At 47.0% G+C, this 46,189-nt stretch carries 42 protein-coding genes and 1 tRNA gene; 18 read left to right on the forward strand and 25 right to left on the reverse strand.

The genetic code is table 11. The features are described from left to right. The 12 genes from OGX94_RS10890 to OGX94_RS10945 form a co-directional block, all read left to right on the forward strand. On the forward strand, positions 1–382 hold a 382-nt coding region (locus tag OGX94_RS10890), incomplete at its 5' end, for an EAL domain-containing protein (protein ID WP_286569198.1). A 265-nt stretch (positions 383–647) separates the two neighbouring features. After that, on the forward strand, positions 648–1,112 hold the full coding sequence (locus OGX94_RS10895) for a methyltransferase family protein (protein WP_003830841.1): 465 nt from the start codon (positions 648–650) through the stop codon (positions 1,110–1,112). Between the two features lie 165 nt (positions 1,113–1,277). Further along, positions 1,278–1,353, forward strand: a tRNA-Thr gene (locus OGX94_RS10900). A 175-nt stretch (positions 1,354–1,528) separates the two neighbouring features. Beyond that, a complete protein-coding gene (locus OGX94_RS10905; RefSeq protein ID WP_112074897.1) occupies positions 1,529–2,743 on the forward strand; it encodes a tyrosine-type recombinase/integrase in 1,215 nt (404 codons plus the stop codon). Between the two features lie 326 nt (positions 2,744–3,069). After that, positions 3,070–3,270 carry a helix-turn-helix transcriptional regulator gene (locus tag OGX94_RS10910; protein ID WP_000213227.1) on the forward strand — a complete coding sequence of 67 codons (201 nt, stop codon included), beginning with the start codon at positions 3,070–3,072 and terminating at the stop codon, positions 3,268–3,270. Between the two features lie 122 nt (positions 3,271–3,392). Next, positions 3,393–3,668 carry a hypothetical protein gene (locus OGX94_RS10915; protein ID WP_043085806.1) on the forward strand — a complete coding sequence of 92 codons (276 nt, stop codon included), beginning with the start codon at positions 3,393–3,395 and terminating at the stop codon, positions 3,666–3,668. A 1,291-nt stretch (positions 3,669–4,959) separates the two neighbouring features. Continuing rightward, positions 4,960–5,247: a hypothetical protein gene (locus OGX94_RS10920; RefSeq protein WP_112074898.1), complete on the forward strand. Its 288-nt coding sequence runs from the start codon at positions 4,960–4,962 to the stop codon at positions 5,245–5,247. A gap of 11 nt (positions 5,248–5,258) precedes the next feature. After that, positions 5,259–5,534: a hypothetical protein gene (locus OGX94_RS10925; RefSeq protein ID WP_112074899.1), complete on the forward strand. Its 276-nt coding sequence runs from the start codon at positions 5,259–5,261 to the stop codon at positions 5,532–5,534. A 466-nt stretch (positions 5,535–6,000) separates the two neighbouring features. After that, complete coding sequence (locus tag OGX94_RS10930) at positions 6,001–6,258, forward strand: hypothetical protein (RefSeq protein ID WP_112074900.1); 258 nt, start codon at positions 6,001–6,003, stop codon at positions 6,256–6,258. 180 nt (positions 6,259–6,438) lie between these two features. Further along, entirely contained in the window at positions 6,439–6,699 is a 261-nt protein-coding gene (locus OGX94_RS10935) for a hypothetical protein (protein WP_112074901.1), read from the forward strand. A 6-nt stretch (positions 6,700–6,705) separates the two neighbouring features. After that, a complete protein-coding gene (locus OGX94_RS10940; protein WP_095661419.1) occupies positions 6,706–7,080 on the forward strand; it encodes a plasmid mobilization protein in 375 nt (124 codons plus the stop codon). Then, positions 7,077–8,525, forward strand: coding sequence for a relaxase/mobilization nuclease domain-containing protein (locus OGX94_RS10945; protein WP_177336223.1), 1,449 nt, complete (start codon positions 7,077–7,079; stop codon positions 8,523–8,525). The genes OGX94_RS10940 and OGX94_RS10945 overlap by 4 nt, the downstream gene beginning before the upstream one ends. Before the next feature lie 104 nt (positions 8,526–8,629). Here the strand turns inward: OGX94_RS10945 and OGX94_RS10950 are convergent, their stop codons facing one another. The 6 genes from OGX94_RS10950 to OGX94_RS10975 all read right to left on the reverse strand — a co-directional run bounded on the left by OGX94_RS10950 (position 8,630) and on the right by OGX94_RS10975 (position 16,023). After that, complete coding sequence (locus OGX94_RS10950; protein ID WP_177336222.1) at positions 8,630–9,994, reverse strand: OLD family protein; 1,365 nt, start codon at positions 9,992–9,994, stop codon at positions 8,630–8,632. After that, complete coding sequence (locus OGX94_RS10955) at positions 9,991–10,941, reverse strand: reverse transcriptase domain-containing protein (RefSeq protein WP_112074904.1); 951 nt, start codon at positions 10,939–10,941, stop codon at positions 9,991–9,993. Before OGX94_RS10955 ends, OGX94_RS10950 begins: the two co-directional genes overlap by 4 nt. 660 nt (positions 10,942–11,601) lie before the next feature. Further along, positions 11,602–12,783: a MalY/PatB family protein gene (locus tag OGX94_RS10960; protein WP_286569212.1), complete on the reverse strand. Its 1,182-nt coding sequence runs from the start codon at positions 12,781–12,783 to the stop codon at positions 11,602–11,604. A 12-nt stretch (positions 12,784–12,795) separates the two neighbouring features. Continuing rightward, positions 12,796–14,247 (reverse strand): Na+/H+ antiporter NhaC, encoded by a 1,452-nt coding sequence (nhaC, locus tag OGX94_RS10965; protein WP_181509423.1) that lies wholly within the window; start codon positions 14,245–14,247, stop codon positions 12,796–12,798. Positions 14,248–14,400: 153 nt separating this feature from the next. Further along, positions 14,401–15,405 (reverse strand): LacI family DNA-binding transcriptional regulator, encoded by a 1,005-nt coding sequence (locus OGX94_RS10970; protein WP_008783828.1) that lies wholly within the window; start codon positions 15,403–15,405, stop codon positions 14,401–14,403. Between the two features lie 168 nt (positions 15,406–15,573). After that, positions 15,574–16,023, reverse strand: coding sequence for a GNAT family N-acetyltransferase (locus tag OGX94_RS10975; protein WP_149334948.1), 450 nt, complete (start codon positions 16,021–16,023; stop codon positions 15,574–15,576). Between the two features lie 124 nt (positions 16,024–16,147). On the opposite strand from OGX94_RS10975, the gene pdxR reads away from it, so the two are divergent. Next, entirely contained in the window at positions 16,148–17,617 is a 1,470-nt protein-coding gene (gene pdxR / locus OGX94_RS10980) for a MocR-like pyridoxine biosynthesis transcription factor PdxR (protein WP_257661379.1), read from the forward strand. Between the two features lie 192 nt (positions 17,618–17,809). Next, entirely contained in the window at positions 17,810–18,523 is a 714-nt protein-coding gene (locus OGX94_RS10985; RefSeq protein WP_286569218.1) for a GNAT family N-acetyltransferase, read from the forward strand. Positions 18,524–18,575: 52 nt separating this feature from the next. Here the strand turns inward: OGX94_RS10985 and cbdX are convergent, their stop codons facing one another. From cbdX to puuD, 13 genes are all read right to left on the reverse strand, one after another. Continuing rightward, on the reverse strand, positions 18,576–18,665 hold the full coding sequence (gene cbdX, locus OGX94_RS10990) for a cytochrome bd-II oxidase subunit CbdX (protein WP_003830863.1): 90 nt from the start codon (positions 18,663–18,665) through the stop codon (positions 18,576–18,578). Between the two features lie 13 nt (positions 18,666–18,678). Further along, on the reverse strand, positions 18,679–19,815 hold the full coding sequence (gene appB, locus OGX94_RS10995) for a cytochrome d ubiquinol oxidase subunit II (protein WP_257661381.1): 1,137 nt from the start codon (positions 19,813–19,815) through the stop codon (positions 18,679–18,681). A gap of 11 nt (positions 19,816–19,826) precedes the next feature. Beyond that, complete coding sequence (gene appC, locus OGX94_RS11000; protein ID WP_218667618.1) at positions 19,827–21,371, reverse strand: cytochrome bd-II oxidase subunit 1; 1,545 nt, start codon at positions 21,369–21,371, stop codon at positions 19,827–19,829. An 89-nt stretch (positions 21,372–21,460) separates the two neighbouring features. Continuing rightward, positions 21,461–22,318: a hydrogenase expression/formation protein gene (locus tag OGX94_RS11005; RefSeq protein ID WP_032934532.1), complete on the reverse strand. Its 858-nt coding sequence runs from the start codon at positions 22,316–22,318 to the stop codon at positions 21,461–21,463. Beyond that, complete coding sequence (gene hyaE, locus OGX94_RS11010; protein ID WP_257661382.1) at positions 22,318–22,719, reverse strand: hydrogenase-1 operon protein HyaE; 402 nt, start codon at positions 22,717–22,719, stop codon at positions 22,318–22,320. Before hyaE ends, OGX94_RS11005 begins: the two co-directional genes overlap by 1 nt. 5 nt (positions 22,720–22,724) lie before the next feature. Further along, entirely contained in the window at positions 22,725–23,306 is a 582-nt protein-coding gene (hyaD, locus tag OGX94_RS11015) for a hydrogenase 1 maturation protease (protein ID WP_003830869.1), read from the reverse strand. Next, the gene (hyaC, locus tag OGX94_RS11020) at positions 23,303–24,037 is read right to left on the reverse strand and encodes a Ni/Fe-hydrogenase b-type cytochrome subunit (protein WP_032942451.1); all 735 of its coding nucleotides are present in this window, start codon (positions 24,035–24,037) and stop codon (positions 23,303–23,305) included. Before hyaC ends, hyaD begins: the two co-directional genes overlap by 4 nt. Positions 24,038–24,055: 18 nt before the next feature. After that, entirely contained in the window at positions 24,056–25,849 is a 1,794-nt protein-coding gene (gene hyaB, locus OGX94_RS11025) for a Ni/Fe-hydrogenase large subunit (RefSeq protein ID WP_032942453.1), read from the reverse strand. Continuing rightward, entirely contained in the window at positions 25,846–26,973 is a 1,128-nt protein-coding gene (hyaA, locus tag OGX94_RS11030) for a hydrogenase 1 small subunit (protein ID WP_032934533.1), read from the reverse strand. Before hyaA ends, hyaB begins: the two co-directional genes overlap by 4 nt. A 208-nt stretch (positions 26,974–27,181) precedes the next feature. Further along, positions 27,182–28,462, reverse strand: coding sequence for an NAD(P)/FAD-dependent oxidoreductase (locus tag OGX94_RS11035; RefSeq protein WP_063941957.1), 1,281 nt, complete (start codon positions 28,460–28,462; stop codon positions 27,182–27,184). Between the two features lie 2 nt (positions 28,463–28,464). Then, entirely contained in the window at positions 28,465–29,952 is a 1,488-nt protein-coding gene (gene puuC, locus OGX94_RS11040) for an aldehyde dehydrogenase PuuC (protein ID WP_257661383.1), read from the reverse strand. A 138-nt stretch (positions 29,953–30,090) separates the two neighbouring features. After that, positions 30,091–30,648: an HTH-type transcriptional regulator PuuR gene (gene puuR / locus OGX94_RS11045; RefSeq protein WP_003830877.1), complete on the reverse strand. Its 558-nt coding sequence runs from the start codon at positions 30,646–30,648 to the stop codon at positions 30,091–30,093. Positions 30,649–30,673: 25 nt separating this feature from the next. After that, positions 30,674–31,438 carry a gamma-glutamyl-gamma-aminobutyrate hydrolase gene (gene puuD / locus OGX94_RS11050; protein ID WP_003830878.1) on the reverse strand — a complete coding sequence of 255 codons (765 nt, stop codon included), beginning with the start codon at positions 31,436–31,438 and terminating at the stop codon, positions 30,674–30,676. A gap of 212 nt (positions 31,439–31,650) precedes the next feature. On the opposite strand from puuD, the gene OGX94_RS11055 reads away from it, so the two are divergent. Both OGX94_RS11055 and OGX94_RS11060 read left to right on the forward strand, forming a co-directional pair. After that, on the forward strand, positions 31,651–33,069 hold the full coding sequence (locus tag OGX94_RS11055; protein ID WP_257661384.1) for a glutamine synthetase family protein: 1,419 nt from the start codon (positions 31,651–31,653) through the stop codon (positions 33,067–33,069). 343 nt (positions 33,070–33,412) lie between these two features. After that, positions 33,413–34,801: an APC family permease gene (locus tag OGX94_RS11060; RefSeq protein ID WP_257661385.1), complete on the forward strand. Its 1,389-nt coding sequence runs from the start codon at positions 33,413–33,415 to the stop codon at positions 34,799–34,801. A gap of 119 nt (positions 34,802–34,920) precedes the next feature. Here OGX94_RS11060 and OGX94_RS11065 read toward each other — a convergent pair whose 3' ends face one another. The 4 genes from OGX94_RS11065 to OGX94_RS11080 are packed head-to-tail and all read right to left on the reverse strand — an operon-like array spanning position 34,921 to position 42,509. Further along, positions 34,921–37,410, reverse strand: a complete 2,490-nt coding sequence (locus tag OGX94_RS11065) for a CFI-box-CTERM domain-containing protein (RefSeq protein ID WP_257661386.1) — start codon at positions 37,408–37,410, stop codon at positions 34,921–34,923. Continuing rightward, positions 37,403–38,620, reverse strand: a complete 1,218-nt coding sequence (locus tag OGX94_RS11070; RefSeq protein ID WP_257661387.1) for a dynamin family protein — start codon at positions 38,618–38,620, stop codon at positions 37,403–37,405. The genes OGX94_RS11065 and OGX94_RS11070 overlap by 8 nt, the downstream gene beginning before the upstream one ends. Position 38,621: 1 nt before the next feature. Next, positions 38,622–40,796 (reverse strand): dynamin family protein, encoded by a 2,175-nt coding sequence (locus OGX94_RS11075; protein ID WP_257661388.1) that lies wholly within the window; start codon positions 40,794–40,796, stop codon positions 38,622–38,624. Between the two features lie 21 nt (positions 40,797–40,817). Further along, positions 40,818–42,509, reverse strand: a complete 1,692-nt coding sequence (locus tag OGX94_RS11080) for a dynamin family protein (protein WP_257661389.1) — start codon at positions 42,507–42,509, stop codon at positions 40,818–40,820. Positions 42,510–43,127: 618 nt separating this feature from the next. On the opposite strand from OGX94_RS11080, the gene OGX94_RS11085 reads away from it, so the two are divergent. Beyond that, on the forward strand, positions 43,128–43,691 hold the full coding sequence (locus OGX94_RS11085; protein ID WP_257661390.1) for a DJ-1/PfpI family protein: 564 nt from the start codon (positions 43,128–43,130) through the stop codon (positions 43,689–43,691). 56 nt (positions 43,692–43,747) lie between these two features. On the opposite strand, the gene OGX94_RS11090 is transcribed toward OGX94_RS11085, so the two are convergent. Both OGX94_RS11090 and OGX94_RS11095 read right to left on the reverse strand, forming a co-directional pair. Further along, positions 43,748–44,494, reverse strand: coding sequence for an SAM-dependent methyltransferase (locus OGX94_RS11090; protein ID WP_063941263.1), 747 nt, complete (start codon positions 44,492–44,494; stop codon positions 43,748–43,750). A gap of 10 nt (positions 44,495–44,504) precedes the next feature. Further along, positions 44,505–44,762 (reverse strand): YjhX family toxin, encoded by a 258-nt coding sequence (locus OGX94_RS11095; protein ID WP_003021255.1) that lies wholly within the window; start codon positions 44,760–44,762, stop codon positions 44,505–44,507. Between the two features lie 1,135 nt (positions 44,763–45,897). Here OGX94_RS11095 and OGX94_RS11100 point away from each other — a divergent pair. Beyond that, the coding region (locus OGX94_RS11100; RefSeq protein WP_009653094.1) for an IS5/IS1182 family transposase at positions 45,898–46,189 on the forward strand (292 nt) is incomplete at its 3' end.

Raw genomic sequence — 46,189 nt, forward strand, 5'->3', positions numbered from 1 at the left:
GGCTCATGATGTCCCTCTGGGATGCGCTCCGGATGAATATGATGATCTCATATCAGGAACTTGTTCGCACCTTCCCTATCTCAATGAGTTAGACCTGGATGTAATCAAAATTGATAAAAGCTTCATTAAGGAAATTAAAGAGGTTGATCAATATATCCCTATGCTCGAGTCAATTACTCACCTTTCAGGACTTCTGGGGTTACGTACGGTGGCAGAGGGTGTTGAAAATGACTATCAGCAACAATGGCTGGGAAAAAATAATGTTGACTATCTGCAGGGGTATCAGTTTCTACCGCCAGTGACATTTAATGATTTTATCCGGTATTACCAGCAGTCAGTAGATTTGTTTGAGTCAGCGTCGGATTCACCTTTATCTACGTAATTCCTTTTTGACACGGTTATTACATATGAAGGGTAAAACCTTTAAACGAGTATGTGCTCTGAGCTGACATAGCCTGCAGCATGATTTTTTCCTGAACACCAGGGGCAGACGCCTCTGGTATGGGCGTCTTTGCATCGCTGCCTGTCTGTCTGATTAAGTAAAAAGTCCTATAGTGAGGTGTGCACCGTTTGTTTATGTATCATAAACGGGGTATTTATAGTGATATCAGCGTTAATCAAACAGGTACTGAGGTTTGCCCGTAGCCATGCGTCCTTTCCTGACAAAATTAAGAGTCTGGCTTCCACCACCTCTCATCCTGTTATTATTCCTCATCGCGGATGCGTTGACGGCGATACCGCGTTTCACATTTGGCGCGGTGACTATCGTGATAAGTGCATTGTTGGCTAGCGTCAGTCTGGCGATGATACTGCATACCGCGTGGCAGATGCGGAAGAAACGTACGACGCTAAACCCACTGCATGCAGAGAAATCGACCACGCTTGTTACTGGCGGATGTTACGCCTTGAGCCGCAATCCAATCTATCTTGGAATGAGTGGACTTCAGTTAGCTTTTGCTCTTTACGTCGGTAGCTTGATTGGAATATTGGCTGCACCGCTGTTTATGCTGGTGGTTGCCAGATTACATATTGATTTTGAAGAGGAACAACTACGAAAACATTTCGGGCCGGAATGGATACGCTATGAGCAGCGTGTTCGCCGCTGGTTATAGAATTCCCTTGCCGCGTACCAGGAAGCCTGTGACGACACGATTTGTGCGTAATTGAATGCGGATGATGCAAAAATAGGCGTTTGATTCGCAAGGCCATTGACGCACAGTCCGGTTAGTTTTAACCTTCTACCCCGTGTTCACATTCATGGGCACGTCCTTATCAGGGCCGATATAGCTCAGTTGGTAGAGCAGCGCATTCGTAATGCGAAGGTCGTAGGTTCGACTCCTATTATCGGCACCATCCTACCTATTTTAACGTCTCTCTAAGTCTACTCAAACACCCTTTAAACCCTTATAATACGCGGTTTCACGGCCCTTGTTGTCTCTGCTCGTCTACTCACGTTCACAGAAATCTACGGTGAGTTGGGGGTATCAATGGGGGTATTTGCTGTTCGGTCTAAAGGAGATACCCCCAGATGAAGCTCAATGCCAGACAGGTCGAGACTGCCAAGCCCAAAGAGAAACCCTACAAGATGGCTGATGGTGGTGGCCTCTACTTATTGGTTAAAACTAACGGGTCACGCTACTGGCGTTTAAAGTATCGTATCGATGGAAAGGAAAAGTTATTGGCGCTGGGGGTATATCCCGATGTGTCTTTGGCTGATGCCAGAGCAAAACGTGATGAAGCTCGAAAAGGTATCGCAGGGGGTATCGATCCTTTAGAGCTTAAGAAAGAACATAAAGCTGAACGTGAAGCGAAGGTCAAAAACACCTTTCAGCAAATTGCGCTCGAATGGCACAGCATGAAAGTGAAAAAATGGTCAGTTGGGTATGCCTCTGACATTCTCGAAGCTTTCAATAAAGATATTTTTCCTTTTCTTGGTCAACGGCCTGTTGCGGACATTAAGCCATTAGAGCTTCTTAATGTGCTTAAAAAAATCGAAGCCAGAGGTGCAACAGAGAAAGCAAAGAAAGTGCGCCAACGATGTGGTGAAGTGTTTCGCTATGCCATCGTGACAGGCAGAGCCGAGTATAATCCCGCTCCTGATCTCACCAGTGCCATGCAGGGGCATGAATCTACACATTACCCGTTCCTGACCACCGAAGAGCTTCCTGCCTTCTTTAAAGCCCTTGCTGGCTACTCTGGTAGTGAATTGATGGTGTTGGCAGCGAGATTGTTGATCCTTACTGGCCTAAGAACGGGTGAATTGCGTGGTGCCTTATGGTCGGAAATCGATTCCGAGAAATCGCTATGGGAAATTTCTGCTGAACGCATGAAAATGCGCCGTCCTCATATCATCCCGCTCTCTACCCAAGCGTTAGCCATTATCGAACAGATCAGAGCAATGACGGGGCAATTTCCTTTACTGTTTCCGGGACGCAATGATCCAAGCAAGACCATGAGCGAAGCCAGTATCAATCAGGTATTTAAGCGAATTGGCTATACAGGCCGGGTTACGGGTCACGGCTTCCGTCATACCATGAGCACCGTTCTTCATGAACAGGGCTACAACACCGCATGGATTGAAACCCAACTAGCCCATGTTGATAAGAATGCTATCCGTGGCACCTACAACCATGCGCAATATCTCGATGGCAGACGCGAGATGCTGCAATGGTATGCCGACTACATGGTAAGCCTTGAGAAAGGCGGTAATGTCGTACAGGGAACGTTTAATCGGCGTGGGTAAGGATAACTGCTGATGAAAGAAGGGTTATGTCTTAATGGTCATAGCCCTTTTTCTTGGCTAAAGCAGATAAGAATTAAGTCAGAATTTAAACTGATGTTTATTAAACAATTGATTAATAAGGAAATTATAAAATACCTTAAAACAGGAAAATAAATAGCACTTATTGCTAAATCGCTCTACACCCCGCCCAGTGACAGCTCTCCCGCCATTTCATATGTTTTTGTATGAAAAACACTCAATTCGAGTTCAATTCTGATTTTCCGAGGGTTGAACGTCATAAGCGATCTGCAGATACTACATTCATCAAAACAACAACGGAGAAATATATGACAACAAGAAAACTTATTCGCTTGCCAGAAGTGATGAATAAAACAGGATTTAGCAAAGCATGGATCTATAGACTTATTAGTAAGGGTGATTTTCCTAAGCCGATTAAGATTGGAATAAGAGCCTGTGCCTTTGTTGAAAGTGAGATTGATGAATGGATTGAACAACTGATCTATTCATCACGCAATACAGCAGCATAATAATATATTGGTTGTATGTGAAAGCAATATAAACATATATTTATAAAATACAACAATCCCTTTTAAATAATACATGAAAGTGTAGGGGGGATATTTACTTAACGATTAAATAAGGAACCAAAATGAAAAAAGAAAATAAGTGTAATAGTCAGAACTCAGCAGAACTTACAGCATTGTTAGAATACTCTCGCTTTACCAAGAAAGTGCTTGCGAAGCCTGCTAATGAAGTATTCGATCTATTTACTGACAAGTATTATATGGAAACTGTTTACGATGATATTATTGATAAAACGAAGAAGAGTATTGATCAAAGTCAGCATAGATTCATAGATTTTGAAGAGGTTAGAATAAATATAATGTGTATGCATACAGAGGCCATTATGATTTGTTATATGTGAAAATAAAATAGCTCAAAATGGATTATTTAGCGTTTAGAGATTTTATATGAGTAATATAGATATCTTAAGCAAAAGGTCAGATATACATCTGACCTTTATTAGGTTTGCTATTATTAATCGATAATGATTTTGTGAAATATTTTGTTTATTTCTATTGACTATTAAAATATAAGTCTTATAAAAAGTAAAGATACAAAAAAAGCCAGATCATAAATCTGACTTTTTAAGGACTAAAAAAGTTTTCGCTGACTTTTTTAAGTCTTGTAATCAGTTAGAGGAATAACGCGATTACAAATATAATAAAGTATTAAATAATCTTTTCATATTTGTCAAATCTAAATCTGAGCTTTTTACAAGTCTTTTAAATACCACTTCCAGAATCTTTAATGTCCTCGAAAGCAATCAAATTATAAACCTTTGTATCAGGTCTGCATATGTGGAGCAATTGAGCGCGAGTCGCTAATAAGAGATGTCCGTATGTTTTGTTGGTTGTAGGTATAGAAGGGGAAGCGACGTAATACCAACCCGAAGCGAAGTTCTAAACAGATAAGTGAAGTTGTATATGGAATAGCTATGAGAAAGCCCTACCTTTGTTGACAGCATAAATAGGGGATAACAATACATTAATCTGCATGAACGAATCTGGGGGTGTCGTAGGGTGTCCTACATTGGAAACGATGTAGAGCTTTAAGCCAGATCAACTTGGGTGAAGTCATATTTTTCATCTTGGTTTTCGCCAATCTTGATAGATTTTCAACAAAATAAGTTGAAAATTTCAGGAGGCGAAGCCTTGGGTGAAGTCCCATTTTCGGGGGCGAACACAAGGCAGTATATAGCTCCCAATAAAGCTAATTTTATTTATAGTAAAGGTGCCTTGTTTTATATGGCACCAATAAAATATAAAGCAGAACTAGATCTAAAAAATATATAGGGCGAAGCCTAATAAAGTAAAAAGAAAGCCATATATAAAAGATATAAAAAAAAGTCTCGCGCCAGATATCCCACCCTAGAACTTTTCCCGTTGTTATCCCTTCAAGATCCAAATCCTAAATAGAAATAGATCGGTATAATAGATCAATATATTGATATTGATAGATTTTACCAATCAAAAGGCACTCAATCGATCGTTATTAATTGTTTATAACGATCAATTACAGCTATTTGATAGTGTATAGCTATCAGTTCCCGTTTTTTCGATCGGTACAAACGATATGACTAGACATGAAAATAATTGAATCCTAAGGCGTTTACAGGTCAATCGTAGATCTGTGCTATTGGTGAAGGAAAAGGTATGCGGAAATTTATGTCAGTGGCAGGTCTTGCCGTCCTGCTAGCAGGGTGTGGCGATGATGGCATCTATGGCAACTATGTTAATCAACAGTTCGGCGTCAGGCTTGATATTCAGAAAGATGTGATCAAGTTTCGCGATGGTGTTTTTACCGTTAAAAGCTGGGATGAAAGCAAGAAACCCATCTATATCGCCAAAACGCAAAATAAAAATCTCGGATCTTGGACTTTTAAAATCGAAAAAGTCAAAGATGGAGTTGTTTACCAAGGTGCGGTTTTTAAGAAAGATTAGAGGAGTAGGAAATGGAAAATAATACCATTCAATGCCCATACTGTCTAAAAGAAAGCCCGAAAGGGGTTCACGTATGCACTGGATGTCAAGCAACTATATTATACGGTGCTCCGCCGGGTTGGTGTGTATTTTTAATAGTATTCAGCACCTTAATATTATCAGTTTTGATCGGTATGAGTTCAGGAATAATGGCTGCTAATATTAGTTTGTTTGTCATTGCGATTGTTGGGTTTATTATTAGCAAGTTGGCTTTTTCTGACAGGATTTCTTTCAGAAGGAGAATGTAAAATACGTATTCCAAGGTGATGGCTCGAAGTGTCGAACCATCACCCATATAAATTTTATTTCCTCATCTATATCATCAAGCACTAAATCGGAACCCGCAAGCGGGACCCCACGATTTAGCCCTTGACGATTTCCCCCCAAAGTTGCCATAAAGACAATATATTATTTACCCTATCTTTTATTTGCATTTTATTTATCGTGCAGTGTATTTATTTATGTAGCCGCTATTGACTATTTTTTTAGATCGGTTATTTATTTAAATATAAGTTGAGTTCAGCTTTTATTTTTTAGCTTTCGGAAACTGAGGCAAGGTGTAATCCCGTAGCCGGTATTATACCCAACCTTTCAGGTTGCCCTCTCTCACTTCGTTCGGAGGGTTGTTAAAAGCTCTACCCTTCCGCTGATTTCCCCTATCAAGGGGAAGCGGTAAATAGTTTTACAGTTCACTTCAAAACAAAAGGAATAAATATGAAAATAGTTTTATCAGTATCAAAATGTTTATACATAAACGATTTAGATCGCTTACTTCCCTGTAATCGTTTTTTTGTTCATTTAGATTATAAGAATATTAACAAAACAGAATCATTTGAGATGAATAGACACGACAAAGAAAGCTACAAACTTATCTTTGATAAGATTGTAGATAATGACGTAATGCTTGCTATTGATGAAGACATATACAGCGAAGTTATCGAAAACTTACTTTATTATTCAAATAAGAAATAAGGAGACATATATGATTATAGCAATAGGAATGATGCTTCTTTGTATCATGTTGGGAGGTTTCATGATCCGTAGTTGTATGGGAAAAACAAACTCTTCAAGTGAAGCAAAGCAATCAATATCAGATGTTAGGAAAATGATAGATAAAAAAGCTCTTATAAAATACAAAAGGAGCAATAGAATATGATTGATGATGATATAGAAAAGCAAATGAGTTTAAAAATTAAGTTTGAGTTATTAGCAAGATTTTTTTATTACATAGAACAAGATAAAGATATACCTTTTTGTGAAATAAATAGTGATGAACAAAGATTATGTTATTTTGTGTCCCATAGGTATATACAAGAAAATAAAGCTGATGATCTTCTAAAATCTTTGATTGATGAAAATGATGAAGACTATATAAAAGCTATAAGAGATTATATGTTTACTACAGGTGGATAATAAAATATGGATACAGACAGAAAAAGAGGTCGTATAGAATTAAATCACGAAGAACGCAGAGATATATCTATACAGTTCAGAGTAAACAAAGCAGAGTTTGAATATTTAAAAGAACTTGTTGAAGCATCAGGGCTTGAAAGAGGGCATTATATACGAAAAGAGATTTTAAACGCTGAGCCAGTTATTAAAAGGAAAATGCCTGAAGTAAACCAGAAGACCTATATACAACTTTCAGGTATAGGCAACAACATAAACCAAGCTGTTAAAAAATTAAATGGCAATGAGTATTTTGATAAAAATGAAGTTGATAAGCTTAATTTTAACATAAAGCAAGTTAGCAGAAGGATAATAGAAATAAATAAGGATTTAGATTATATATGAAAGGGAATGTAGCCAAAACAGGTAGATCATTTAAAAATAGAGTTGATTACATATTAAAAGATGATCACAGTTTTATTTGTAGCAATATGTCAGCAGATAAAAATAATGTTAGTGATTTAACTGATGAGTTCAAAGCTGTAAGCAGCTTTAGACAAGATATAAAAAAACCAGTCTTTCATGCGTTTTTATCTCTTCCAAAAAATGAACATTTAACCGATCAGCAATGGGAGGAGATAGCAAAAGACTATTTGAAAGAAATGAATATTGATATAGAAAAACATCAATATATTTGTGTGCGTCATAACGATACAGATAAAGAACATATCCATATAGTGGCTAACCGGATCGGCCTTGATGGTTCTGTATGGCACGGTCAGCACTCAGCATTTAATACAATAGCAGCTTGTGAACGTTTAGAAGTAAAGCACGGCTTAACCATTACGGATGGCTTAAAAGGTCAGAAATCGGACGTATCAGCACCAACCAAAGCTGAAATTGAGATGGCACTTAGAACAGGAGAAAAGCCAGCCCGTTTGGTGCTTCAAGCCTCTTTACAAGCGGCTATGACAGGAAAACCAGATCTTGAGACGTTCGTAGAACGTCTGCAGGCCGTAGGCATTGAACCGAGGTTCAATGTTGCCAGCACTGGCAACGTGGCGGGTTGTTCTTTCAGTGTGGGAGATGTGGCATTCAAGGGATCTCAGTTAGGCAAAAAATTTAGTTGGAACACTATAAAAAGTAAGGTGAAATATGACAAAAATAGAGATGATGAACTCGTTAGAAGATTCGCAGCAAGAAAAACAGATGACGAAATTAGTATTGGACGATCACTTATTGAATCAGATTTCAATGACAGTAGAACCTCTGACGGAATCAATGATGATATTATCGGAGTCGGTCAGTACGGCATTAAACCAGACACAACAGACACTAACCAGAGTGAACAACTCATTAGAAGCAACAACAACAGCTTTAGACTCAGCGAAAAATATAATAGACCAACAAGCACTAAAGTTAGAAGAACAACACAGAAAGCTACACAAGTACTCAACAGAGTTAAAGAACAACACAAAAAAAAATCAATCAAGACTTATAATCAAGGTAGCTTCAATAGTTGGCGTGATAAATCTGATAGCGGTTCTATCAGTAGGATACTTGATCACGCAGAAACAGCCACAACAGCCACGAATAAATTTAGACTCAAAGGCCGTAGCAGGTTCAATAGTAGAGCAACTAAGATCGAAGAAATAAGAGAAAAATTAGGTATAACAAAACCTGTTATTCATCCAAGGAACAAAGAAAAAATAGTTAAAGAAGAAATAAAGAAAAAACCATATTATATAGTTGAGCATGAAAATAGATTTAAATCTAGGTTGAGCGAGTATTTTAAAATCAACATACACAAACAAAAATATTTCGGCAGGAAACTAAATGTGAAAATATGAAAAACAATTGGCTTTATCAATAATTAGTATTAAAGCAAGGATGGCTGTTGAGCCTGACCGAAGGCAGGCTGTGCGTTAAAGTCATATTTACTCAATACAGTCCTCTACATTTTTAAAAAAGATGAAAGCCTGTTTTCAAAATTTAATACAGCTTCTTGATTATCTTTTTCTGCAATGTCGAATATCTTCTCCATATCAAATCCGTTCCTCTTTGTTAGTTTGTCAAAATATTTTTTGTTTCTTTTCTCTGGTTTCCCTTTTAATTTTCCAACATAAGGCAGATTGTATTGAGTATTATTGGATTTTTTAAAAATTTCCTTTTCAATTGAGTCGAAAGGTAAAAAGAGCAATTTAGATGCAATGCTTTTATTTTTTCCTAGGATTTCCTCCCTAACATCTCCATCTAAAATAACTAATACCTTCTCATCTCTCTCACATAGGAAAGACTCTTCTTTATTTCTTTTATAAAAATCAATAACGTTCTCACATCCTCCTATGCTAATAACCTCAATTTTTTCTTTTTTGTTAAGCGTTGACTCTTTAATGATTTTTTGCATTTTCATTTTAATATATTCTTTTAAAACCGAGTCCTCTGTTAGAATATACTTATCACTTCCCTTAAATTCAAACATAACTCCTTTAATATAACTATATCCTCTTTTCTTTAAATCAATATTCCCATTTGAATTTTCTAGGTAATAAATGTCTATGCCAATATCATCAATAGATTTTAACATCGCAAGGGAATGCGTGGTAAATATAAAGAACTTCTCATTTTCTTCACTCGATTTCTTAATAAGCTTCACGAGCCTTATTTGAGCGTATGAGTCTAACGACATATCTATTTCGTCAATTATAATCAATTTTGTATCTGAGTTTATAATCCTAAAAATATTAATTACAAAATACTCTCCAGAGCTGAAATAATCTTCGCGTATATAGTTGCTATTTCCAACCAGTCTGAAATAATATTCCTCTCCATTTATTTCTACTGATTTCAAATCTGAAAAATCTTTATAGGGATATATAAAAGTTAAGAACTGGATTAGTGCTTCAGGAGTCGAATATTCACTGTATGCTATTTTAATCCTTAATTCACCATCTATTTCGTTCAATCTAGAATATGAACCATAGCGTTTCCCATATGGTACGGGAAGTTCAACAACACCTAGGTTTTTTTGATTAACAATATTTTTACAATCTATTTGGTTTATAGCTGGATTGTATTTATACTCATAATGATCACCATCGATATCTATCGACAATTCACTATTTGGGTTGAATATAAATCGGTTTGATGTTTTTACAAAAATCGTAGGCTGGAATAAAATACCCATTGACTTTATTAACGTTGTTTTCCCGATTCCATTGTGGCTAACAATACAAAATATTTTACTTTCACTAAAGTCAAAGCTAGCGTTTAGATTTGATAGGTGTTGTATTTGGTTTATTGACAGTTCAAGTTTCATTTTACGAGACTCTTCCTAAGAAACATTTCAACTATTGTTGAACCATACTTTCTTTTTAATTTATTTATGTAAGCTTCATCAATCGTACTTATGTAATTAATCATGCCGGATAAATATCTTTTTACTTCCATTAGCTCAGGATCTTGAGAGTTAACGTTATTTAATTTTGATATATAGTGAAGTTTGGTTTCAATATTGTTTTTTATGGCTTTGTCAACAGAGATGTGTCCATCAGGCAAAATGCTGACGCCCATTATTTTACGGACACCACCTTTCTTTAAGAGTTTGGTCTTGTCAAAATTTAAAACAAATGTTTCACATTCTGAATTTATTATTTGTTGAATTGAGGAGAATATTTCATTTTTATGTATTTCTTTCTCGGACGAGATTATTAAATCATCAGAATACCGGGTGTATATGTATTCATTAGATGCGCTAAATTCTTTTAATTTTTTATCAGCATCACTGAAAAGAATATTACTTAGTGAAGGGGATGTGGAAAAACCTACTGGTAAGCAATCATTATAGCTTACAAGGTCAACTATTTTTGGTAAATATTCATTAATGTCAGATATAATAAACTCTTTAAAAATGTTTTCTAACTTACTTTGAATAAAGATTCGGGTGAAAGATGGGAAGAAGCTTTTTATATCTGTTTTGAAAATAAATGGATTCAATCTATGTGGATAAACACAATCGAATACATTAACCTTTTTTCTATAAGAAAAGACTACATCATCTATGATCTTAACCCTGTTAAAGATAGCTTCATTGAGAAAGCGATGTAGCAATCGGAGCTTATTAAATCCTTCTTTATATGCTACTATTTCTCGTCCTCTGAAAGTTTTTGTCTCCAAATAGTCCATCTTATTTAAACTAAAAAAATCAACAAAATCCATTGTATTATTGAAATAAATATCAAATATTTCTTTTATCTTTATGCTCATGCCGCACCACTGTTTATATCATTTTCATATAGATATCATATCGTATCTGCTGTGGAAAGACACTCTGGTGCTGAGGTATGTGAGGTATGTGAGGTATGTGAGATATGTTATACATACAAAAACCGCCTCGTTACATTGTGAGTTTAAACTGAAAACCATAAGGATTTCAATAAACTACATAGTAAGCGAAGCGGCATTGTAAGTGCATTAAAGCCTGTAGAGGCCGTTTACTGACCGGAGATTCTCGCTAGTCACGGCATGTAAGTAGTATATGCCTAAAAAATACACATGTAAAGCCCTTGAAGCTTTGTAATCTCCGGTTAGACAAAATCATAATGAAGAAAGAAAATCCATTGGGGGTATCTTTGGGGGTATCACCAAAGATGAATCATGATATTTTTATTATTAATCAAATGAATATGTTACAGGTATTGTTCCTATTATCGCACCATTTCAAACTCTTCCCAGGTCTACCGAAATCAACGCAAACCCCGTTTACTGCGGTTTTCAGCTCGCATATTATTTTCCGGGTAACCTGCACCACGTTCTCCGCATCGCCATTCTTGGTTGGTAGTTCAGAGCCCGTTAATCAGGCCTCGTCGAAATGGCTGATAATATCGAGCGGCCCTGTGCCAGGGCCGATTCGTTTACTGAGCAGATTCAGCAGGATGTAAATGCAATACGCTTTAAGCCCTCTACCGCTTTTTCGAGGTAGGCGCGTGGACATCCCATGTTCAGGCGGATAAAACCATTTCCAGCAGGACCAAAGCCATTTCCCATTGAAGGCGCAATACCGGCAACATCAAGCATTACCCATTTGAGCTGCTCATCATCCAGTCCAAGCGCTTTGCAATCTATCCACAGTAGATACGTTGCCTGGGAAGGAACAACCCGAGCCCATGGGAGATATTCATCAATTTGTTGAATAAACCAGCGTCGATTTTCAGCCAGATAGCCAAGTAACTCGTCTAACCATGGCGCACCATGTTGCCATGCTGCCGTACTCGCTTCGACGGATAGCGCATTGAATACATCCAGTCCATGCGCATCCAGACGGCGTAAAAAGTGTTCACGCAATGCCGGTGCCGGTATCAGAAAATTAGCAATACGCAATGTCGACAAACCAAACGTTTTACTGGCTGAAGTAGCTGAAATTACACGCGAATGCCAGCGTTCTCCCTGATGCAGAACTGAAGTAAATTGTTCTCCAGGAAGCAATAAATCTGCCCATATCTCATCAGACAGCAACGTCACATCATAGGTCTCGCATAGCGTAAGTAGCTGTTCCAGCTCTGGTGCAGTCCAACAACGACCGGTTGGATTATGCGGATTACATAAAATCATCAACGGCGGACGTTCAGTCCGGAATAACATTTCCAGGTGAGCAAAATCCATTTGATAACCGGTAGCCGGGTCCTCATTCAACGGATTTTCCAGCAGCTGTCTGCCGTTCAGAGAGATAATTTTAGCGAATGAACCATAATAAGGCCCCTGAACGACCACGCCTTCACCGGGTTGACTCAGCATTTGTACGAGTAGCGATAATCCCGGAACAACACCTTCAATACTGCAGATCCACTCTTGCTTGATTTCCAGCTGATGCCGGGTTGAGAACCATGAAATTAATGAATCAAAGTAGCTTTGTGGTCGTTCGCTGTAACCAAAAATACCGTGCCCTACGCGGTGAGTTAAAGCCTCCTGAACAGCGGGCGGGCAAGTAAAGTCAAAATCAGACACCCACATGGGCAACAGTTGATGTGTATCCTCGCCGAAATATCGCGCCATAAAGTCCCATTTCAGCGAGGCGGTATCGTGGCGATCGATAATCTTATTAAAATCCATTACATGCTCTCCCTATTCTGTTGCCGTGATATTTTTTTCTGTTTCTGTCACTGAAGGCGCCTTCGCAATACCGATTCCCGTGAAACCGTAAATCAAGGCGAAGAAGATTGCGGCATAGCACTGAATCGCCCATGGCAATAAATCCAGCGTGCTCACTCCTAATGTCGTGGCCATATAAACTCCGGCAGCTGTCCACGGCAACAACGGCTCAATAACGGTGCCAGCGTCTTCAATGGTGCGGGACAGATTTTTGGTATCCAGTCCCATACGACGGTATGCGTCTTTAAACAGTTCAGCTGGAACCAGAAGAGCCAGCTTGCCGTCGCTTGTGGCTCCGGTCACCAGAAGGGTGGTACCAATGGTTGCCGCAATTAACTGACCGACACTGTGAATGACCGTCAGTAAGCGGTTAATGATAATGTTGAGCGCGCCGGTTAACGTTAAGGCACCGGCAAAAGAGAATGCGCAAAATACCAGAAGGATAGTGCTCATCATTGAGAACATTCCGCCGCGGTTCAGCAGGCGCGGAACATCAGCAATAATGCCCTCACTCCCTTGCGGGAACATAGTAATGTTGAATCCATCTATAAAGGCATCCAGTCCCTGCTTGATGCTGAGTCCTTGCATGACAACGCCCAGAATCAGGGCTAATACGCATGCACTCAGCATTAAAGGAATGACCGGCTTTTTACGAATCGCGCCCCACAACACAATAACCGGCGGCAAAATCAGAATGATATTGAAGTGGTATAGCGACTCCAGAGCGTTGACAATATCGGTAACCCGTTGCGGCGTGGCGACCTCGCCGAGCATATTGCTGTGGCCGGCAATAAGATAAACCACGGCGGCAAGCAGAAAGCTGGGAATAGTGGTCCACAATAAGTGCTGGATATGCTCGAAAAGGGTGGTATCTGCAACAATGGCCGCAAAGTTGGTGGAGTCTGACAGCGGCGATATCTTGTCACCGAAGTAAGCGCCAGAAACAACGGCACCTGCCGCTGCTGCCATCGAGACATCCAGTCCGGCGGCAACGCCCATCAATGCTACGCCAACCGTTCCGGCGGAACCCCAGGAGGTTCCGGTACACACCGATACGACGCTGGTCAAAAAGAAGGCGGCGATGAGAATGTATTCGGGGCTGATGAGTTTCAGTCCCCAGTACACCATGTAAGGGATGGTGCCGCTGAACATCCATGTACCAATCAGTCCGCCAACACAGATAAGAATCATGATAACTGGCATTGCTTTGGCGAGTTTATCAACCACCGAATTAATGATGTCTTCCCAGCAATACCCTTGCCACCAGGCCATGCCCGCGGCGACTGCAGCAGAACATAGCAACAAGGGCTCAATACGTAGCCCCATGATGCCGTAGCCAATAATTAGCAGCAGTAGCATGGCTAAAATAGGGATCACTGCCAGTCCAAATGAGAGTGTTTTTTTCTGATTTTGAGAGGCATTCATTCATGAATCTCCAGTCTGTAAGGTCGCTCAAGAGTAGAGAACACCCTTTTGCCTGACTGTGATCGCTCATTGGCCCTCATGTAAGCGATTACATGAAGACGTTAAACTTGAAGTCGATCACAATTCAGGGGCTTGACGATTTACGCATTGATTTCAGAGAGAGGGGGGAAGAACAGAATCGCGGATCACTAAATCCGCAGTGAAACTATTCACGCTGGGACGCTGAGTTGCGCCCTTAAAAAGCTGTATCGCCAGCTGCGAAGCGCAGCGAGCCATGCGCTCAACGGGATAATGCATTGTTGTCAGTGCGGGGTAGAGATAGCGAGCCATCACCACATCATCAAATCCAACGATCGAAAGCTGCTGCGGAAGTGTAATTCCCTGCTGATGGAGGATGCGCATAATCCCGGCGGCCATTACATCATTAAAAGTCACCGCTGCGGTGAAAGGAATGCCGCAATTAAGCAGCTGGTGTGCAGCGCGTTCGCCACCCTCTTCATTGAAGGGCACGCTAATCACCCAGTTTTTATCTGGCGTAATGCCATATTCAGCCAGCGCCTGGCGATAACCTTCCAGCCGCTCACGGCGATCGATAATCGGTAAATCACTTGTCACGCAGGCAATACAACGGTGCCCCTGTTCCAGGAGATGTAGCGTGGCTGTTTTAGCTGCTTGACTATTTTCCAGCCACACGCAGCGGTTGGCCATCCCGGCAATATAGCGGTTCACGACCACCATGGCAGGAAAATGAGCGGCATATCTCAACAGTTCCTTTTCAGAAAGCCTACTGGCATGGACCACAATAGCTTCACAGCCCTGGTTTATCAGGAAATCGAGTCCTGATTTTTCCATTCCTTCATCGTGGCCACCGCTGCATACCATCAGCCGAAATTGCTGCTGGCGTGATACTTCTTCCACGCCTCGGGCAAGCCTGGCAAAAAAGGGATCGGCAAGGTTGCCGGTCAATAACCCGAGCATGTCACCGCTGCGTTTCGCTAATGCAATAGCGGCGGCATTGCGATGATAGTTCAGTTCGCGCATGGCTTTTTCAACACGCTCACGCGTCACGGGTTCAACCCATGCGGTTTGATTAATAACACGTGAAACTGTTGCGGTGGACACTCCCGCTAACTCTGCAACATCCTTTATCGTTGCCATGCTGGCTCTTTACCTTTTTGATTCTTAAGAATTTGCTTATCGCTGGTTTTTTTTCCTTATCTTATTCAGGTTGGGGGGATTTGTCACCGAGACATCCTCTGAGTATATCTACTCAGAGGTTTATTTTTAGTACTGAATAATTAAATACTATCCTGAGTATTATTATCCTTACATTTGATATTCGATCATCCCGCTCTTTTTGGCCACCCAGTCATACAGACGTTGTCCACGGAGATTGGTTTCATGCGTATGCCAGTATAATCTTGACGCGTGGTGTTTTTTGGCTTGTTGTTGGACATACTCGATAAGTTGTTTACCGATGTGTTGACCGCGTACATCTTCGCTAACAAATAAATCTTCGAGATAGCAATAATTTGATTCTGCCCAGGTTGAGCGGTGAAAGAGATAGTGCACCAGTCCCACTATTTTCCCATTATATTTGGCTACAGCACAATAAACAGGTTCGCTCGGGGTAAGGAAACGCTCCCACGTTAATTTTGTTACTTCATCTGAAATTTTAGTGCGATAAAATGTTTGATAGTTTATCCATAAAGGAAGCCAGCTGGCGTAGTCTTTTTGTTCTGCACTTTCAATAGTAACGGTATTCATGTTAATCATATATATCCTGATATTTTATACGAGTAATGTGTTAGTATGATGATACTAAGAACTTTATAAATTCTCGTAAAGAGACACTTTCGATATATTGATAGGATCCACTTTTAGTATAAAGGTTAATACAATGAAGAAAAACAATGCGCCTTTATTTCAAGGATTTGTTTTAGGAAAAGGCGCGGTTAAGGAGCAGGTTTACCACATCCTCCGCGATCACATCCTCGAAGGGCGATTGCCGCCAGGAACAAAAATGCCGTCAACCAGGGCATTGTCCGAGATGATGTCAATTTCACGAAACTCAGCGATCGCCGGTTATGACAGGCTATTAGATGAAGGGTATATCCAGACCCGTAAAGGGTCTGGAACATATGTCTCACATAATATTCCGGATCGGAGTATCAGCAATATCTATCCAAAGATGGCGTCGGGGGACGTCGTCTCGCCTGATGAACAGGTTCATAGCCGAAATAATCCTGTTCGCGATTTATGGTCAAATGAGTATGAAGGGCGCGGCATGAACCGCCTATTTGCGGTTGGTGTCGGGTGTACGGATCTCTTTCCGCATGCGTTATGGGGAAAGCTACTGCAACGTGTCTGGAGACAATCCCGGCATCAACTGGGGGCTCACACTCATCCTTGCGGGTACCTTCCTTTGAGAAAAGCGGTTTGCCGCTACATTAAAACAACGCGTGGAGTGAACTGTAACGAAGATCAAATAATCATCGTAAATGGTATTCAACAGGCATTGAACATTACTGCGCGAGCATTGCTAACGGCAGGAAGTGACGTTTGGCTGGACGACCCGGGTTACAAAGGCGCTCGCGGAGCCTTCATGTCTGTTGGCGCGATGGTGAGGCCGGTACCGGTAGATAGCGAAGGAATGAACGTCCGCTATGGTATTGATCATTTTCCTGACGCTAAGCTGGCCTATGTCGTCCCGTCGGATCAATATCCATTAAGTGGAACGTTGAGTTTATCCCGACGTTTTGAGTTGCTGGAATGGGCGAAGTCGAATCAGGCCTGGATATTTGAAGATGACTATAATAGCGAGTTCCGTTATGCCGACCGTTCTTTACAAGCCCTGCAAGGATTAGATCAGAATCAACGCGTAATCTACGCCGGAACATTTTCTAAAATGATGTACCCGGAATTTCGTTTAGGTTTTTTAGTTGTCCCGCCGGGTTTACAAGAACAGATTATGGTGACGAAATATTTTTCCGATCTTGGCACCAGTTATCTTGAGCAGGCTGTGATGGCGAGTTTTATAGAGGATGGTCACTATGCCAGTCATGTGCGCCGAATTCGTAAGGCATGCTATGAAAGAAGAACTGCGCTGGTGAATGCTATTCAAGAATACCTGGCTGATAAAATGATTGTGCAGCCTTCTGACTCTGGCGTCCATATTGTGTGCTGGCTACAAAACGGATTAACCGGAAATGAAGTTGAGGAGCAAGCCAGATTACTAGGGATGGGAATACTATCACTAAGTCGTTATTACCAAAGCGATGTCTCACGACAGGGGATTTTGATTGGTTTTGCAAATCATCCGGTAGAGGAAATTGTTGATGGGATTCGCCGTTTGGCTCAGGTTATTTAAATTATAATTTATTCCGCTATTAGCATTAATGCAGTAAATACGTTTCTTTCGCTACGTGTAAAAATGCAGAGCCTGCTTTTTGTACGATTAAATAGTGTGGATCCGTTAAAAACACGCATTGTGGTTCTTTTGGGCCGCTCAGTTTGATCATACCCTGCGCTGGTTTAGTTCTGTTTTGTAAGGGGTACAGATATGCCGGGCGTCTTTAATCAATTCCAACAACCCGTAGGTATGACTTTGTCTGACTGGAAAGGCGCACCCTTTCCACAGGCTCAGCAAATTACAGGTCGCTATTGTAAGCTTGAACGCATTAACGCCAAACGCCATGCAAAAGAGTTGTATGAAGCGTACTGCGAAGCAAGCGATTGTCGTGGCTGGACATATCTGGCGGTCGGGCCTTTTGAAACTTTTGATGCCTTCCTGGTTTATTTAAAAAACATGGAAGAACAGACAGATCCGATGCATTTTGCCGTGATCGATTTAACCAGTATGAAACCTGTTGGTACGTTTGCTCTTATGCGGATTGATCCCGCAAATGGTGTGATTGAGGTAGGGCATGTTTCTTACTCCGTACGCATGAAACGCACGCGAATCTCAACGGAAGTCATCTCATTGCTTTTAAAGTACGTTTTTGAGGATCTGGGCTATCGCCGTTTTGAATGGAAATGCGATGCCCTTAACGCCCCTTCTCGTGGGGCGGCAGAGCGTTTTGGCTTCAGTTTTGAAGGCATATTTCGTCAGGCAATCGTTACCCGTGGGCGAAATCGCGATACCGCATGGTACTCAATCATCGACGGAGAGTACCCAACACTCCGTCCTGCCTACGATTTGTGGCTTGATGAGCGTAATTTCGATAACCAGGGACGGCAGATAAAGCGCCTTGGAGAGCTGATGGAAAGGGGATAAAAAAGCTCCCCGAATAAACCGGGGAGCCAGAAAGCGTAGCGTACGCGCAGAATTATTTCTGCCGCGACTCCAGCCAGACCAGCGCCAGCGTGGAGAGTGCGCACATCAACAGAATGCCGACAAACCAAAACAGATACCACATCGTACATTCCTCCCTAGTAAAGTTCGTGATTGTGGCGGCGGATCGTTTCTACGTTGATTCGTCCCAGCATCTTGTAATAACTCCACACGGTGTAAAGCAGAACTATCGGTAGAAAAATCAGCACAATAACCAGCATGATACTGAGCGTCATCTGGCTGGAGGTACTGTCCCACACCGTCAGGCTGGAGAGCGGATACGCGCTTGAAGGCATCACAAACGGAAACAGGGTGATTCCGGCGGTGAAGATCACGCAGGCCTGGGTCAGTGAAGCGCACAAAAATCCCCATACGGCCCGACGTTGCCCGCAGGCATAGATCGCGAGCATCGGGAAAATCATGCCAAGCAGCGGAATAATTAACAGCAGTGGTGACTGATAAAAGTGCGCCATCCACGCGCCCGGTGAGGTAGTTACCATTTTTAATAGCGGGTTGGAGGGACCATTAGGATCCTGGCTAAGCAACACATAGCCGTCGATCCCCGTCCATAGCCAGTAACCGGCTAACAGAAAGCAGAGCACGACCAGCATCGCGCTGCGACGGGTAGCAGAAAGCGCGCGTTGATGAAGAATGCCGTCGGTCTTCAACTGGAGCCACACGCCCCCTTGCAGAATAACCAGCATCAGGCTTAATGCGCCGCACAGCAGGGCAAAGGGTGAGAGTAACTGCCAGAAGGTGCCCAGGTATTGCACATGAAGCTGTGGTGTGAAGATAAAAGGCACGCCCAAGAACAGGTTGCCGAACGCGACGCCGAAGATAACAGGAGGGACCAGGCTGCCAATAACCAACCCGGCGTCCCACATGACGCGCCAGCGTGCATTAGCAATTTTACCGCGATAATCAAAGGCCAACGGGCGAAAGAAAAGGGCGCACAGCACCAGGATCATCGCTATATAAAACCCCGAAAATGCGGCGGCATAGACCCGCGGCCAGGCCGCGAATAATGCACCGCCCGCCAGAATGAGCCACACCTGGTTACCTTCCCAGTGCGCCCCGACGCTATTGATTAACACCCGACGCTCATCATCGTTACGCGCGATCAGCGGCAACAGGCAGCCGACCCCCATATCAAACCCGTCAGTGACCATAAAGGCCACCAGAATGATGCCAATCAGCAGCCACCAAATGAGCCGCAACGTTTCATAATCCAACATGATTGTCTCCTTTATCCCTGTTGTTGCGCTGGTTGCTGGTTTTGCATTGCATCTGGGCCAAGGCGCGCGTATTTCTGCATCAGGTAGACTTCAGCAATTAAAAACAGGGTGTAAAGCGTGAGAATTAGCCCCATCGAGAAGGCCAGCTGACCTGCGCTTAACGCGGAGTGGGCGTACCAGGTCGGCAAAATATCCTGAATCGCCCACGGCTGACGGCCAAACTCCGTCATAAACCAGCCCGCTTCGATGGCAATCCACGGGAGCGGCAGGCTCCACAGCGTCATGCGCAGTACCCAGCGATGCTGGTCGATACGCCAGCGTAAGGTCTGTATCAACGCAATCGCCATCACCAGTAGCAGCAGCGAACCGCATGCAATCATAATGCGAAAGCTCCAGAACACGGGGGCCACTTGCGGAATGGCGCCGCGTTGCGCGGCCTGATATTGCGCTGGTGTAACGTGGTTCATATCAGGCGCGTAGTTCGCCAGCAGGATGCCGTAACCCAGATCTTTCTCCATAGCGTGAAAAGCGTTCAGTACCTGAGGCGTGCGGTTACCTTTGGCAATTTCCTGCATCAGTAACCACGCCTCCCGGCCTCGCTGCAGGCGGGGGAGCGCGTCCGCCATCAGGTTTTTCAGCCCCGGAACCGGCGTATCTAAAGAGTGGGTCGCCAGAATACCCAGCAGGGCCGGTATCTTCACCGCGAAGGCGTTACGTTCTTGCTCCTGCTGCGGCCAGGCGATGACATGAAAGGGCGCGGGGGCCGGTTCGGTTTGCCATTCGCCCTCCATTGCCGCCAGTTTTACCGGCTGGAGCTGGGCGACCTCATAGGCTGAGCTATCACCCAGTTGTAGTGTGCCGAGGATAGCCAGCGTGCCAAAGACGGAACCCACCGCGAAGGAGCGCCGGGCGAACTCGCGATTGCGACCACGCAGCAAATACCAGGCGCTGATGGACATCACAAACATGGCGCCGGTGACATAACCGGACATCACGGTATGCACAAATTTTACCTGGCTGACGGGGTTAAAGACCAGCTCGCTGAAACTGCTCATCTCCATGCGCAGAGTATCAATATTAAAGTGAGCGCCTGTTGGATATTGCATCCAGCCGTTGGCGTTGAGGATCCACAGGGCTGAGATGTTAGAGCCAAACGCGACCAGCCAGGTTACCAGTAAATGCTGATACTTGTTTAAGCGCTGCCAGCCGAAGAAGAACAGCCCCACGAAGGTGGATTCAAGAAAGAAGGCCATCAAGGCTTCCATCGCCAGCGGGGCACCGAAAATATCACCCACATAGTTGGAATAGAGCGACCAGTTAGTACCGAACTGAAACTCCATGGTCAGGCCGGTTGCCACGCCGAGCGCAAAGTTAATACCGAATAGCTTTCCCCAGAAACGCGTCATGTCGCGGTAGACTGTTTTGCCGGTCACCACGAACAGGGTTTCCATGATGGCCAGCAAAAAAATCAGCCCCAGCGTCAGGGGAACAAACAGAAAATGGTACAGCGCGGTCAGCGCAAACTGCCAGCGCGATAGGTCAATGACGTCCCACATGCTAACTCCATCAGGCATTAGAGAGTGAATAGGTAAGGAAGAAAACGCCAGACCCGCAGTAGAAAAGTACGCGGGTCTAAAGAGGGGGATCAGGCAGGCGGGCCGGATCCCAGCCAGCCGCAGACTTCATCCAGGCGCTCGAGCGAGTCGAGCAGATCTTCCGGTGCGGCCAACACCAGTTCCGGCAACGGACAGATCTCATAACTCTCAAGCAGAAGCCCTTTCAGGGTATCCAGACAGCGAACATGCCAGACATGGCGCAGCGCCGTGGCGTCGATTTGGCTCTCGCCGTAGCCGATGGTGCGGATTTGAATGTGCCCTTCGCCGCACAGGCGGGCAAGGAACAGGCGATCCGCGTCGCTAATCGGCAGTTGGGTGAGGTTAATGCTATGGGGTTGCGCTGCCGGATCGCGCACGTGCGCCAGCAGTTCCTGGGCCAGCGTCAGGCCATTCATCAACCCATCTATAGGCGGAGGCAGCAGGCTATCGTCCGGCAGCGTATTGATTGTTGCCGCCTGCCACAGCGCCCGTGGTGCGCTGCCTGCTTCCAGATGTTCCTGCCATTGCCCCTTGTTATTCTGACTACGCACCCGCCAGATACCGCAGAAAATCGACTCCTGAATCTCGCTCGCCCTGCCGTCAGCATGCTGAATGCGCACGGAAACTTCGCCTTCGCCAAGTAGCGTATTCAGAAAGGTGAGATCGTCTGCATTGAGCGCGGATAAATCCCATCCCAGTACGTCCTGTTTAGCGGGAATTCTCTGGGTGAGCTGGTGGCGCACATCGGCTAACAATGCCATCACCGCCGGGCTGTGCGGGCAGTTTTCCAGTGTTGCCATGCTGGGGTCGCTGTTGACCTGGCAGGTGAGGGGCAAGGGGTTCATGCTGAAGCTGTCATCACCCGGCTGCGTTCCTGGCCCCAGCAGATGAAAAAAGGAATCGCTCATCATGCAGACTCCGGCGGTATACGTTCTTCAACGAAGGGACGCATCAGGTTGAGCAGGTCGGCCCACGGGTGGATACCGCTGAGAATGCCGCGCAGCTCACCCTGGGTAAACACCAGGGTAGCCGGAAAACGGAACACGCCAAAGCGATCGCCGATCGCCTCGCTGTGTTCAAGATCCGCCATGGCGATGTGCCAGTCAAACTGGGGAAACTCGCGGAGCAACTCGGCAATCATGACCGGGTTATCGCTGACTTCCGGTGTACGGCGAGGATCGCTACTGAGCAGGACCACGCCATCACGCACGCGGGTTATCCAGTCATCCAGTTCAGATGCGCTCAGAGGATGCCAGCCCCTGGCCAGCATTCGCTGCCATAGCGCAGAAAACGGTTGGTCATTCAACATGTTAATTATCTCTCCAGAGTTACGCGATACTGGCGAATACGCACGCCTTCATAGTTTTCCATCGACAGACATTCATAGTTCAGGCAACGTGTTTCATCGCTTGTTTGTGGCGCAATGCCCCACGCGGCCAGTTGCGTAAGCGCGGCCTGTTCTGCCGCCGGGAGCTGAGCGCGCGCGATGTCGGTCAGGCTGCCGCCATAGTCGTCCAGCTGTACCGGCTGTAGTCCCACCAGAGCGATGTGCGCGGGGAGATGGCCGCGAATATCCGCCAGAGCCAGCACTTCAGAGAAGCTGTTCTGATGCAGACTCATTTTTTTGGCGCTGAGGTAGCTCGGGACTTTGTCTCCGGCGTAAGTTTGCAGGGTGCCTGGTGCGAGCCCGTAGTCGATGGCGTCAAGCAGCAGCAAATGGCTGGCCTGCTCAACGTAGCCCAGCAGATTCAGTCCCTGCGTGCCGCCGTCAACAATCTCTACCGATTCTGGCCAGTGATAATGGGCGTACAGGCGCTCAGCGAGGCGAATACCAAACCCTTCATCTGCCCACAGCAGGTTGCCTAAGCCCATCACGATGACGTTAGGTTCGCTCATGACGCCTCCTTATCGTGCTGGCCTTTGGGAAATTTATGGCTACGAAAGCCGTTAATCATGGTTGAGATGACGGTCTCGTCAGACATGATGTCCTCACGAATCGCCATATACACATGGCCTACGATGAAGGCGGCGATGAACCACATCCCTAACCGATGCCAGCTGTGGATATCGAGAGAGTTTCCGCCGGTCCAGTAGAAAAACTCCGTCACATAGCGGAAAGGGGTAAAAATGGCGTACTGGCTATGTTCGCTGTATAAGGCAAAACCGGTGAGGATCATAAAAACGGAAAGCAGGAAATAACCGCACATCGCCGCCTGCGCGATGGGGTTATGACCGATATCATCTCCCGGTTTTTTTTCCAGAAACAGATACCAACGCACCACAGAATACGCACCCTGCCACCAGCTGCGTCGCCAGACCGGCACGATAAACAGTTCGCGTGAATAGCGGTTACCGACGAAGGCCCAGTAAATGCGCATCAGCAGTATCACCGTGAATACCATGGCGGCGGCGAAATGCACCAGCCGGATGTCGCCCATGTAGAACAGATAAGTGGCCTCACCGCTGACCGACGGCAGCGGTCGGCCAATGAAGTATCCGGTCACCATCAACACCAACATGCAGCCCACCGTCAGCCAGTGCCACAAGCGTACTGGCGCTTCAAACACATAGTGGCTGGTGGCGGTATCACGCGCCTCCCCGACGCGTGGGGATGTTTTTCCAGTCATCGTTCCGTTCCTTAACGCTTAGCGAACCTGGACGGCGATAAGTTCGCTGCCGTCGTCGCCGAGTACGTGGGTTGAACATGCCAGGCAGGGGTCGAAGCTGTGCAAGGTGCGCAGGATCTCCAGCGGTTGATCCGGTATCGCCATTTGGGTGCCCATCAGCGCCGCCTCGTAAGCGCCAATTTGTCCCTTTGGATCGCGCGGGCTGGCATTCCAGGTGGTCGGCACCACGCATTGATACAGGTCGATCTTCTGGTCGCGAATCGATGCCCAGTGGCCTAATGCTCCGCGCGGCGCTTCGGTAAAACCGATCCCGCGACAGTGCTGCGGCCAGCTTTCAGGCTCCCACTTTTCGGTATTTGCGGTAGCCAGATTGCCGTTTTTCAGGTTGGTCATCAGCTTGTCGAAGAAATATTGCAACTTGCTCACGGCCCACTGCGCTTCGTGCGCGCGACACAGAATACGTCCCAGCGTTGATTGCATACCCGACAGAGGCAGCTTGAGGGCGGACATCATGCGGTCCACGGATTCAATCGTGGCGGCATCACCTTTGTGATAGGCAATCAGCGTACGTGCCAGCGGCCCAACTTCCATAGCGTGTCCCCGCCAGCGCGGGGCTTTAATCCACGAATAGCGTTCCTGTTCGTTGAGCTGCTTGATATCGGTATCGCTGCCTTTGACATCGCCCGGGTTATACCAGGGTTCAGTAATCCCTTCGAACGGATGACGACCTAATTGATCGTCCGGATAACGATACCAGGCATGATCGACAAACTCCTGAATTTGCTGCTGATCGTCCAGGTCCACCGGCATGACGTTGTTAAAATCACCGTTAATCACCGCACCGCCAGGCATCAACAGGCTCTTCGCGCTGAAGTCATTGGCGATATCCGGGAACGCGCCGTAGCTTAAGACGCACTTATCAGAAAGCCCGGTGCCAATCTGGCTCCAGGGTTTATTGAACTGGCCGATAGCCAGCGCGTCAGGCACCATGACGTTGTTGATGAAGTCGGCGGTGCGGGTGATGATCGACTGCACCAGGTTCAGGCGTTCCATATCGACTGCGCCTACCGCGCCGCTCTGATCGATATTGATAGCGCACGGCATCCCGCCGACAATCCAGTTCGGATGCGGATTCTTACCGCCAAACACCGTATGGATTTTGATGATCTCGCGCTGAAAATCGAGCGCTTCCAGATAGTGGGCAAAGCCCATCAGGTTGGCCTCTGGCGACAGCTTGTACTGCGGATGTCCCCAGTAACCGTTGCGGAAAATCCCCAACTGACCGCCTTCGACAAATTTCTTCAGGCGATTTTGAACGTCAAAGAAGTAGCCTGGAGAAGACATCGGCCAGGCTGAAAGGCTTTGTGCCAACTGCGATGTGGCGCGCGGGTCTGCTTTCAGGGCATTCAGCACGTCAATCCAGTCCATTCCGGCTAACTGGTAAAAGTGCACCAGATGGTCGTGGCACCACAGCGTCGCCAGCATAATATTGCGAATGATGTTGGCGTTGTCGGGCACCTTGATGCCAATAGCATCTTCAATGGCATAGACCGAAGCGAGCGCATGTACGCCGGTGCACACTCCGCAAATTCGTTCGACAAATGCCCAGGCATCGCGCGGGTCGCGCCCCTGTAGAATGATCTCCAGCCCGCGGAACATGGTGCCGCAGGAAACCGCGTTGGTGATGATGTTCTGCTCATTAATGTTCACTTCACAACGCATATGGCCTTCAATGCGCGTGATGGGGTCGACAACCAGGCGGCGACCGGCATTATTGACCGTATATCCCTGGGTTTGATACGAATTGCTCATGCCTGTTTATCCTTATTGTCTGGAGACTGTTGTCCGGCGTCGGCTAGTTGCTGTTTGTGGCGGTGGTGTTGATTGACGGCGCTGGCGACTGCGTGAACACCGACACCGGCCGCCACGACGCCTAGCGCGGTGAGGCCAACGGTATCGGCGGTTGAATGCGTCCCCATTTGTGGAATATCAACCACGCGGCTGTAGAACGAACCGCGATCCCAGAAGCCGTTTTCCGAACATCCCAGACAACCGTGGCCGGACTGGATGGGGAAGGAAACGCCACCATTCCAGCGGGTGGTGGAACAGGCGTTATAGGTGGTTGGCCCTTTGCAACCCATTTTGTACAGGCAATAGCCTTGGCGGGCGGCGTCATCGTCCCAACTCTCAACGAACTCCCCGGCGTCAAAGTGGGCGCGGCGGTAGCATTTGTCGTGGATACGCTGACCATAGAACATCAGCGGACGACCCAGACGGTCGAGTTCAGGCAACCTTCCAAACGTCACCAGGTAGGTAATGATGGCGCTCATGACATCCGGAATCGGCGGGCAGCCGGGCACTTTCACGATCGGCTTATCGGTGATCACCTTATCGATTGGTGTCGCCTGGGTGGGGTTAGGCCGGGCAGCCTGCACGCAGCCCCAGGAGGCGCAGGTTCCCCAGGCGATAATCGCGCTGGCACCTGCCGCGGCTCTTTTTAGCTTTTCAATAAAAGGACGCCCGCTGCTGATGCAAAACATCCCTTGCTCGCCCAGTGGAGGATTACCTTCGACTGCCAGAATATATCGGCCGTGGTAGCGGCTCAGAATGTCTTCAAATACCTCTTCGGCCTGCGTTCCGGCGGCGGCCATCAGCGTGTCGTCGTAATCGAGGGAAATCAGGGAGAGGATGACGTCTTTGGCAAGTGGGTGAGAGGAGCGGATAAATGATTCGGTGCAGCAGGTGCATTCCAGCCCGTGGATCCAGACTACCGGGATCCGGGGTTTGTTCTCCAGCGCCCATGCAATTCTGGGCGTCATTCCGGCTCCCAACCCCAGCGATGTAGCGGCGAGGCTACAATATTTGAGAAAACTGCGTCTGCTTACGCCTTTGCGACGCATCGCCTGATAAAAGGTCTCCTCGTTATTCGTATTCATAACACGCGTTTCTTCCCCCGTTGAGTTCTGGCGCATGCCGCCAGCGATATCTAAAAAAGCGTATCCGATCGGAAGGGAGAAACAATGCAAAGAGTGTGGTTATGTCCTATTGCGGTATTTTCGTACCTGTTATCTGTTTTTCGCTTTCCAGGAATAAAAAAACGCACAGGGGGGACCGCCCTGTGCGTCGGGTTTATCGCGGAAGAACTTAAACCCCAAGGCGATCGCGTAAGCTGTAATATGCTGCCCCCATGGCGGTAAACGGAATGCGCAGGCTGCGGCCTCCCGGGAACGGGTAGTGCGGCAGTTTGGCGAACGCGTCAAAGCGCTCGGCATCCCCACGCAGCAGTTCGGAAATCAGGCGTCCTGCAAGGTGAGTACAGGTCACGCCGTGGCCGCTGTAGCCCTGCATATAGTAGATATTGGTATCAAGACGGCCGAACTGCGGCATGCGAGACAGCGTTAACAGGAAATTACCGGTCCAGCGGTAATCAATTTTTACCCCCTGTAATTGCGGGAAGGTCTTCAGCAGTTTCGGCATCACCAGACGCTCAATATCATCCGGATCGCGAGCGCCATAGACTACACCGCCGCCGTACAGTAGGCGGTTATCGCCGGTCAGACGGTAGTAATCGAGCAGGTAGTTACAATCTTCCACGCAGTAGTTTTTCGGGATTAGCGAGCGCGCCATCTCCGCCGACAGCGGTTCGGTGGTTAATACCTGCGTGCCGCACGGCATACTGCTTTTTGCCAGCGCAGGCTCCAGTTTGTCTCCGAGGTAGGCGTTGCCCGCGACGATCACAAAGCGGGCCGTCACCTGACCTTTTTCAGTGCTAATCACTGCAGGGCTGGTGTGCTGAATACGGGTGACTGGCGACTGTTCGTAGACGCGTCCGCCGTTCAGACGAATGGCGTTAGCTTCGCCAATCGCCAGGTTCAGCGGGTGAATATGACCACCGCTGTGGTCGAGCAGCGCGCCGACATAACGATCGCTGCTGACTTCGCGACGAATTTCACTGCTGTCTAACAGTTCAAGCTGCGTGTTGCCGTAGCGTTCCCAGTTCGACTTCTGCTCTTCCAGCGTTTCCATCTGTTTGTGGTTCAGCGCTACAAACAGCCCGCCGGGACGATAATCGCATTCGATCTGATAACGCTTGATGCGTTCGCGGATGATATTGCCGCCTTCAAACATCATTCCACCGAGCATTTTAGCGGCGTCCGGGCCATAGGTACGTTCGATAACGTCGATATCGCGACTGTAGGAGTTCACCAACTGACCGCCGTTACGTCCGCTGGCCCCGAAGCCAATACGCGCGGATTCCAGTAGCACCACGTCGTAACCCATTTCCGCTAAATGCAGGGCGGAGGAGAGTCCGGTATAACCACCGCCCACCACGCAAACATCACAGCTAACCGATTCGCTAAGGGTTGGAAACGGTTCGTACTGATTGGCGCTTGCGGCGTAATAACTGCTGGTATGTTCAGTCATGATTAAGACTCCAGGGAGATCCAGATGGTTTTCAGTTCGCTAAATTTTTCCAGCGCATGCAGGGATTTATCGCGTCCGTTACCGCTTTGCTTATAACCGCCGAACGGCACGGTCATATCACCGTCGTTGTAGTTATTCACGAAGACTGAGCCGGCTTTCAGGCGACGGCTCATACGGTGGGCGCGCGATAAATCACGGGTCCAGACTGCGGCGCCGAGGCCGTAGTCACTGTCGTTGGCTAACGCCAGGGCTTCGGCTTCACTGTTAAAACGGGTGACGACCAGTACCGGGCCGAAGATTTCATCACGGCTAACGTGGGCCTGCGGTGCGGTATCGACAAAAATAGTCGGGCCGATAGCGGCCGGATGTACGTGGCTGCGGCCATCCAGCGCCAGCGTGCCTTGCGCTTCACCGTCGCGGATAAAACCGTGCACGGTGTCGGCATGCGCATTGTCGATAAGCGTGCCCATCGTGGTTTCCGGATCCAACGGGTTGCCAGGCTGCCAGTTTTTCGCCTGCTCTTTCAGCAGGGCGATGAACTCGTCGGCAATGCTCTCTTCCAGCAGCAGACGCGTACCGGCGATACAAACCTGGCCCTGGTTATAGAAGATACCTGCCGCTGCATTAGCGGCGGCTTTCGGCAGATCCGGACAGTCGGCAAACACGATATTGGCGCTTTTACCTCCGGCCTCCAGCCAGACGCGTTTCATGTTGCTGTCGCCAGCGTCTTTGAGCAGTTGCTTGCCGGTACGGGTCGAGCCGGTGAAGGTGATCACATCAACATCCGGATGCTGTGACAACGCCTGGCCCGCTTCGTGACCATACCCGCTAACAACGCTGAGAACGCCATCGGGCAAACCTGCTTTTTTAGCCAGCGCAGCCAGGCGAATGGCGGTCAGCGGTGATTTTTCGGAAGGCTTGAGGATCACGCTGTTGCCCGCCGCCAGTGCCGGGCCGAGTTTCCAGCAGGCCAGCAGCAGGGGAAAATTCCACGGTACTATGGCCGCAATCACGCCCACCGGTTCGCGCACAATCAGTGCCAGATCGTTCACCGAGGTGGTGGCAACTTCGCCATAGACTTTATCTATAGCTTCGGCATACCAGCGGATGGCGCGTGCCGCGCCGGGAATATCATCACGCAGGCTATGGCGAATCGGTTTACCGGTATCGAGCGTTTCCAGTAGCGCCAGCTCCTCGTGATGCTGCTCCATTAAATCCGCTAGCTTGTGCAGTACCGCCTTGCGTTCTGCGGGTGATGCTTGCGACCAGTCTCCGCGTTCAAAGACGGTACGGGCTGCGGTGACCGCGCGGTCCACATCCGCTTTTTTACCGCGGGCGACTTTAGCCAGAGGACATTGTCCTGCCGGATCCAGCGTAATAAAGGTTTCGTTATCGGCGGCGGCACAATATTCGCCGTTAATAAATAAACGGGTCTCTGGTGAATAATGGCTGGCTTTCTCACGCCAATATTTAAGATTCTGAAAGTTCATAGCTACTCCTTTTATATCAATAAGATAAAGTTCGTTGCTGATCTTTTTCAGGCAAAATCAGGCTGCACGATGCCCCAGGGATGTACCCTGTTAATGCGCGTTATTTAAGAAGGCCTGAGAAACTCAGGCCGCTACTTATTAGAAAGTGGTGGGAGTGTGGGCACTGATGATGCGGCAGATCCCTGCCGAGGTGTTGCTGAAACTGTGTGGTATGCCAGTGTTAATGGCATAGCTTTGTCCTGCAACAAGAGGATACGTTTGACCGTTGATGGTCAGTATCACTTCACCTTCCAGTATTGTGCCAATCTCTTCACCCTGGTGTTTAATTCTCTCCCCGGTTGTCGTACCTGGCTGATAGGTTTCAAACATCATTGCCAGCGTACGATTCGGATTTCCGTTGTGTACCAGCTTCATGGATACTCCCTGACTCCCGATCTCAATCAAATCATCCTGATTGATAACCACCTGCGGTTCGTCAGGCTTTTCCGGTTCCGCGAAGAACTCGGAGAGCGACAGCCCATATACTTTCAATAGCTTTTGCAGCGTACTGATGGCAGGACTGACTTTATCCTGCTCTATGGTGCTGATGGCGCTATGCGTTAACCCAGACAGTTCGGCGGCACGACGCTGCGAAAGACCCAATTGCTGGCGGATCTCTGACAAACGTTTACCCGGCGCCAGGCCGTCATCGCTCATAATTGCATTTCCTTAACTGTAGTGGTCAGAGTCGCTGTTTTTCAGCGAGGTGGTTCTGACAAGCGGTGATAAAACCTTCAAGTAACAAACGCGACAGGGCGTATTCGCTACTGTTCCATTCCGGGTGCCACTGCACGCCGAGCGCGAAAGGATGGTCATGGACGCTGGCAGCTTCCACTAATCCATCCTGCGAGCGTGCTTCCACGCGCAGCTGCGGGCCAAGGGTTTTTGCGCCCTGACCATGCAAGGAGTTAACCCAAAACGTGCTGCAACCTGGTATTAACTGAGATAGCAATCCTCCCTGTTGAACCTGGACTTCATGAGATGGTGCATATTGCTGCTCCACCGGGAGTTCCGCATCTTCACGATGTTCCAGGAACTGTGGATGATCGCACAGGCGACGATACAGAGTCCCGCCAGTGGCGACAACTAATTCCTGTAAGCCCCGGCAGATGGCGAAAATGGGAATGCGCCTTTCGAGCCCGGCGGTAATTAGCGCCATGCTCAGAAGATCACGCCCGGGATCGGCGTCAGACTCATCGCCATTTTCACCATAGAGGTGCGGCTGCACATTGCTTGGGCTTCCTGGCAGGAAGATACCGTCCAGTTTCGGTAACAGCGCGTTCAACAATTCTGGTTCCGCAAGCGCATGGGGAAGCGCTATCGGTAATCCACCGGCATTTAATACCGCATTCAGGTACTTTTCTTGCAGAGTCTGGGTCTGGTGACCCTTAAGCCTGTTCCTACACATCACTACACCAATAACTGGCTTGTCAAATATATTGCCCATGATCGACCTCACGTTTTGGAATAAATTATTGCCAAACGGTTCCTTGTTGTGCCATTCCGTTCATTATTTTCTCAATCTAGCAGCGGAATAACCTTCTAGCAAACTTAATTTAACATTTGACAAACAATTTGTTTACATCCAGAGTCGAAGGGTGGACATTATATTTAACAGTTAAATCACAGAACAGCTTACCAGGCCAACGGCGGTGAATCATGGAAACCAATATCGTAGAAGTTGAGAATTTTGTTCAGCATTCTGAAGAGAGACGAAGTAGCGCGTTTGCACGCGAAGTTAAGCAGTATCTGGAACGCTATCCTAATACGCAGTATGTGGATGTGTTGTTAACCGACCTTAATGGCTGTTTTCGCGGTAAGCGCCTTCCCGTTGCGGGATTGCATAAGTTAGAGAAAGGCTGCTATTTCCCGGCATCCGTTTTCGCGATGGATATTCTGGGCAATGTGGTCGAAGAGGCGGGATTAGGCCAGGAGCTTGGCGAACCGGATCGGAGCTGTGTACCCGTGGCAGGTACGTTAACCCCTTCGGCTGCCGATCCGGAATTTATTGCGCAGATGATGCTGACGATGCTGGATGAAGATGGCGCTCCCTTTGACGTTGAGCCGCGGAACGTACTAAACCGACTCTGGCAGAAACTTCGCCAGCGCGGTCTGTTCCCCGTCGTAGCGGTAGAGCTGGAGTTCTATTTACTCGATCGTAAGCGCGATCCCGAAGGTTATCTGCAGCCGCCATGCGCGCCGGGAACGGACGATCGTAATACCCAAAGTCAGGTTTATTCGGTTGATAACCTGAACCATTTTGCTGATGTGCTGAACGATATCGATGAACTGGCCCGTTTGCAGCTGATCCCGGCTGACGGCGCGGTGGCTGAAGCCTCCCCTGGGCAGTTTGAAATCAACCTCTACCATACCGACAACGTGCTCGACGCCTGCGACGACGCACTGGCACTGAAACGTCTGGTACGGCTGGTGGCAGAGAAACATAAGATGCATGCCACGTTTATGGCAAAGCCTTATGAGGAGCATGCCGGTAGCGGGATGCATATCCACATCAGCGTCATGAATAACAAAGGTGAGAACGTTCTGGCTGATGCGAATGGCGATGATTCCGCGTTATTAAAGCGTGCGCTTGCCGGGATGATTGATCTGATGCCCGCGTCAATGGCGCTGCTGGCGCCGAATGTGAACTCCTATCGCCGCTTCCAGCCGGGGATGTATGTTCCGACTCAGGCTTCCTGGGGGCATAACAATCGTACGGTGGCGCTGCGTATTCCCTGCGGCGACCGTGATAACCATCGGGTTGAATATCGCGTAGCGGGGGCTGATGCCAACCCGTATCTGGTGATGTCGACCATCCTGGCAGGGATCCTTCACGGTCTGGATAACGAACTGCCATTACAAGAAGAAGTGGAGGGCAACGGTCTGGAGCAGGAAGGGCTGCCGTTCCCGATTCGCCAGAGCGATGCACTGTGGGAGTTCATGCAAAATGACAGTCTGCGTGAACTATTGGGTGAGCGGTTTAGCCATGTGTATCACGCCTGTAAAAACGATGAGCTTATCCAGTTTGAACGTCTGATAACCGACACTGAAATTGAGTGGATGCTGAAAAACGCCTGACCGTTGTACAGGTCATTGAAAAAGAAGTCGCATCATGTGGGCTGAGCGGAGCCAGCCCGTAAAAATTGCAGGAATACCTGCCATTTCCCGGATGTCGCGTAATGGAGCGCGGGCGACAACGGGTCTTCAGATAACCGACAGAGTTTGTGACGAGGAAATGTGATGATGCCAATGTTTAAAAACCCGCCCCGCGTGAGTATTCATGGCTCCCGCAGTAAATACGGACCGCATCTGTGCCGTACCACATTGACGCCTTTTTTATGCCATTCCTCCCCGACACGACCCAGGTTTGCTGTACCCACGTTTCGAACGCAGATCTGGACTCGTAGCGGGGAGGAAAGCTATGTCGACTAATTCTTCTGCTGATCATTCTGCCCAGCCGGGCAAAGCACAGCTGCGTAAATCCCTCAAGCTGTGGCAGGTGGTGGTGATGGGGCTGGCCTATCTCACGCCGATGACGGTGTTTGACACCTTTGGCATTGTTTCGGGTATCAGTAATGGCCATGTTCCAGCCTCCTACCTGCTGGCCCTGGCAGGAGTACTGTTTACCGCCATCAGTTATGGAAAGCTGGTGCGCCAGTTTCCACAGGCTGGCTCGGCCTATACCTATGCACAAAAAGCGATCAACCCACATGTCGGGTTTATGGTTGGCTGGTCGTCACTGCTTGACTACCTTTTCCTGCCGATGATTAACGTACTCTTGGCGAAAATTTACCTTTCCGCGCTGTTCCCGGGGGTTGCGCCATGGATTTGGGTGGTGATGTTCGTCGCGATCCTCACCGCGGCCAATCTGAAAAGCGTTAATCTGGTAGCGAACTTCAATGCGCTGTTTGTACTGGTGCAGGTGGCGATCATCGTGGTGTTCATTTTCCTCGTGGTGCAGGGGCTGCACAAAGGGGAAGGGGTTGGGACCGTCTGGTCGCTGCAACCGTTTATCAGCCAGAATGCGCATTTGATCCCGATTATCACCGGGGCGACCATTGTCTGCTTCTCGTTTCTCGGCTTTGACGCGGTGACGACTCTATCTGAAGAGACGCCGGATGCTGCGCGCACCATCCCGAAAGCTATTTTTCTTACCGCGCTGTACGGTGGGCTGATCTTCATTGCCGCCTCGTTCTTTATGCAACTGTTTTTCCCGGACATTAGCCGATTCAAAGACCCGGATGCGGCGCTGCCGGAGATTGCGCTGTACGTCGGCGGCAAGCTGTTCCAGTCTATTTTCCTGTGTACCACCTTTGTGAATACGCTGGCTTCAGGTCTGGCGTCGCATGCCAGCGTTTCGCGTCTGCTGTACGTGATGGGCCGCGATAACGTCTTCCCGGAGAAGTACTTTGGTTATGTCCATCCCAAATGGCGTACTCCCGCGTTGAACGTCATCATGGTTGGGATTGTGGCGCTGTCGGCCCTGTTTTTTGACCTGGTGACTGCCACGGCGTTGATTAACTTTGGTGCGCTGGTGGCCTTTACGTTCGTTAATCTCTCCGTGTTTAACCACTTCTGGCGTCGTGAAGGACGCAAGCATACCTGGCAGGAGAAGCTGCACTATCTGGTATTGCCAATGGTCGGTGCCGCCACGGTTGCCGTACTGTGGGTGAATCTTGAGGTGACATCGCTGACGCTGGAACTGGTATGGGCCGGGTTAGGGCTGGTGTATCTTGCCTGGCTGACCGGCCGTTTTCGCAAACCGCCGCCGCAGTTTGACGCCGCGAAATCTGAGCGCGCCTGGGAGTGATGGATATGTCGTTTTAAGTAGTACCAACGGGAGCGCATCATCAGAATGCGCCCCCGTTCTGAGCGTTGACAGCTGTTAACGAGGCTCTAAACACAGGGTTTACATAGTCTTAACCTTAACTAAAGGTAGGTTTTCATTAATGTTGTAACGAGTTTTATATAAAGTTCTTTTGCTTCCTGGTGACGCCCAGCCTGCAAGAGGTCATAGCCCGGTTTGATATAGTCATCCCACATTGATTGGTAGATCGCTTGAGGATTGGCTCTTGCGTCAATTTTTTCAAGGAGCCTGGGGGCAATTTGATAATACTCACCAACCAATTTTTCGCCCTCAGACTCCGTAAGCAGTACGTGGTCACGAAAATGGCGGAAGGATTGCAAAACTTCGCAATCGTCCTCATAACCCATTACGCGACAGGTTGCGGTGGTAAGAAAACAGCTGCTGTCACTCGAGGAGCTGGAATAAGAAGTATGTTCCGTACGCTGGTAAGTCGTGTTGTAGGTATTTTCTCTGCGGGCTTTCGCTTTTGCGGTCTCTTCCAGGCGCATTAGCATTTTTGTTGCACTTTTATCACCAGCACTGACGCTTTTTTGATAATAGGCTCTCGCCAAATCGAGATTTACCGGCTTACCGTCGCCATAGTGGTTCATCCTGCCTAATAAAGTCCAGGCTCTGGCCTGATGGCATTTTTCAAGGATTGCATATGCTTCGGTAAATGATTTTTGTAAGTGCAGCAAACTGCCGTAAATATAGCGATCATCGTCATCCAGAAATACCTCATTATTACCTTGAGTACCGCATGTAGTGTGCCAGAGATAATGATAAATACTGAGCGCATTTTTTCTTGCAGGGGTCATTTCCTGTGACGGCACATATTTGTTGTACTCCATCCTGGCGATCATTTTAAGCGCGTCCAGATGCCCTAAGGCTGCAGCAATGCGTAAATGAAGATGAGCGTTATCCTTGCGATTATCTTTTATAAATTGGCATCCGAAGCGATAATTAGCGCCGGGATGTAGGGCATTAGCCAGATAACGCAGGGTAGCTTCAGCTTCGGCGGGGGATTTTTTATCTATGCAACGTAATAAGAGGTCGCCGGCAAGGGGCTCGCCCAGCATATAAGCGCGACGAAGGTTTTTTTCGCCTTCGCTGGCGCGGGTTGTGAGTTTCCAGCAGCCAAGCGTATAAAATTCTTCACCTGTCCGGCATGTAATATTTGCGGCATAGCTCTGACCTGCTTCAGCATCGCTTACCTTCAGCGCGGAGCGAAAATGCAGACAGGTACGATAAATAAATTCGTTTTTGCAGCCACTCAGCACACTCAGCTCTGCCAGATGTGCGCTATTCAATGGCATATTGTTGAGTTCATTAATAAAGAGCTCAAGGATGTTCACATAAGGATAACCAGCGAGACGCATATCGCTGGCAAGACGTGTGGCCTTGCTTATTTGCTTCGCGTAACACAAAGAAATAAAACGCTGCTGTGCATATTTCCACTTTCGATCTCGCAGAGTGGAATGAGCATCTTTTCCGTGCAGGGCTGGGGCTTGTTGTTGTTCTACAAGCGTTTCAACTTCTCTGCACTGGCTTAACAGTTGATCCAGACTCTGGCGATAGCGTTGAGCAGCATCTTCAAGCGCATCACATTGTGTTTTCATTTGTAGCATCATCGTTTCGATAACTTCACTGGCCTGCGGGTCGGTGTCGTTTTGCACCAGATCAGCATTCGCGTTAACGATAATTTGTTTACTGCGTTTTATCTCGCCTTCCAGCCAAAGCAGTGGTTCGTCGAAAATAGCTTCAAGCTCGCGATAAATGCCGCTGTTAACCGTAGGACGTAGAGAGGTTCGTTCAGGCGGTAGCGTTTCCTGAATGGATAATTTTGGAAACATGCTTTTTAGTTCAGCGGATTGCCCATCACCAATCGATACCAGATGAATTTGCGCCGTACTTCCGGTTTGTTCAAGTATATTCAGCGTACGTTTTATTAGATATTGCGATCTGGCCGGTAAGACAATAGTGTCAGCAACGTCCAAAAATCCATTGAAATAGAGCGAGTCCGGCGAAGCCCGGTACGGAATGTCGACCAGAGTAACTGCAGGTCCTGCGCCGGGTACTGCGAGTGCAAATGCGGAAATAAAATGATGTAATTCCCCTTTATGCTGTCGTGTTTTTTCGAAGGCATCAAGGATGGCTGATTCGTTCATTGGGCAACGCTTTTGATAAAGCGTGATACCGCCGTGACAGGCATGCGCGTATGTGCGGCTCATCAATGTCGGAATTGTATCATTCGCCCGGTGGAAACGTCGGGATTGAGTAAAAGCAGGCAGCAATGTGTCGCGTTCATGCCCTCTGAAGCCGATGTAACAGATTACATGATGATTAATTAGCTGGGGAAAGCGCAGCAAGACCTGAAGACGATCAAGGGCTTGTTGTTGCGCTAACTGAAGTACGGCTTTTTCCGGGTAGTTACTGGGTAATAAATGCTGTTCGATAAGTGTATCGCAGGCGGTTTTTAACAGCTTCCATGGGGTGGACCAGGTATCATGTTGCGGATCATCCTGTAGCAAGCTGACCAGCTCATCAAGAAAATGTGGCATCGCTTTATTCATATTTTAATAATTTTTCAATCTGAAGGTTAAAGGCTTTATTCTGACGAGCGAGATCGGCGATCTGCGAGTGGTTCAGGCTGTAGGCTTCGACCAACGATCGGATATATTGTGGCGATTCACTTTTCACAATACCGCGCTTGATTGGTGCGTTGATATGGTTTAGTGCATCGCGTTTATGTCGATTCATCCGCTGCCATTCGGCCTGCAGACTCAGTAATTCTTGCCTCATATCCTGACGTGCCTGTTGGTCATTACTGGCTTGGATAATAAAATCATGCAGCAGGGTTGCGCCTAAATACTCAGTGTTAAGCGTTGATGAAAAGGCCGTCACGCCGCAATACGCAATTCCGGCATTATCCAGTTGGTCTTTAAATGTATTGATGATGCTGTGTAGATCGTCTGTGGTTTTCCCATCTGCTTTGTTTAATACTACCAGGCAAGGATGGCTTAAATGCAGGGAATGAAGAAAGGTAATGTCACTCTGACCTAATGAACCATTATCGGCTGTCGCCAGCCAAATAACATAGTCACAATTGCTCAGGTGCTCCCTGGCAATTTTTTCATCAAACAACCGATCTCCCCGGTTTTCTTCATCATCATTGTTATATCCTGGGGTATCAAGCAGCGCGATATTCGGCCACGGGAAATCTGGCTGCCCAATGACTATTTTTTTGAGAATATCGGAGAAACCCAGCCCGTAGCTATCAAAAAAAACATGGGCAATGCTTTCCAACTCTTTCGCTTCTAGGGGAACTCGCGTTTCATTCGCTGTATAAGCCGTGATGGATGGACATTCCTGACTAACCAAATAGGTTGCTACCGCCGTCGTTGGGCGCTGGCCTGTTGGAAGGTGGCGTCGACCGGTCAGCATGTTGATAAATTGCGATTTGCCTGCGCTAAAACGTCCTCCCACGCCGACCAGACACTTGTTTTTAAGCTGCGGAAGTTGCGCTTGTTCGACGAATTTCACGCTTAAGGTACGAAATGCATTGACCAGGTTACGTTCACGTTCATCAGTCAGCGCATCTCGGCTGATAATTTCTGGCAGATACTCTTGTAGGCTGCGTCGTAAATGCGCGAAATGCTTCTGATTTTGCGTGTTGTTAGCATACAGGCGTAGTAGTAGCGCCAATGCGCTATCTTTCTCCAGTATGCTATCGCCTGCAATGTCTGGAGGTATTTCATCTGTGAATAAATCATCAAAATCCACCTCACACCTCCAGATGTGATAATTCGGCACGTAATTCTCGTAGTCGTGTTATCGTTTCGTCATAGTGAGCAATATTACTTTGCTTATCATTGTATTGGGCTGAGAGCTTATCGAGATTACTTTGGATAGACTTGCTGATATCGCCAACAAACATGTCATTTTGCTGATGAAGAGTTCTGATAAAACTAGCCTGTTGTTCATCAAGCGTATGCCTGATTTTCTTGCTTATGCTGTCTAATGCCTTTTCCAGGGCCACTTTTAGCTCGGCAATATCTTCATTCTTAACGCTGGCACCGAATTTATTCACAATACTGTCGATCTCGGCTTGTGGCTCGTAATGGGGAGGAGTGATACGCAGCTTATCAAGGCTTATTTGTAATGGTCCAAGAATAGTTTCTTTACTAAAGGTGACATCTGCCTCGTGGAAGGCTTCAAGTACATGTTTTTTCAACTGCGACTTTAAGGTATCCAGCGGCGTAAAATGTTCATAGGCGGTAATGATTTCCGCTCCGACGTTGTTAGTATATCGGCGTAACGTATTGATAATATCTGAAATTTCTGCCTGATGTTCAGTTACAGACACAATTCGGGTATGGGTTTTCTTCCAGAAGAACATACCGCTGGTTGTGGAGCGATCTTCATCATGGCTCCTACTGCTGACATTCAGTTCACGATAATTATCAATAAGCCCAATAATACGTAATTTAAGACGTTCAAATTCCCGGTGCATCTGCAACTCGGCTGTACTGAAATGGACATGAATATCAGCGTCAATTTTCTTAACACTCTGATTGAGCGCATTCATCCCTGACTGTAGGGTTTCCAGATCAACTGACGAAAGCGTCTCTTTATCGCTCAGGGCAGAGGTTTCGAGATTTTTAAGACAGTTGCGAAGCTCGCTTTTTTTACCACGGATCAAATCAATCTGATGTGAGTATCTGATCTGATCTTTTTTCTCCCGACACTGCTCCAGTTCCTGGTGAACTCTTTTTAATCCCGCGACGGAGCGAAAATCCTTCGCTTCATGTGGGGCGTTAGTAAAGCTTGCCAAGTTATCTCGGGTGAGTTGCTCTTCCTCGCTTAAAGGTAACTGTTGTTCCATTTTCCATGCGATACCTTCCAGCAAAGCCGAAACCAGGACTGGTTCCTGAGAGTCAAACCGACCTTTCATGGTGCTGACGACGTTTTGTCGTGTCGCCATAAAGGCATCCTTAAAAAAGGTTTTCTGGCCGCGATGATCCTGAATCGCCAAATCCATTTTACTGGCGATAATGGTGTGATGAAGAATGCCATCATTGACTAACTTATGTTTAATAAGATCCATATCCTGCTTGGATAGAAATTCTCCCGCATAAGAGAGGATCATGACGCAATCACATTGGCAGAGGAAATTAATCGTTTCCCGACTACGGGATACCACAGGATCGTTCAAGCCTGGGGTATCGATAATTTCGATATCGCGGAGTACGTCATAATTAAGGTTTAACTCAACATGGCGAACGAGTGGGGTTAAACGCCCACGAGATCCGATGTATTCACTGAGTTTTGCCTGGATATCGCTCAGGTTGTCAAAAGGGATAATCTGCTCTCCCTTTTCCAGTTCGCTGTAAACATCCAGCCCTTCTTTTTCAGCGGTTTTCTTGAGTTCGCGACAAGCGGCTAATTCGGGGGGAAGCTCGTGGATAATACTTTTGCGAACTCTTTCTTCGTTGAAGTGAATGGAGCTGTTTCGCAGATTATTGGCGTGATGAGTACGCGCTTCTGCCAACTTTTTGGCAATCATACTCTCAGCAGTTTCGGCGTCGCTTTCAATATCTTGCCAGTCCTCTGGGGAGTAGAAAACCAGTTTTGCGCATTGTTCCTGGGCATAGCGTAGACGGGTAAGTGAAGCCGTCATTGGTGTCGCTGCTTTCGGTAAAATATTCTGTCCATTGAACAGAAGAGCATTAAGAAATGTGGATTTCCCTGCTTTTACCGAACCCACAATACCGATGCGCAATAGTTTACTGGCTTCGTCTTCAGCAGCGAGACTGCGGTGCATGTTCGCGAGTATTTGGTTTAGCTGAAAAAGCCCCTCTTCACGCAGAAAGCCTTTGTGAAGTGACAACTGGGTGTAGACGTTTTCCAGCGTTTGCATAAACGCGTGAATATTTTCGCGTGGGGTGAGTTGGTTCATGATTCATCTTCCCTGAAGATATTATGAATGTACAGTTGGTGAGTTTTGCAGTTGTTCTATTTCCCGCATGATAATTCGTACGCCATCAATTTGTGCGGACCAGCTATCTTGCCGGGCAAGCCACTCTGCTTCGTGCTGGCGCTTTTCTTCACGGCAACACTCAAGCGCCCTGCGGCTCTCTTCTATCCGGGTACGCCACTCTTCCTCAAGACTGGCGATCAGTTCCAGCTCAATTTCTGGCAATATATCGGCGAGCGCTTCACGTGCCCGGCGCCGGATTTCAGGGAAGACTTTCTCCAATAAGTTTTGCTTAACAAGTTCTCGCTTACGTTCTTCCGGATCGGAAAAAAACTTAATAATATCCGGTAAGAAAATGATCAATAACTCGACAATAGGGTTGATAACGGAAGTGGTTACTGCAAGGGCTGTGGAGATAAGTTTATACCAGCGACTTCCCTTACTGACGGTTGCTAGGGTTTCCAGAACCAGTACTGCCGTCTGCGAACCATTTTGCAGAATACTGCCAATATCAATGTTGTCACCACCGGTCTCATTTTGCATATTCATGATGATGTCTGAGAGATTGACTCGCAGAGCTTGGTTCAGGGAAGTGCGATAGACATCGCTTATAATCGCTGCCGTACGGGTCTGGAAAATATCCTCTCCCTGGACAAGGCAGTCATATAATACGTCAAGATTTCTCACCAATGCGTTATGTACATCTCCGCTGACTTTATCCATCGTTTCCTGACGAAGAGTCCCGGAAAGACGGCGTTTCTGGCGAGCCAGAGAGTCGTTCAACTCCTGATAAGCTCGTTCGTACTGATAAATTTGTGCGTCCAGGGCGCTGGGATCCTGCGTGCTGCTTTTGCGCAGCATAACGATATGATCTTTTAGACGAGATGCTGACGACAGAATCTGTCCAGCGAAATGGGTTATTTTGAGATCCTGAACATTTAACTGGAGTAAAGCGTTCTGCAGACGTTCGGCTGTATCTTGATCGTTACGACTTGCGCGCATGACGATCTGCGGCGGACATCCCATGTCGCTAAGTCTGCCTGCTATTTCTTCTTCTACGTTTTCCAACGATTCTGGCGTTGACTTATCGCACTTGGTCAAGACAAGGATTACAGGAACAGGCTGGAGAGCAATTTCATGGAGAACAGCCGCAAGGCTGGCGTGCAGCGTTCCGCTTTCTGCAGAAACGACCACAACGAATGCGGCGCCACGCTCTGCATAGCGATAAAAGGCATCAACGTGACGTTTTATTCCGGAATCGACTCCCGGCATATCTACCGGAATAAGCCCTCGCAAATCACGAAGACGAGAGGAAGGAAAGGTTAAGCAGGCAAACTGATCCTCCTGAGTTGCGTCATTATTTACCTCCAGTGCATTTTGCGGTGCATAGTGTACTTCTCTGACAGTGCCATCAGCCAAAGTAATAATCAAAGACTGCTGTTCGCCATACCGCAGTTCAGTTGCTAATGCGGTGGTCGGTGCCTGGTCAACGGGTAATATATTCTGCCCCAGCCAGAGATTGAGGAGAGATGATTTTCCCGCGCTAAAGACTCCAATTAGCGGCACAAAGGCGGAAAAATTCTTGAGTTGATGTAATTGTGAGCATAAATCATTGGGAATTTGAGGTGCGGTAGATTCAAATTCTTTACTTATGCCGATAAGGCGCGTTAACGGTCCTGTCAATGCATCAGACATGTTCAACCTTTCCATTTATCAATAAGCTATAAATATATTAAAACGAGAATCACCCACTGTCTTCTAATTATAATTATTTCTTTAATATGTCTGTAGCGGCGGGACTCTGCAGAAAAATGGATACGAAATTTATAGGAAATTCTGCTACCCAGGTAGCAAAAATATATTTTATCTGGAAAAATTTCTGTGTGCCTTGAAAGTCAGAAATTATCAGTGTAAACGCGGACTGGTGGTATGGATGATATTTTAATGATTGATACTGTTTTACAGACAGGGAAGGCGAGTGGCGTACGTCTTTGCCGCCCCCTATGAAGTCTGACGAACGTACATTTTGTCATCGCAGAAATAACTTTCGCATACTTTACCTGACATAAGCGAAATAAAATAATAAATAACCCACTTAATATTATTGAGGTTAATTTTAAAATTACTTTGCTATATATTTACTAGCTGAATTATGTCATGCCATTTATGCTAAGGTCGTCATCTGACGGACCTTGCCGTGGATTGTGATCTGGCCGATTGTTCTGTTGTATTTATTAATGCCATGAACCGTGTGGGCTATAGTAAAGATGGCCGTTATTTCTCATCATTAATAACCGTGAGTGGGGGAAGTGAATGAAGAAGATACTGATGCTGGTCGGAGATTATGTCGAAGATTATGAAACGATGGTGCCTTTTCAGGCTTTGCAAATGCTTGGGCATCGTGTGGATGCCGTCTGTCCGGATAAAAGTCAGGGTGACTACGTTCAAACCGCCATTCACGACTTTGATGGGGCGCAGACATACAGTGAAAAGCCGGGGCATCGTTTTACGTTAAATGCGAATTTTTCCGAGGCGCGGGCTGCGGATTACGACGCACTGTTGATCCCCGGCGGGCGTGCTCCGGAATATCTTCGACTGAATCCGGATGTTATTAAGCTGGTGCAAGATTTCAACACTGCCGGTAAACCTATCGCCGCAGTTTGTCATGGGCCCCAACTGTTAGCGGCGGCGGGGGTGTTAGAAAACCGGACCTGTAGCGCTTATCCGGCCTGTGCGCCCGAGGTTCGTCTGAGCGGTGGACATTATGCCGATATTGGCATTGATCAGGCCCACGTTGATGGCAATCTGGTGACGGCACCAGCATGGCCCGCGCATCCGCAATGGTTAGCTAAATTTGTTGAAGTATTAATGAAGTAAGTGATGATGCGATGAAAAAGTCGGTATAACCTGCCTGGCTATACCGACAGGACATATTACCTCTGTATGAGTGCGAACACGCCCCACCCGATATATTCCCGGGTGAATGCAACGTGGCGTACTGGTGAACTTCTCAGTTGCTCTCTGACTTTGGCGGCAAAATCATCGTCCGGATTTGCCTCCAGCCACCGGCGCATCGTCAACCATTTTGCCGCCTCGTATCTGTCCCAACCTTCCTGGTCGGCCAGTACCATTTCAACCACGTCATAACCGAGCAGGTCGAAAGACGAAACGCGTTCTGGCAGAGAAAGAAAATCGGCTACTGAAGTCGCCCCGCAAGCCATAGCGATCTCCTCCGTTGCGGGCATCTGACGCCAGTACGGTTCGCCGATGAGCAGGATCCCGCCTGGTTTGAGACTTTGTTCCAGTTGTTTGACCGTTCCGACAACGCCGCCGGCAATCCAGGTTGCACCAACGCAGGCGGCAATATCGAATTTTTCTTCGGCGATATAACCTGTTGCATCGGCATGAATAAAACGCACGTGCTCAGTGACGCCCAATTCACTTGCCCGCAGGGTGGCTTGCTCACTGAATAACTGGCTCATATCGATACCAACGCCGGAAATTCCATGATCGCGTGCCCAGGTGCACAACATCTCGCCCGAGCCGCTGCCGAGATCCAGGATGCGGGTTCCTGGGGGCATCCGTAAAACCTGACCTAACGTCGCATATTTTTGCGCGGTGAACGGATTATGAATGCGATGTGCGCTTTCGCTGATCGTAAAAATCTTCGGGATATCCATCTCTCTCTCCTTAGCGATTATCCAGTTGGGCGCGAACGTTGTTCAGCCCGGTGGTATTGATGCGGTAGGGCTGACCATTAACGGATTTGATCAGTTTTTTCGTTCTGAGTTTTTTGAATACGTCGAGCGTGCAGTCGCAGAGCAGTAACCCTTCGCGGCTATAGCATTCGACGGAAGTGACGCGACCAGATGCATCGCGGACGTGAGCAATACGGCCACCTTTGGCGAGAACGTGTAAGGTACGTTGTTCCTGACGGGATAAATTCATACTGGAAAACCTGTTTAATCATCATGTGCAAAACGTGCAAACACACAGCGGTGTCCGCATTCGATTTCGGCGCATTGATAACCAGTCCGGCCTGAAAAGGTCGGTAAGCTGATTATCTGATGATTACATTCTCCAGCATCAAAGCCTCGGGTTGAGTTGATAGGTATTTACCTGCTGAATCATACCAGTATGGGCAAGTAGGGGAATCGTCCTGTCGGGAAAATGTGATCTATGACGAAAAATTGCGTTTAGCTTATTTTATAATTTTTTAACTCTCGTTAGCTGAGAGGTGTATGAATATATTAAATTTATTGAACATTCAGACATCGTCAGTAGTGGTATTGGCCGTAATGATGTGTTGTTAGTCCCAGTTGCGTAATACTATAGATTAGTGATGTTTAATTTTCCCCTATCCTAATTTTGTTTTATTTGATAAACATGTCTTTATTATAAAAAGGATTTTTAATGGTGTTTTCTTTTAATTCTTTTTAAGAATTTTCTTAACGTCATGAAGTGTGTATACTCAATCCAGCAAGAAGCTCTTCTGTTATCATCAAAACTATAAAAATGTCCTTAACACCCGTATTACCTCTGCCCTGAATCTCTTCTCAGGGGAGAGGTTTTTTTTGCCTGTGTATAATTTTGATAATCGTCATAAATAGATAATTTAATATTATTGTTCTTGTTGTTTTGCATTAGTGATGACGAAAGATTTTGTTCTGTGAACCATACGGTAATGTTGAAATAGTATCGCTATGAATCTATTTCATGATGAATAGTGTGATTTCATCTTTATTTGTAGGGGTATTATATAGTTTTCTTATAACTGTCTGTTTTTAAGCGTTATGTTAATTCTCGCTTTTGAAGTAATTGTGATTTTGTTCACGGATTTTATTGCGTTAAGTGGCTATTTGTAGAGAGGTGCAAACGGTTGCATGTTGCTGTTACAGCATTCGTTCATTAAAAAAATATAGCGATGGTATGTCTTGTGTCGGTGTCGGGGGCAAGAATCTAAATGATTTTTATTATCCCTTAGGCATACGAATACCGTTTATGACTTCTGTTAGGGAAGGTGCGAACAAGTTCCTGATATGAGATCATCATATTCATCCGGAGCGCATCCCAGAGGGACATCATGAGCCATCAACTCACCTTCGCCGATAGTGAATTCAGCACTAAGCGCCGTCAGACCCGAAAAGAGATTTTCCTCTCCCGCATGGAGCAGATTCTGCCATGGCAGAATATGACCGCTGTCATCGAGCCGTTTTATCCCAAGGCGGGCAATGGCCGACGGCCCTATCCGCTGGAGACCATGCTGCGTATTCACTGCATGCAGCATTGGTACAACCTGAGCGACGGTGCCATGGAAGATGCCCTGTACGAAATCGCCTCCATGCGCCTGTTTGCCCGATTATCCCTGGATAGCG

Origin of the sequence: Citrobacter sp. Cpo037, assembly GCF_030332945.1 — a bacterium.
GTDB lineage: Bacteria > Pseudomonadota > Gammaproteobacteria > Enterobacterales > Enterobacteriaceae > Citrobacter > Citrobacter portucalensis.

Coding starts and splice junctions, on each gene's coding strand:
- OGX94_RS10895 (WP_003830841.1), top strand. CDS start 648: ATGCGTCCTTTCCTGACAAAATTAAGAGTCTGGCTTCCACCACCTCTC.
- OGX94_RS10905 (WP_112074897.1), top strand. CDS start 1,529: ATGAAGCTCAATGCCAGACAGGTCGAGACTGCCAAGCCCAAAGAGAAA.
- OGX94_RS10910 (WP_000213227.1), top strand. CDS start 3,070: ATGACAACAAGAAAACTTATTCGCTTGCCAGAAGTGATGAATAAAACA.
- OGX94_RS10915 (WP_043085806.1), top strand. CDS start 3,393: ATGAAAAAAGAAAATAAGTGTAATAGTCAGAACTCAGCAGAACTTACA.
- OGX94_RS10920 (WP_112074898.1), top strand. CDS start 4,960: ATGCGGAAATTTATGTCAGTGGCAGGTCTTGCCGTCCTGCTAGCAGGG.
- OGX94_RS10925 (WP_112074899.1), top strand. CDS start 5,259: ATGGAAAATAATACCATTCAATGCCCATACTGTCTAAAAGAAAGCCCG.
- OGX94_RS10930 (WP_112074900.1), top strand. CDS start 6,001: ATGAAAATAGTTTTATCAGTATCAAAATGTTTATACATAAACGATTTA.
- OGX94_RS10935 (WP_112074901.1), top strand. CDS start 6,439: ATGATTGATGATGATATAGAAAAGCAAATGAGTTTAAAAATTAAGTTT.
- OGX94_RS10940 (WP_095661419.1), top strand. CDS start 6,706: ATGGATACAGACAGAAAAAGAGGTCGTATAGAATTAAATCACGAAGAA.
- OGX94_RS10945 (WP_177336223.1), top strand. CDS start 7,077: ATGAAAGGGAATGTAGCCAAAACAGGTAGATCATTTAAAAATAGAGTT.
- OGX94_RS10950 (WP_177336222.1), bottom strand. CDS start 9,994: ATGAAACTTGAACTGTCAATAAACCAAATACAACACCTATCAAATCTA.
- OGX94_RS10955 (WP_112074904.1), bottom strand. CDS start 10,941: ATGAGCATAAAGATAAAAGAAATATTTGATATTTATTTCAATAATACA.
- OGX94_RS10960 (WP_286569212.1), bottom strand. CDS start 12,783: ATGGATTTTAATAAGATTATCGATCGCCACGATACCGCCTCGCTGAAA.
- nhaC (WP_181509423.1), bottom strand. CDS start 14,247: ATGAATGCCTCTCAAAATCAGAAAAAAACACTCTCATTTGGACTGGCA.
- OGX94_RS10970 (WP_008783828.1), bottom strand. CDS start 15,405: ATGGCAACGATAAAGGATGTTGCAGAGTTAGCGGGAGTGTCCACCGCA.
- OGX94_RS10975 (WP_149334948.1), bottom strand. CDS start 16,023: ATGATTAACATGAATACCGTTACTATTGAAAGTGCAGAACAAAAAGAC.
- pdxR (WP_257661379.1), top strand. CDS start 16,148: ATGAAGAAAAACAATGCGCCTTTATTTCAAGGATTTGTTTTAGGAAAA.
- OGX94_RS10985 (WP_286569218.1), top strand. CDS start 17,810: ATGCCGGGCGTCTTTAATCAATTCCAACAACCCGTAGGTATGACTTTG.
- cbdX (WP_003830863.1), bottom strand. CDS start 18,665: ATGTGGTATCTGTTTTGGTTTGTCGGCATTCTGTTGATGTGCGCACTC.
- appB (WP_257661381.1), bottom strand. CDS start 19,815: ATGTTGGATTATGAAACGTTGCGGCTCATTTGGTGGCTGCTGATTGGC.
- appC (WP_218667618.1), bottom strand. CDS start 21,371: ATGTGGGACGTCATTGACCTATCGCGCTGGCAGTTTGCGCTGACCGCG.
- OGX94_RS11005 (WP_032934532.1), bottom strand. CDS start 22,318: ATGAGCGATTCCTTTTTTCATCTGCTGGGGCCAGGAACGCAGCCGGGT.
- hyaE (WP_257661382.1), bottom strand. CDS start 22,719: ATGTTGAATGACCAACCGTTTTCTGCGCTATGGCAGCGAATGCTGGCC.
- hyaD (WP_003830869.1), bottom strand. CDS start 23,306: ATGAGCGAACCTAACGTCATCGTGATGGGCTTAGGCAACCTGCTGTGG.
- hyaC (WP_032942451.1), bottom strand. CDS start 24,037: ATGACTGGAAAAACATCCCCACGCGTCGGGGAGGCGCGTGATACCGCC.
- hyaB (WP_032942453.1), bottom strand. CDS start 25,849: ATGAGCAATTCGTATCAAACCCAGGGATATACGGTCAATAATGCCGGT.
- hyaA (WP_032934533.1), bottom strand. CDS start 26,973: ATGAATACGAATAACGAGGAGACCTTTTATCAGGCGATGCGTCGCAAA.
- OGX94_RS11035 (WP_063941957.1), bottom strand. CDS start 28,462: ATGACTGAACATACCAGCAGTTATTACGCCGCAAGCGCCAATCAGTAC.
- puuC (WP_257661383.1), bottom strand. CDS start 29,952: ATGAACTTTCAGAATCTTAAATATTGGCGTGAGAAAGCCAGCCATTAT.
- puuR (WP_003830877.1), bottom strand. CDS start 30,648: ATGAGCGATGACGGCCTGGCGCCGGGTAAACGTTTGTCAGAGATCCGC.
- puuD (WP_003830878.1), bottom strand. CDS start 31,438: ATGGGCAATATATTTGACAAGCCAGTTATTGGTGTAGTGATGTGTAGG.
- OGX94_RS11055 (WP_257661384.1), top strand. CDS start 31,651: ATGGAAACCAATATCGTAGAAGTTGAGAATTTTGTTCAGCATTCTGAA.
- OGX94_RS11060 (WP_257661385.1), top strand. CDS start 33,413: ATGTCGACTAATTCTTCTGCTGATCATTCTGCCCAGCCGGGCAAAGCA.
- OGX94_RS11065 (WP_257661386.1), bottom strand. CDS start 37,410: ATGAATAAAGCGATGCCACATTTTCTTGATGAGCTGGTCAGCTTGCTA.
- OGX94_RS11075 (WP_257661388.1), bottom strand. CDS start 40,796: ATGAACCAACTCACCCCACGCGAAAATATTCACGCGTTTATGCAAACG.
- OGX94_RS11080 (WP_257661389.1), bottom strand. CDS start 42,509: ATGTCTGATGCATTGACAGGACCGTTAACGCGCCTTATCGGCATAAGT.
- OGX94_RS11085 (WP_257661390.1), top strand. CDS start 43,128: ATGAAGAAGATACTGATGCTGGTCGGAGATTATGTCGAAGATTATGAA.
- OGX94_RS11090 (WP_063941263.1), bottom strand. CDS start 44,494: ATGGATATCCCGAAGATTTTTACGATCAGCGAAAGCGCACATCGCATT.
- OGX94_RS11095 (WP_003021255.1), bottom strand. CDS start 44,762: ATGAATTTATCCCGTCAGGAACAACGTACCTTACACGTTCTCGCCAAA.